Raw genomic sequence first — 57671 nt, forward strand, 5'->3', positions numbered from 1 at the left:
ATCCCTGAGCTGCTTCCGTACTCATAGATCGGGCTGCAGATAGAATCATAAAGTACTCTTCAGAGAGCACTGGAACACTAAACAACGCTTGGATTTCAGGTTTACTAAGTTCACCACCAGCTACCGCCTTGCTTATGCACTCGTTAATCCACGAATTCAAGTCACCATCTCGCTTTCTCTCCTGTTTTCAATCAATCACCTAACCTCTGCGCGCTTCAATAAATAATTGGCATAACGCCAAGCCAGAGTCGACTTTCCTCTACTGTCCCCTGTCCGACCTGCCCATGCCTTGAGATCCTGCCAGCGGTCAATATCTTGCATCTTCGACAATAACGCCGTCTGCAGCCGTAGTCGGCGGGCGGCTTGCAAGGTTTGCTCCAGCACCTGTCCACTCCCCCAATCGATGTCGCGAAAAAGCAAGGGATTAACACTCTTCAAACCGATTAAATAATACCCACCATCAAGGGCGGGCCCTAACACGAGATCATGCTGCCTCAGTTCCGCGCAGGCCTGTTCCAAAAGGTTCCGGTCAATACCAGGGATATCCGAACCGATTAGAATCACTTGCTGAAATTCCGTCAGACTCTCCTGCACAGCGCAAAGCATCCGTTCTCCTAGATCCCCGCCATGTTGCCGGTAGAAAGCAAAATCCGACCAGTCCAGTTCCACCAAACAGGTAAATTCCTCCGGCATCGCCTGAGGAAAAGAGGAGCGAAACTCCTCGTTGGAGCCCCCCGCAATATATATCCTAGCGGGCATTCCCCAATTCCGCAGCACTGCCTGCAAGTCATAAAGACAGGCCCGGTGAAACAAAGCCGCTTCCTGCGCACCAGCTTTTTCCTGTAAACGGCTCTTAGATCTGCCCGGCAGGGGAATTTTGCTCATGACTATGACTCCCGTTGACATTCTTTTTCTCTCCCACCCGCTTGGTAAAAGCGCTCAATATATGACAAGGGAAATCCTAATGTGAAAAGCACTTTTACCCCCTGCATTTTCCAGAAGGTACGCCAAAGGCCATGCCTCCTGAAGCGCCGGGTACTGGCAATAATCTGGTCCTTTAAAACACAGGCATTGACCCTGCGCCGCGCGCGTCGCGAAAACTCTAAATCCTCTAAGAAGGCCCAGTCTGGGAATCCTCCTACACTGTTAAAAAAGGCCCGCGTACAGTAAATCCCTTGATCACCGTAGCACATTGCCAAATAACGGGCGCGCCAGTCGGATGCTTTGGCCAGCATTCGGAAAAACCAGGAGTCTTCATCAAACCTCAGCCTGCAACACCCCCACTGAGTTCCCTTGCTTACGGACTGTCTGATCTGGGCTACGGCCGATCTTTGCAGCCGGGAATCAGCATGTAAAAAAAATAAAATATCCCCTGAGGCAACCTGTACTCCCACATTCAATTGAACACCTCTGCCCGGCTTACTTGACACAGCAACGGCCCCGCTTTGCTTGATCAGCTCAGCAGTACCGTCCCGACTCCCTCCATCACTAACAATTATTTCTAGTTCAGGAATCCCTTTCAGAGATTTAATTAACCTGCCGATCGTTGCAGATTCATTGAGCGTGGGTATGATCACGGAGATTTTGGTCAGCATTATTCCGGACATCTGCCCATACCTCCTCCAGCATCCCGGCAGTTTTGGCTGTCAGTGCAATACACCCTTGCCTGCTAATTTTCTCCCATAAAGACCTTTGCTTACAAATCACACGACAACAGGTAGAGCCGAATTTCGTTCGAAAACGAGACGTTAAATCCGCTGCCAGCTTGTCATTCAAAGAATGTCCATAACGGTTTTTTAGAATACCAGAGATCATGACCATACCCACTAAAGCACCACAGGTACAACCGCTGTCCATGCCTTCTTTAAACAACGAGGTAACCGCTATGGCCTCAGGGGCTAATTCCAAATTCCAAACTTTATTGGCTGCCCGTACTACCGCTTCACAGCAATTGTCTCCTTGCTTCATGAATTCTTCAGCACAATTGGATAGTTCACTCCCATAGCCCATCCTCTCTTCCTCCCTCGTTTTTTACCACCTTAATGATCTCTAAGGTAAAAAAATCCGCCCAGCAAACTAACAAACATCACCACCAGAAAAAAGGTCAAAGAAACAGCCAATGCTACTGGGGCTTCTACTCCCCAAGGAGTAAAGAGAACCACATAACTCCATTCTCGTAGTCCCAAGCCGTTAATACTTATGGGAACCATGGCCAGAGCAGAGATCAAAGGAATCAGACTTAAACACAAAGACCAACTGATGGTCACACCCATCCCCTGGAAAAGCATATAATTCATGACCACGATGATCCCCTGAAAAACTACAGACCAGACAAAAACCTTGCTCAGCATCCCTGGGCGTGATCTATAACGGCCTAAAACATTGAGGAACCCAGTCAGTCCCCCAGCCACCTTGGGATACCGAGTTAAGTAAAGAAGCAAAAACCGCCCCCAACCAGGGAATAAGAGGAGCACTGTCAAGCTCAGGACCACTGCCGCCAAGACCGGAATAACCGCCGCTACCCGACCCATGGCTTGCTGAAAACTAAAAAATCCGATGAAGCATAAAACGATAAGCCCCAAAGCCGCCCAAAGCCGCTCCGTAATGACCGATGCCGTAGCTACCGCTGTTCCAGTCTTACGACTCGTCAACGTGATTCGTACGATATCTCCTCCCATGCCTGAAGGAAGAAAATTATTGAAGAATAAACCAATAAAATAAGTACGCAGCAAAAAACCTAACTCGGGCGTTTCTATCCCCGGTTCCGTAAGAATCAACTGCCATTTATAAGCACTAACCACTATGGCCAAAACCGTGAGCAAAACTGCTTCTAACCAAGCCTCGGGGGAAAGTTGCTGCCAAACTGGCCAGACCCTCTCCCACGGGACTTTGACAAAGAGCCAAACCAACAAAAGCATTGTTCCGCCGAAACGAATTCCCTGCCGCAGCACGCCACGGCCAGACCTTATCTCTCCAGCCTTTGACATATTCGACACCCTCAAAGCTATTTAAGCATTTTTTATGGAATATTTTCCCGCCATTCATAAAGCGAGGCATCGTAATTGCGATCCTTAGTGTATTATTTATTTCTGTTCACAAAACCATGGGATTTCCGCAAAGACCCGATCCAACGCACACTTTCCTCCATGACCCAAGATAAAATCGGAAAAAGCCTGAGCAGGTCGGCGCGTATTTTGAGTGGAACGAATAACATACAGTCGACGTTTCATACTTAGATCTTTTAAGCGCCTCACCGCCAGTGTTTTCCAAGTTAAGGGACGGACAACAGCCCAAATTGAGACAATGGACAGACCCAAACCCGCTTCAACCGCTGCCACTACCGCACCCGTGCTGCCCAGTTCTAAATTCCCCCTTTTTTCCCCCAGCTCAACTCCGGCTTGAGCCAACCAACCCTCAACCGTCTTCCTCGTCCCTGAGCCAATCTCACGCCACACCATTTTTTCTCCGCAGAGATCTGCAGCACTAATCTCCTCTACTTGCGCTAGCGGATGATTCAAGGGTAGGATCAAGACCAGTTCATCCTCCGCGCAGGGATAACATTCCAACTGCCGCTCCTTCACCGGATTTCCAACCAATCCGAGATCCACTTTGTTTTCTAATACTAGACGAGTAATCTGTCCAGTGTCCCCCATCTCCACTACTATGTCTACTTCTGGATAATTTTGGATGAATTCCCCTAAGGCGAGCGGCAGTATATACTGCCCAGGAATCGAACTCGCTCCTATACGCAAGGATCCTTGAACGGTTTTGCTCATTTTAGACAACGCCGTTTCCGCTTCATCCATCAAACGAAGCGCTTCTAACGCATAACGATAAAGGAGACGACCTTCTTCCGTAAGCACGGTTTCCCGAGCGGAACGATCAATTAAGGTTTTCCCATAGTATTCCTCCAGGCTTTGGATGTGCTTGGTTACGGCTGGCTGGGTGAGGTTAAGCTCTCGCGCGGCTTTACTAATACTTCCGCTTCGAGCCACCATAACCAAGGTCTGCAAACGTATCAGATTCACATTATCAACACCCTTTCGATCAAAACATGTTATTCTCCATATATTATAATATTCCTTCATAACGAGTATTCTATTTTGGAATACTCGTTATGAAGCTGCATTCCTACAGGTTGTTCTAGAATCAAGAACAGTCTATCGGACGAAGACCTAGATCTGTAATTGCTCTATGTCGCCATAACCCAAGCGCGACATCGCTTATTCAGAATGAGTTTAATTGCTTGCCAAGTGCCCCTGTAAACCATCTTTTCGGATTAAAATAACTTGGCTGGCGCCAAGCGCTGGCCATGGATGGCCGAGTGTGTAGCCAAGACTCGAACAGGACGTTCGAGATTAGATGCCGCCAAGGAAGGCAAGGCGCCGTGATGGCGAAAAGGGACCCTTATCGAAGGCGACTGCCTAGTTGCACTTATGCCACCTGAAACTTATACTTTCTGATTGGTACTAGAAATAACCTTGCTTTCATTGACATGACTACACCCCTTTCACAAATTTGTGATTAGAAATTATTAAAGCCCTCCACACTTTTATGTGTGAAAGGCTCTTGTGTCTTAAGTTATCATGCTCTGTTAATTCCAACTCACGGACACACCGTTATTCCTCGTGCCCAAAGACAATCTCCGCAAGAGGGAGCATTCCCCAAACAATCCATGTCTGTGCGAGCAACTATGTCGCACCCATTGACAAACTCACAATCCGTACAGGAAGGATATCCACCGGTTATCACTTTGTAGCGATAATTCATAAACTCAGGCGAGGTCCAGATTCCTAACAGTGATTGCTCTCTGAGTGAACCAAAACTGTGGGCCTCAATCTGCTTGCGTCTTCCAAACACATATTCTGGATAAGAATGCAAAAACCGATAACAGGGAGAAACCTGTCCATCCCAGCGTACAACTGCACTTTGAGTTTCCACGAATCTGCAATGCCGATCTGTTCTTAATTGACTTTGGGGTAAAATAACATCCATCCCTTTGGCTAAGCCCAGCAAAAAACCCTCTTGAAACGTTTTCTCGGTCTCTGGACTTAACGCAGGGTGATAAAGAGTTTCCGCCATCATCTCTTGGCGCATCGGTAAAATATGGGAAACAAAGATCCGATTGACCCCTAGTTGCGTAGCCTGGCGCACAGTTTCCTTCAAAAAGGGAAGAGTACTCTTCATAGCCACAAATTCCCATACGATCTCTGGTTTCCCCATCACCCGCCGCTCTGCTATATGACGCGTGCTCTCTAAAAGCCCTTGTACATTTTGATGCCGGATTGCAGCGAAGGCCTGAACATCGGTCGAATCAACGGACAGGACGATTCGAGCCACACCACGAGAAATTAAAAATTCAATCAACCGATCATCTAAAGTAGTCCCGTTTGTCGTCACAGTCACTTCATATCTTGGTGCGAATAGTTCCACGGCTTGACGGAAATTATCCGCAATCGTTGGTTCCCCAATCCCCCCCAGAATCACTTCCTTAAGGTCAGGAAACCCCGCTAACTCATTTGCAATAGAACTTAGAACCTCAGTCGACATATCCCCCAAAGGTTCTTGCCAGTTCTGGCGGTAACACATTTCGCAAGACAAATTGCAACGGTTGGTCAACTCCAAATAAAGGCGTTCCATCGATGGGGAAGGATGATAGACTATCTCAACTACATCTTTCATTCTGAATCTCCTCAATATATTATTCCAACACCACTATGCCGTGTAAATCACCTCATACCCCTGTTCAATCACCTTCTTGAACTCCGGAGAAATAGCATTCCAATCCAGTATATCCACCCGGAAAGGAAGATCAGACTCTTGAAAGGCTTCTTGGATATTTTCCATCAAAGTCCAATCCAATTTGTCTTCTCCCTCAATCGATAAATCCAAGTCGGAGTATACTTTGGCAGTCCATTTATAACGTGATCCGAAAGCCCTGACTTCACAATGAGGAACAAATTCCCTAATAATATCCAATATAATTTTTAACTGTCCTTCCGAAACGCTAATCATTTCGTACCTCTAAAGCCTTCAAAAACCCTTTTGCGTCCTCTAGGAAAAATCTCGCCTTTTTAAAGATTACATCTGCTACATCACTGTCGTAGGTATGTGACGTTCTATTCCTCAAATCATGGTATACAACCCATGCCTCAAAGTCAGTAATTAAAAGGTTTTCTGCCGCATACCTAAAAAGTTGCTTTCTTGTAACCCCCTCCATCATCCCCGGCGTTAAATTCACTTCCAACCATCGTTTCATAAACTTCCAACAAAGCTCGTAGGAAAACTCAAAATTCTGTATGATAGCAGCCTTATAAACCTCAATTTCGTCCTGCTCAATGTTCCCCTCAGAAAGCTTTCTATTTGTGAAATTCCAAGCCCTTTCTAAAGAGGCTACTGCCTTTTCCAAACTGCTTAATTCCAAAGACATACGATTTTCCTCCTAATTTTTTGAATAAGTGGATTATATCTCCGTCAAATAGTAGCCGAAGCTTTCTATATCATATTATTGGTTTATTTGTATGAGGTCAACATCAAAAATTACATAAATTTCTAAATGAGCGATGTATCGAGAAAAGAGACGCGCCACCTTCGACACGTCTCCAATAGTATTTATTATATTCTCAACAACCGCAACCACGGCCCCCAGAGGGTCCTGTCATGGCCAGACCTTTAGCCACTAGATCTCTTTGAGCAGCCCTCAATACCTCGTCAAACTTAACCGTTACCTCGCTGACCACCTTATCAACCATGGCTTTGTGTTCATCCGTCAGGTTTCTGGTGGACAAAGCTCCTGCTTCGGCAACGTCCTTTCCGATAAAATCCGAAACATCGATTGCAGCACTCACCTTACCACTATATTTCTCAGTAGCCCGTTTGGCGCATGCTTTAGAACATCCATCCACGGAAATTGTCGGAAATTTTTCAGCAAATCCCCGTTCTTCCACTCCACCCGCTAGAAATAGTGGCAAACATATCGTCACTGTCGCACCCGGACGAACTTCATCCAGCATTTTTCGGGTTGCTAGTCTTGAGATTGTACCTCCCAAACAGTCTTCGCCGCTACAGGATACAACCCCAATTTTAACCATATTTATAGACATTATTAACCCTCCCTGCTCAATAGTTTAACCTTTTCGGAAATTTCACCGGCAATTTCATCCGCAATCAGCCAGCCTTCCTCCGTGAGTTCCGTGGCGGTTCCGGGTTGGGCCCCTTTGTGTTTCCGAAAGGAATCGATGACCCTCACCTTTTCTGCGACGATGCCACCGGCCAGCTCCGCATTTTTAGCCGCGCACATGGCAGGGCATCCATCAAGGGTAATACACTTTTGTCCTTCAATTAATTCCTTGGCCTCTTGATCCCCTGTCACGATATAAGCGAGACAGACCGTGCTGGCTTCATTCGGGCACAACTCCTGAACAACCTTCAAGGCACTTTCCCTCGCCACTAGGCCATAGACCTTGCCCATCCCACTGCAGGGAATTACTTTGATCCTCTTAGACATGGAATTCATCTACCTTTCTCTTTAAAATCGTGAAATATCCCTCAAACTCAAGCAGCAGTTCTTTATCGCTTTCCCAATCGGATAACTTTATTTCAGCGATCCAGCCTTTTTCATAAGGATTCTGATTAATAAGTTCTGGGGCAGCCGAAAGTTCTTCATTGACAGCGGTTATCTTACCCGACACAGGGGATACCACTTCAAAGACAGCTTTACCCGATTCAATCTCGCCTAGCTCACCAAACTGCTCCACTTCGTTTCCGACGACGGGTGGAGTAAAAAACATGATATCAGATAAGCTTTGCTGGACATAATCCGTGACTCCTATGCGAGCTTTATTACCTGCTATATACACCCAACTGTCGTTTTCATTGAATAAGAAGCCTTCTTTAGGCACTCGGAAAATAAATTTGTCCTTTTTGTACACTTCATAATCATACGTTTCAGGGTAGACCGTTTCGCTTGTTGATAAAGCTTCACTTCCTTGTGCCGTTTCCATTTCCTTCTCCCGGAGTAGTTTATCGGCAACCATTTCAGCCAGTTTCAATTCCTTTTCTCCAAGCCTTAAGGAATCTCCCAACTCAAGCCCCCTGTTTTTAGCTTCTTCAGTTACCGTAAGTTTCGTGGTAACTTTTAAGCCCTTTTCCGAGGCAAGCTTGCTGGCGCACCGCGTCTGGCAGCCATCAATCACAAGTAACGGCTTCCCTTGTGCGATTTTAGTATATCTGGCATCCGCCACTCGATATAAGACAGGGCAAATCATGTCACTCTCTGAATTTTCGACAAGGTTTAACGCTATTTCCCGGGCGATACAGCCTGCGCCTTTGTCCAGCCCATTGCAAGGTAAGACAGCAAAGCTTTTACTCATTGCCTGCCATCCCCTTTCGAGTTTCCTTGATCTTCTTGGTTGTCTCTCCCTTATCCGGGAAGGTTATGGCATCCACGCCACAGGTTTTTCCGCACGCACGGCAGAAGACGACGCAGTTGTCCGGATTTTTCACAATCAGCTTTTTCTCCTCAGTTTCCCTAACTTCATACACTTGGTGCGGGCAAAATTTGACACACTCCATGCAATAGTTGCATTTGTCATAGTCAAGAATTGGGCTCCAGTCGATGGTGTTTCTTGGAACTCCCATAAACGTGTCTTCACTCATGCTTATCCCTCCGCTTCGATTTGTTCTACCAATTCTTCCACCTTTTTGAACGCCGCTTCATTGGTCATATCCCGAATATCGAGCATATAGGCATCCTTTTCGATGTCCAGTCCTGCATCTTTGAAAGCCTGTTTAAACATCTTTCTTTGCATATTCGGAGCACATGCACCAATGATGACCTTTCGGTGAGCTTTCAAATAATCTGCCAGGAATCGGTCCCCATCTTCTTCACATAACTGAGGGTGAATAAATCCGTATTCTACCGGCAGCTCGACCCTGACCTGATTGATGAAATCCCAGATATCCATACTTTGAAAACCTGGGCATTTCCCTGTGCAGACGCACATAATAAATCCGGGTAATTCTTTTTCTGACATTTTCATTCCTCCAATTTTAAAATTAGTAGGATTCCTATGGGACCCTCAAAATCAATTTAGGATTCGTTGGTTTCAGGCTAAGGCCTATTATTTATGAATGGCCCTGCCAATTGCATCCCCACACGCTTCCATCACAGCTTCTGCTAAGGCCGGGTGGGGATGGATCATATCCGCCAAGACATCGGCTTTGACCCCAAGACTAACTGCCAAGGTGATTTCCGAGAGCAATTCTGAGGCATGAGGTCCTAAAATTCGGGCTCCTAAAATAACCCCCGTGCTCTCCTCAGTTATAACCTTAACAAAACCTTCCCGCTCTCCATGGCATAAGGCCCTGCCGTTGTTTCGAAAATCAAAGCGTCCCACTTTGACAGCAATACCTTGTTCTTCGGCTTGACTTTCACTCAAGCCCACTGAAGCCACTTCTGGATTAGTATAAACGCAGGCGGGCACAGCCCTATAATTCAGCCTGCTATTCATCCCCATGGCATTTTCGGCCGCCACTCGCCCTTCGGCAAAGGCCAAATGAGCCAGAAGACTGCCCCCGATCACATCACCAGCTGCATAAACCCCATTCACGTTGGTTTCCATACGGTCATTGACCAGAATAGAACCTTTCATCACCTCAACGCCAAGAGCACTAATGTCAGGAGATAGTCCAGCCAACTTTCTCCCCACGGCAACTAAAACCTTTTCCGTGAGCAGCACCATTTCTTTGCCATCTTCACTAATCACTATAGTTTCGAGTCCATTTACAGACTTGGAAATCTCTTGAACCTTTGAGCTGAGTGCAAATTTAATTCCTTGCCTCTTCATGATTTTAAAGAGTTCCGCGGTTATTTCCTTATCCTCATTGGGTACGACCGTCTCTTGAGCTTCGACCACGGTCACCTTAGAACCCATCGAGTGATACAACGTGGCAAATTCCATACCAATGGCCCCTGCCCCTATGATGGTGATACTTTCAGGAATCTCAGTGAGTTCCAGCGCCTCATCGCTCGTGATAACACCTTCCAGCATAATACCTGGTATATCAGGGATTAAGGGCTCAGAGCCTGTAGTAATAATTAAGCGATCACAATTAACCATCGTTTCTCCATCCTCGGTTTTAACGATCACCCTTTGAGAGGATTCAATCCACCCCCTTCCCCGCAGAACTAAAATCCCATTCTTGGCCAGCAGATGCTCTACACCCATTCTAAGACTTTTTACCACTCGATCTTTTCTAGCCTTGCCAACGCTGGCATCAATGGATGAAACTGTTGCAGTTATACCCACTTCTTTAGCCTTATTAAGCATAGCTAAGATTTCCGATGTTTTAAGTAAGGCTTTAGTTGGAATACATCCCCTATTGAGACAGGTTCCTCCTACATCTCTATCCTCAATAAGTGTCACTTTTGCACCGAGCTGGGCCGCACGTATGGCTGCTACATATCCGGCAGGACCCCCGCCAAGAATGCAAATATCTTTGGATAGTTCCCTGCTATTGATCACCGAAACACCTCCTTATTATTATGAAATTATCATATGCTAATATTATACTACCGTTTTATTTAATTTGCACTATTACTTACATGATTATTTTTTCGTAGTTGTCTCGATGAGATATAAATTTCTTTTCCTATTTAAATAGCACAGATGCTCTAAAACAGAAAACAAGAGAGGCATCTGTACTTTCTGTACAAATGCCTCTCTTGTTTCTTAATCCTGATCGAGTCCGTCCTTTGTCTCAATCTCCTGCATGAGCCGATGATTGAAGTTTAACTCATTACTGATAAGATCTTGGGCTTTCTGTAACACTGCCAGAATCTCCTGGTGTTTAATTTGATACATCACCTGCAGTCCCTGTTTTCTCGACTCGATGAGATTTTCCCGACGCAGTACCGCCAAATGCTGGGATACATTCGACTGCTCAAGCCCAAGCTCAGAAATGATATCACAGACACACTGCTCACCAAAACTCAAATACTCTAGAATTTGCACCCTCGCCGGATGAGCAATGGCTTTGAAAAGATTACTTTTCTTATATAACATCACAGTCTTCATAATAAGCTCCTATCGAAATCTCCTAAATTAAAAAATTGATACTTTCCTCTGCTACCTTTTTTACCGCCTTCAGAGCCCGCTCAATCTCTTCCTCACTCGTGAAATGGGAAGGACTAAAGCGAACAACCCCCTGTTTTACAGTTCCTAGCATTCTGTGGGCATGGGCAGCACAATGTAATCCGGCCCGGGCAATAATTCCCGCTTTCTCTTCTAACATATAGCTAGCTTCTACAGAATCGAGTTCTCCAATGTTAAAGGCCACAATGGGAGATCGACGCTCCACCATGTCATTTCCGTATAGCTGAACCCCGGGAATCTCTCGTAAACCGTTCCATAATTTTCGACAAAGTGACTGTTCCCTGACCCTTATTTTATCCACACCTTCACTGAGTATGTATCGTACTCCCGCTCCTAATCCGGCAATCCCTGCGCCATTCAACGTGCCGCTTTCCAACGCATCCGGCAAAAAGTCTGGCTGACGATCCTCTTCCGAAAGACTTCCCGTCCCACCGTAAATCAAAGGCTCCAACTGAATCTCTGGTTTAATAATGAGTCCTCCCGTCCCCTGAGGTCCCAAAAGACCTTTATGTCCGGGAAAGGCAAGTAAATCCACGGCTAGGCGTCTCAAATCAATAGGAAAAACCCCTGCGGTTTGAGCAGCATCTAATAAATAGTAAGCACCATGCTCATGGGCAATTTGCCCAATTTCCCGGACTGGTAACAGGGTGCCTGTCACATTCGAGGCATGTAAGGTCACCACTAACTTAGTGTTAGGTCGAAAAGCCTTGTCGTAGGCTTCCAAATCAAACTCTTTACCTGGTAGGCCCGGAACTTCGCTAACCTCCACCCCTCGCTGTTTCAAGGCCCAAAGCGGACGGGCCACCGCATTATGTTCGATGGAGGACGTGATGACATGATCACCCCGCTGCAGAAGTCCAAATAACGCTTGATTCAAGGCATGAGTGGCATTCTGGGTAAAGATAACCCTAGTCGGATCATCTGTGCCGAACAAACTACACAAGTCTTCCCTTGTCTGATGAATGAGCCTAGCCATCTGCATCGCTGCGCCATGCCCTCCTCGACCGGCATTTCCTCCCTTGTGAACAAGGGCCTCTTCAATGGCGTCCACAACTTGTTGAGGTTTCGGCCAAGTCGTCGCTGCATTATCCAAATAAATCATGAGACTACAGCTCCTTTCTAAACGACGCAGAGTTTCTCCCCTTACTCTTAATGCATCGTCACCATACTAATGAGAAAAATCCATCCTCACGTGCTTCATACATCCCTGTAAGCACAACTCCGTCATCAATTAGATCATCAACGAGCGCTTTTCGATCCAACGGAAAGCACAACGAGGTATTGCAACCGGACCGCAAACTTCGCGGCGTAGGAATACTGGCATAAGGGCACTCGTAACGGGTGAGGACCTTCTCTGCGCCTAAAGCTTCCGTTAACGATGGGAATGTGATTAGAGCCCTATACTCTTTCAGCTTCCCATATAACATTTGATAGCCCCCCCCCTCCTGTTGTTTCTTTTCGAATAGTTCAGCTTATTTTGAGCCAGCAGCTTGATCATGGATATACTGCTTCTCTTTTTCGTTCAATAACCTCTCTGTGATATAGGCAATCAGCATAATCCCTGGTATATCAATCACAAACCGGGTCATCATGAACTTCCACCCCATGGAAGAAGCCTCAAATAAGAGCATCGGTATTTTAGTGGTTGACCAGGCACCAATAAAAATTAAGACATTAGAAAACTTGCTTCCCTTCTGCAGGAGCACCCCTGCTATGGGAAACGCTGCGTATAACGGCCCGGCTGCTGCCGAACCTAAGAAAAATGCTATCAGAATCCCCAGAATTCCAGATTTCTCGCCCATCAACTTGATCATTGTTTCTCGTTGTACCCATACATCTAAGAGTCCCAATAAAATAAAGATGGGTGGTATAACCGAAAGCATTTCCACAGTATTGCTCCAAGTAATGTCTATTGACTTTTGACCCACGGATGGATACAAACTATAGACTACGATATTAACGACAAGCAGGGCTAAGAAATACTTATATCGTTTAAACAGCATTTTCATTTCAACACCACCCCGATGGCTATTGCTACTATAAACGAAAATACGAAGGCTAAGCTATTCCTGAGTATGGCAGCCTTTTTGCCGAAATACTTGATTTCCAGAGGGACTGTCACAATCCCGACCATCATTAAGGTTGAGATAAATACAGCGATTTGCATAAAACCAGCCCCACTTTTCAACAAAGCCGACGCTAGTGGAAACGCTACAAAACCTGGTATTAAGGTGATTGATCCAACCAGAGAAGCCATTAACATTCCCCACCACCCAGATTTCTCCCCAATTAATCCAGAAATCACTTCAGGACTCAATACTGCCAACATGATTCCAATAATCACTAAAATAGACAGGAACTGTGGTAGGATATTTTCAAAGGACTTCCAGGCCTTCTTTAAGGCTAGGAAAGTCTTCTTCTTATCCTTTATAAAGGAAAGGACAAGAAAGCCGAAAGCCACAATGTACATTAGAATCGTAAACATATTAGCACTCCTTCTCAGTATTAATATTACTATCTTATAATATACTTAATATGATACTCTCATCTGCTTCTTTGTCAATATCTCAAACCCGCCTTTACAAACATTCAAGCAACTATTATAATGTCTATAGAATTCCTTATGGAAAACTTGGCTTAGTTGCTTCTGCTGCGCTTTAGCCAAGGATGCTAGGACCGTATTTAGAAAGGAGGAATCCGTATGAACCGTCCAGGTCATGATCATCTATGCCCAACCGATTGCCGTTCTCCTCAACGTATAAGTGAATTAACTCATTCTGTAGCAGAGATCGAAGGGGTTACCCCTATTTTTAAAGCGCTCGCTGATGAAACACGGGTTAAGATTATTTATGCCTTGCTCCTTGAACCCGATCTTTGCGTCTGTGATATTGCTCAGATTACAGAGATAACGGTCTCCGGAGCTTCCCACCATTTGCGTCTCCTTAAAGCCATGGGTCTTGCCCGATCCCGCAAAGAGGGCAAGCTCGTTCGCTATAGTATCCACGACGAACACGTTAAGATTATCTTAGAAAAGGCACTCGACCATAGCAACCACCTCCCAAAATAATCAGTTTCGGGTAATAATTTTTTTAGTTAAACATTCAAACGTATGTTTTAATGTAAATATTATAAAATTAATCTATAATCATAAACAAGGAGGAGATTACCCATGTCAAAACCTAATGAATCATCCGTTGAATCCATAAAGCAGGAACAGGAACAGGAACACAAACACGATCATGATCACCAACACGAGGCAACCCATGTTCACAATCAACCGGGGGCAAGTCACACAGATGATCATGCCGGACACAACCACGGTGCCCTCGGGGGGCACGTGCATGCCACAGGAACCAAGTTAAAGTGGGCCTTTTTGGCTACCTTCTTCATCTTGGCTGTGGAAGTCGTTGGAGGCAGTTTAGCGAATAGCTTAGCCCTTCTCAGTGATGCCGGACACGTACTGACCGATGTTGCTGCCTTAGGCCTTGCTTGGTTTGCAGCCGTTCAAGCGCAGAAATCTCCCACCCTTGATAAAACGTTTGGCTATCATCGCACAGGAATATTAGCCGCTTTAGCTAATTCCCTGACCTTAATTATTATTGCCTTCGTGATTTTTTATGAAGCCTTCCACCGGTTTCAAAATCCCCAGCCCGTGGAAAGCACAATTATGTATTTGAGTGCAGGGGTTGGCGTGATTGTTAATCTGGCAATCGCTTTTGGCTTCCGAGGCGGAGAAGATAACCTCAATGTCCGTTCCGCCCTTCTCCATGTTTTGGGAGATGCAGCAGCCTCAGCAGGAGTTATCCTTGGCGCCATCATCATGCAATTTACCCACTGGTATGTGATTGACCCGATTATCTCCGTTTTAATCGCCCTGATGATCGCTTGGAACGCTTGGAAAATTGTCAAAGAAACCCTTCATATTTTGATGGAAGGGGCCCCAGACAATTTCGAGTATGACCACTTACTAGCGTTTGTTCGGACATTACCAGGTGCCAAGGATCTTCACGATCTTCACGTTTGGAGTGTGACTCCGGAACGTGTTGCCCTCAGTTGCCATCTTGTTGTTGATCCCGAAGGTTCACTTGAACGGAGCACAGAAATCATCAAACAGCTTAAGCACTATATCCTGAAAGAATTTGGGATCTCTCACACGACGATCGAACTAGAAGTAGACCAGTGCAAGTGCACAGAGCTTCTTTGCCCCGAGACTCTCTGGGAAAGTGGAAAAGGCGCGCATTAAGCCAGTGGAGGAGAAAATGAGTAACATTTTAAAATTGGACTCGATGTTGGTTCCACAACGGTCAAACTTGTTGTGTTGGATCCGGAGCAAACAATTGTCTATAAGAACTATCTTAGGCATTTCTCCAATATTCGAACGACGGTCGTCTCCATGCTCGAAGAGGCCAAAACCATCCTGCATGGGCATGTATTGACCCTCATGGTGACTGGGTCTGGAGGCTTTAATATTTCTAAGACCTTAGATGTCCCTTTTATTCAAGAAGTGATGGCTTGCTCACAGGCCATTAAAATCCTTATTCCCAAGACCGATGCCGCTATAGAACTTGGCGGTGAGGATGCTAAGGTCACTTATTTCGGAGACTCTCTGGAGCAACGTATGAATGGGACGTGCGCCGGAGGGACTGGGGCCTTTATTGACCAGATGGCTTCTTTATTACAAACGGATGTTCAAGGCTTAAACACACACCCTGCCAAATTAAAGAGCCCCCTGCGATAGAAAACAAGAAGAGTAATCTATCTAGACATGCTGGCAGCCTAACAGGAGGTTTTTTTGATTAAAACTCTGTTTCACTAAACCATAGAACAACATCTTTAATAATCATCGCTTGATTTTCAGTTTGACTGTCCACCTTTGATAACCGCTTAATCATCCTGTCTTTCCTAAAAGAGCATCCTTCAAGGCCTTTCCCGATATCTCTGATTAGTCCCTCTTCAAGTGCATCCGAAAAAACCTGCACAGCATCTACGTATCCATCTTTGAAGCAAAACCCGAATTCCACCTCTCCCCAACCAAAACGACGGCTAATAGAAACGTCAAATTTTGGTGTTTTGCCAAATCGCCATTCCCAAGAGGAATACTTCTGAACTAGGGACTCGATGTTGAGGTTATCGCAGTCCACCGCCATTTTTTCAACATTCCCCCCGTAAACTTCACAGAAACTCTCTTCCATACTTTTGACCACATCCGCTAAGGTGATCGCTTTACAAACTTCCGTTAGATTGACCACTCTAGACTGAACAGAATCGATCCCTTTGGAAATGATCTTTTCACGAGATACCTGCAAGTAACGACTAAGCTTGGTTAGGTCGCTATTGATCAGGATGGTGCCATGGTGCAAAGCACTATCTTTATTAAAAAAATAAGCGTTACCGGAAAACTTCTTTTCCTCAATCACTAAATCATTACGCCCAGAAAATTCAGCCTTTATCCCAAGCTTTGTTACCGCCTGCAAAATGACAGTGAGCTGCTTTGAGAGATCATAATGCTTTTTATTCATAATGAAGGTGAAGTTTAAATTACCCAAATCATGGAATACTGCCCCCCCTCCAGATAATCGGCGGGCTAGTTTCCCGCCGTCTCGTTCCAAATCCAGATGCCGACATTCTTTCCAGGCATTCTGATTTCTGCCGATGACCACCGTGTTATCATTCTGCCATAAATAAAGTATTACCTCATCCTCGGTTATTTGTTCTAATAAGTATTCTTCAATGGCCAAGTTCACCCACGGATCGTACGATAACGATTTGATGATGCGAGTTTGAATCTGAGAGATCATAATCCACATTCTTTCTTAAATTTTTATTAATCTCCAATCATTTCCTTGGATTCAATTAAGCGTTATTATAATTTTATAATATAATAAACATAATACTCCTTTTCTACATTGTCAACACCGATTCCAAAAATGAAAACGATCCAACGTCGTAATGACGTTGGACCACCGAATTAAACCTCGTCAATATGCCCCAATCCCTGAAAACGACGTGCCTGTCCCCCTGTTTAAGCCCATTGACAGGCTATACTAAAACGATTATCCTTAAATTAAATATGTTAATATACCAGAAAAAGGAGATCAAGATGGGGACTAATGCGTTTCATTCCCAACAGAAATGGAACCTCGGATTTATCGTATTTCTTTCGTTGTTACTTGTTCTTCTTGCTCAAATAAGTATTCATCTCACTCTGATTTTTGCTCTAGGAATTAGTTTGGGTTTTGTCTTGCAAAAGTCCCGTTTTTGTCTTGTGTCTGCTTTGCGTGATCCTATCTTAATCGGCATGACTCAGCTCACCCGAGCCTTTCTTTTGCTTCTGGGGATTAGTATCCTTGGCTTTGCGCTGGTTTCCTGGGGAGCATCCCAGAGAAATATCCCGTTGATCCTCAATGTTTTTCCCTTGGGCGTACATACCGTTGTCGGTGGACTATTGTTCGGGATCGGGATGGTGTTGGCCGGCGGCTGTTCTACGGGAATTCTAATGCGTATTGGGGAAGGATTTGCCATGCAAGGGGTGGCGTTTTTCGGCTTGGTTGTGGGCGCTGTTTTGGGAGAGAGGTCGTTAATATACTGGAGAAATCTCTTTGGTGAATGGCCGGGGATTTTCTTACCAGATCTTTTAGGTTGGGTTCCAACCCTTATTCTGGAAATAGCCATGTTGGTGGCCTTATGGCAGTTGGCTAAATGGTGGCAAAATAAACAACTGGGGGAGTAGGTGAACGACTGTGGCTCGTTTTGAAATTGAGATATGGGGAGAAATGTGTCCGATTCCCCTAATCAAAGCAAAAAAAAAATTATTGTCCATGGAATGCGGTGATATCTTAGTCTTAGAGACTGAGCACAGTTGTACCTCAAGGGGGATTGTTGTTTGGGCCAAAGCCAATCGGTATCTTATTGAAGAGGAAGAAGTGGCGAATGGCATATGGCATCTTGAACTGACGAAAACGCATGATTAGAGAGAGTGTGAAACCATGAAAAGGACTTGCCAGACAATCATCCATGGCCCTTGGGCTTATTGGGTAGGGGCCACTATTTTGGGTGTGCTCAACCTACTTGTGCTAATCGTGAGACATCAACCTTGGGGGGTCACTCAGAATATCGAACATTGGGCGGAATGGATTGGTACTAACCTGGGAGTGCTCGATGACCAAGGATTTACGTTTATGGGCTTAATGACTTCCTCTGGGACCTATTTGAACCTCGGGCTGCTGCTGGGTGCCTTTTGGGCAACGCTAGTCGCTTCTCAGGCTCGATTCCGGCCAATCAGAAATAAGAAGTTCTTTTTTTCCGCCTTAATCGGTGGAATGCTCATGGGCTACGGAGCACGGATTGCTTATGGTTGCAATGTCGGTGCCCTGTTGAACGGAATTGCTTCGAGTTCTCTTACCGGCTGGATTTTTGCGATTGCGGTCTTTTTAGGGACTTGGATAGGGTCAAAACTCCTCGTGAAATATTTACTCTAAAGGAGCTGTAACAAAACTTGTTTTCAAGTTGGGTACAGCTCCTTTACGATTATTTTTGTAGTTTCAACACAGACAGCTTTCTTCAGGATTCGTAAGGAATTTAATGAATAGCTTTGTTTTCGTGGAAAGGGAACGATTGTTAGGATAAACAATATTGAAAACTAGAGGCATTTCCATGCCGGTAATCGTAAGTACTTTAAGTGTTCCCGTGTAAGCTTCTTTGCGCACGGCAAGTCGTGGCACAACCGATCCGCCTAATCCAGCCTCTACGGCAGATTTAATAGCAAAAATTGTCGTCATCTCGGTAATCACGTTCAGCTCGTTCACAGAATAGCCATGGCGGGCTAGCGCTGTGGCGAGAATTTTTTTTGTGCCTGATCCGTCTTCGCGCAGAATTAGCGGATGCTTAAGAAAGTCTTGCAGGGAAATAACCCCTCCTTCAGCGGGATGGTTGGGAGGGACAATAAGAACTAATTCATCCGAGGTGACAGGAAAGGCTTTAAGGGAAGAGGACTCTGTATCTCCTTCTACAACGCCGATATCGACTTCATCAGCCATAACCATGCGAAGAACCTCTTCAGCATTGGCAATATTTAGGCAAAGCTCGACTTCAGGGTATTCTTCTTTAAATAAATAGATGGAGCAAGGAAGGGAGACATTTCCGATCGTGGTACTTGCCCCAATCACAACTTGATTGTTTTCACGTTGGAAGACAGTTTCGATTTGCTGTTCCATCTCGTCATGAAGGTCAAGGATCTTTTGCGCGTAGGTATAAAAGACTTCTCCGGCCTTGGTCAGTTTCACGCCCTGCGAAGTTCGGTCAAACAATGGTCCTTGGAAATAATCTTCTAAATTCTTAACATGTGTGCTAACGGCCGGTTGGCTCATATGCAACATTTTCCCTGCTTTTGAGAAACTTTGCTGGCTCGTTACCATGCAAAAGATCTTGAGTTGGTTACTGTCCAAAACAATTTCACCATCCTAGGTTCTTAGATTATTAACATCTAAGAGTATTGTATAGCCCAGCACTTTAGAATTCAATGAACCAAACAATGGCGTTATTTAGTTTGTTGATTTGAGACAAGGCGCGTTGACAGCGGACGATAGGGATTCTTAAGTAGAGCCTATAACTTGTGCTTATATGCACATAAGGATGTAAAATATGCTTTATAAAGGTAATAAGAGTCATATTGTCGAATTGAACTTGTGTAAACATTCTCAAAGCAATTTATCTCATAGGAGTTCAAACTTGAATAGGAGGGAAACGCCGTGAAACGGAGACAGTTTTTAAAAGGTGCGCTTTACGGGACTGGCGGAGCCATGGTTGCCTTTGGTGGCTTTGGAACGCTAACAAGACTCGATCCTAGAAATGCTGAGGCAGCAGCCAACGATTCTGAGAAAACTGTGTATTCGGCCTGTGAAATGTGCCGAAATCAATGCCCTATCGCAGTGCACGTTAAAAATGGAAAAGTGGTAAAAGTGGATGGTCACCCCGATGATCCGGCGATGGGTGGGTCACTCTGTGGCAGAGGACAAGCCGGTCCGTCACTTCTCTATGATCCTCAGCGTATTAAAAAGCCGATGATTCGGACAGGAGCCCGCGGAGAAGGAAAGTTTAAAGAAGTGAGCTGGAATGAAGCATATCAGTATATCTCAGATCAACTGAAAAAAGTGATTGATAAGAGCGGAGCGGAATCCGTTGCGCTGGCCAGTCGCAAAGGACCGCATGACTTATTCTTCAGAACGATTGGTCAAGGAATCGGTACCCCCAATATGTTTTCTCATGAAGCCACTTGCCCTATGACCCGTTCTGTGGCACTAGACACGACGTTTGGCACCGAGGGGATTTCTGCAGATTATGGAAATACGAAGTACTTGATCTCCTTAAGTCGCAACTGGTTTGAAGGGATTCACGTTCCTCAAGCTAAAGCAGTAATGAAGGCCCTGAATAACGGAGCCAAAATGGTGATCCTTGATCCACGCTTCAGTGTCAGCGCTTCAAAGGGGGAATGGATGCCCATTAAAGCCACGACAGAGCTGGCCTTTGTCATGGCGATGGCCAACATCATGATCAATGAGAACCTTTATGATAAAGACTTTGTTGCGCAATACGTTGAAGGATTTGATCAATGGGCTGAAGCGGTTAAAGATAAAACGCCGGAATGGGCTGCCCAAGAGACCGGTCTGGCGAGAGAAGATATTGTTCGCGTGACACGCGAATTTGCTGCTGCCAAGCCGCATGCCATCCTTGACTTTGGCTGGCGGACCGCTTTAACAACGAATGATTTCCAGTTGCGCCGAGCGATTATGATGGTCAACATGATGATTGGAAATTTCGAAGTGGCTGGTGGCTACTATCAAAATAAGGTAGCAAGTGTTCTGAAGAGCTTCCCCGAGCAAGCCGGGTATGCCTTGCCCCTGGGTGGGTTGAAACGTCCTGCTTTCCCTAAACCTGCAAAACCTCGGATTGATAACACGGGAGTCAAGGGAACACCCGGCCAAATTATCCCAGCGTACGATGGCGGTGTGGGTCAGATTCCAATCAGTATTTTGACTGGTAAGCCCTATCCTATTCAAGCTTGGTTAGTCCATCGTTTTAATCCAATTATTACGCTTGGGAATAGTGAGCAAACCATCGAAGCCATTAAAAAACTCGACTTTATCCTGACGTGTGATGTCTACATGACAGACACTGCGTACTACTCGGATGTCGTGTTACCAGAGAATACCTATTTGGAGCGTTTTGAGCAAGTCTACGATATGTCCGGCTTGACGCCCAAATATGTCTTGCGTCAACCCGCTGTTTCCTCGGTTTACGCGGATACTAAGCCCCATTGGCAAATTTACAAAGAACTGGGCGAAAAAATGGGACTCAGCAAGTTTTTCCCCTATCAAACTATTGAAGAGGTCTTGAACCAACAGCTAACTCCGGCAGGGCTCACCTTAGACCAAATGAAAGAAAAAGGGTTCTGGATTCCGTCGGGTATGAAACCGTTCTATGTGAGATCAACTGACCCTAAAGCCGCCCTCCCGTTAATCGCCACTAAGAGTAAAAAAATCGAGTTCTTCTCCGAAGAAGTCGAAGAGGCTACTAAAGAGGGAATTCCCGTTTATGTTAAGCATCCTCAACCAGAGGAAGGAACGTTCCGTTTTGTTCAAGGTAAAGTTGCGGTGCACACCAATGCAGGAACGGCGAATGTCCCCGTACTCAATGAATTAATGTCCACGAATTCACTGTGGATCAACACAGTGAGTGCGAATAAGTTGGGCATCAAGGATGGAGACGACATTATCATCTCGTCTGGAAAATTTGAGCACAAAGGAAAAGCAAAGGTGACAGAAGGAATTCGTCCAGACACCGTATTTGCATATCACGGCTTTGGTCGTATTTCTCCAGAACTGAAAAGGGCCTATGGTAAAGGGATTAATGTTAATAAGTTGGTAACAGGTCAACTTGGTACCGTTGCAAACTCGGTGACCTCCATGGATTTCGTGACCCTTAAGAAAGCTTAGTGCGTCCTTCGCGAAGTTCTACATTATGCCCAAACTAAAACATGTAGTCAAAAGGATTGAAGGTTTGTGGGGGAGGAGAATGAACCTTGAACGAGAACACAGTCGCAGAACTTTATTTATCCTTTGCCAGTTTGTTTTATCGGCCTTGCCAAGATATTTCTGAGCACTTGGAAGAGTTAATCGATGTTTGGCGAGAAGAGCTTATTATCCCAGATGCAAAAATCGCTGAATTATCAAGGTTCTGCATCGGCCATCCTGCAGGAACTGCTCGCCTCGATGCCTTGTGGGAGCACTATATCCCGCTCTTCGAAACAGGGGCAGTGGAAGCACCTCCTTATGCTTCGGTCTATTTTAGCGAGGACGGTCTCGTGATGGGGCCCGAGGCGTTTGCCGTCCGACATGTTTATGAAACAGCAGGGTATGGAATGGGAGAAAAGGCAGAAAACCTTCCCGACCACTTGGCCGTTGAGTTAGAATTCGCGGCACTCCTGGCGCGCGACGGCGAAGAAGAGCGCTTGGAGGAATTTCGGCAAAAACATTTGCTTCCTTTTTTAAGCAAAATATTACCACTAATCCGGGAGACTCGGCGCCCCGTATATGCACACGCCGCTGAAATCTTAGAGAACTGGCAACTGAATCTAAAGAAAGAGGGTGACTCCGTTGGCTAAACATTATGCAATGATTGTACAAGTCGCTAAATGCATCGGCTGCCAGGCTTGTACCGTTGCTTGTAAATTCCAAAACAATGTTCCCGAAGGACAGTATAGGACTAAGACGCCTTCCCTTGGCATCAAAGGGATGTATCCAAAGGTCAAAATGACGTTCGAAAAAGAAGCTTGTCAAATGTGTCAGGATGCTCCGTGTGTCGCTGTGTGCCCCACCAAGGCATCTCATTATAATGCCGATAACCTTGTCCTAGTCGATAGTGATAAGTGTGTGGGGTGTAAGTATTGCATGACTGCTTGCCCCTATGACGCGCGTTTTATTAGTAAAGAGACTGGGGCAGCGGATAAATGTACGTTCTGCTATGAAACGAGAGTTTCAAAAGGACAGAAACCTGCGTGTGTCTCGACGTGTGTGGGTGGAGCATTATCCTTTGGCGATATTAATGATCCTGCGAGCGATGCCGCAAAATTGTTGGTTAAATTTAAGAGTAGTGTACAGGTTCGCAAGCCAGAGTTGGGTACGAAGCCCAGCGTGTACTATATCTATGAGGGGGTGAAGTAAATGGATGTAACTTGGGGTGCAAGTGTTGGAAGTGAGATAGCCTGGGGAGGGGTTATTGCAATTTATCTTTTCCTGGCAGGGATTGCAGGAGGCGCCTTTCTAACATCAGCGTTAACTGATTTACTCAGTAAAAAACGGCCAGAAAAAGTGATCCGTTCAGGTGCCTATATTGCTCCAGTTGCCATCGTCATTGGTTTGGTCATGTTGATCGTTGACTTGGGGCGCCCGTTAACGTTTTGGGAGCTCTTGATTAATGTTAACTTCCATTCCGTCATGTCGTTGGGTGTATTTATAGTTTCCATCTTCACCGCCTTTTCCTTTGCCTACGCTTTCTTGGTATGGACGGCAGCAGCTGCCCAAAAACAGGTTTTGGTTACCAGTGCGGGGATGGAAATGGCTGCAACGAGTTCCTTTCAAGGGCTGCAAGTTCTGCGTAAACCAGTTGCTTTGGTTGGTTCTCTAGTAGCGCTGGGCACTGCAACCTATACCGGATTTTTGCTCTCGGCAGTCACTACGAATAGTTTATGGCATGTGTCCTTTCTCGGAATTCAAAGCATTCCGTTTTTACCGATTTTGTTCTTGGTATCAGCTCTTTCTGCAGGCTTAGCCGCAACCTTGATCGGAGCAAATGGCAACGATCTTACCCTTTATAAGAAAACAGATATCGTACTCCTTGCTTTGGAAATGATTCTTTTAGCCATTCTCTACGTTTCCGTGGGCTCCATGTATTTCAGTGGGAGTATGGCCTTGCTGTTTTGGCTTGGGGTCGTGGTCATTGGACTGTTATTGCCCCTTATCCTCTCCATCTATGGGGTGAGTGCCCATAAAAATCTTGTTCTTCCCGTGAGTAGTATGGTTGTTATTGGCGGTTTGTGCCTACGGTGGTTTGTGATTTATTCAGGTCAATTGTTTAAATAAAGACTTCGGCGCATCCTCCATTGATATTCACTTTAAAGAATGAGGTGTGGAAACACGATAAACCCGAGGAACTGGTGTCACAGTTCCTCGGGTTTATTAGGCAATGTCAATCTTACATCCGCAGACCATTATTAATGCTAATTTTCATTTTTCGCTTTCCTAATTCTTGCTCTACTAAAAGAAGGTGTTGTATGGGAGGCAGGGGTTCGCCATCCTCTATAATTCTTTCGATGAAATATAGGCAGTCGGTTTTCTCCTCTTGTGAATTGCTCAACGTTTTGTACTTAAAACAGCTTATAAGGTCGTTGTTATCCTCAATACCCAAACCGCAGTTACGACATGTTTCCATGTTCACAAATTCCCAATTTCTTCCTTGGATTCATCGGGTTCCACGACATGATCCCGTATCATGACAAAGCTCAAAAGCAGTGTGATGATAAGGGCAATACCATTAATCAAGAAAAGGTTATTGAGCCCCACGGCTGAAATCACCCTTCCGCCAATTGCAGTACCGATACCGCCTCCACCCATGAAAAAGAATGCTACCAGTGACATCGCTGCACCTCTGGCCTTCTGGGCAAACTCTGTAGCTCTTGTGAGAAGCGTAGAATGAGTAAAGATGAAACCAAGTCCCAACAAGGCAATACCTAGGATCAACATCCCCAATACATCCCCATAAAGATAGATAATGATATCCGCCACGGCTGCTGACACAAGTCCCAAGCTCAATACTTTGCGCGCACCCATTTTAGCCGCTAACTTACCACTCATTCTCCCGCCAATAACTGACATGATTCCGAAGGCTGTCATAATTAACCCAATATATAAATAGTTGAATCCATACGTTTTAGCAATGTAAGCTCCTGCGTAAGAAAAGCTTCCGATGATGAAAATACCTTCCAGTAAAACGATGATATACGTAAACAAACTCCTGCTCGTTCCCAGCAGCTTAGCATATGGCGCAAATAGTTTGCTGTCAGGGTGCTTTTCTGAAGGGAGCGACTTGTAATTCTTTATGATCAGTAACGTTGGAATTATGGCCAGTATCGCATATACGCCAAAAACTCCTCTCCAATTAAGGAAGTAAGCAATTGTGCCTCCTATGGCCATACTGAGTCCTTGCCCCAGAAACGATATGCCCATAAACGTTCCTATGGCACCCTGTCTTTCCTGAATCGGGAACATATCTCCGATCAAAGCTAAGGAAATTGGCATAACCGATGCGGCAAACACTCCCGTGAGCGCTCTGAAAATTGCCAAGCTGGTTAGGCTCGAACCTAACGCACAAAGCCCTGTCGCGATCGTAAACATGATCATCGCAAAGGTGATGACCTGCTTTTTGCCATATCGATCTGCCAAAGGCCCAAAAATGATCTGAAAGATCCCAAAGGGAATCATATAGGCGGTAATTAAAAGTCCTGCCCTCGAAATATCAATCGTCAAATTCTGAGAAATAGCCGGCAGTATGGGAGAGACCACCCAGTTGTCTGCCATAACGATAAAACCCGCTAAACCGAGCAACGTGATAATCCTTTTTCCATTCTTATTTGTATTCATACAACAATCACCCTTCGATCCTTAAAATAGTCTCGCTTGTTCTACTTTGCTTTGAGGTAGTTAGTGATATTGCAAATCTTGTCATTGTTCATGGCATCCTCCACATCCACCCCTTTACACTAAATAATGTTTTTATAATATACTAATCTCATTATACTTCAATTTCAGAATTCTTCAAGAGCTATTTTTTACCCATTTACTCATTGTACTTAGAAATTATTAAAGCCTTCCAGAAGTGCTTGTACATTTTGATGCCGGATTGCGGCGAAAGCCTGCACATCGGTCGCTTTTACCCGGAAACGATTCATGCCCGAAGGAATCCCTAAAAATAAAAACTACGGCTAACCAAGTAGCTAGCCGTAGACCGTACTATCCAGCCTATTCAATGAATTACGACGAGAAGGTCACCCGCGGAAACATTTTGACCGACACTGACTCTGATATCCGATACCTTCCCGGCCCTCCCGGCGGAAATTCTATTCTCCATTTTCATAGCTTCTAACGTCACAACAGTTTGATCTGCTTTAACAATATCTCCGATCTTTATGTGGGCTTGAGTAATTACCCCAGGCATAGGTGCCAAAACCTTCCCACTTCCACTGCGCGTTACTTGATGTTTCGCAGGACTTTGTGAGACCGGAGCTTTCTTTGCTTCCTTCTGGATTATCTCTTCAACTTCCACTTCAAATTCTTGATCATTTACCTTTATCAGGAATTTTTTCATTGTAACCCACCTCCACATAAACCAACCATACGCCAGGATGAACGCATCTTACCCGTAGGTTGAATGTTAATAATTCGATAGCGTTCATTTTCTGAGTTTTCATAAGTTTCAATTGCTGCGCTAAGCACCGCGGCTAAAAGGGTATCTCTTGCTTCATCGTCTTGATCAAGGTGGGTCGGGTATTCTTGGCTGCTCTGAACATCTGAATCAAGTTTCTGCTGAATAAAGTCTGTTGTAAATTCCCCTCTTTGAAAGTCCTGGTCTGCTAAGATTCGTTGGTGAAAAGGGATCGTCGTCTTTACCCCGCGAATACTAAATTCAGCGAGGGCACGCTGCATTCGGGTTAGAACGTCTACTCGTGTTTGACCATAAACGACGAGTTTGCTGATCAGGGAATCATAATAAGGGGAAACAGTATATCCAGAGTAGGCCGCACTATCGACTCGGACTCCAAACCCTCCTGGCGGACGGTAATACTCAATCTTGCCGGGTGACGGCATGAACGTAACAGGATCTTCGGCATTAATGCGGCATTCCATGGCCCAACCTGTAAGCCGAATATCTGATTGGTCATACCCTAACGGTTCTCCTGCTGCAATCCTAATCTGCTCCTTAATCAGATCGAGACCACACACTAATTCGGTCACAGTGTGTTCAACCTGAATACGAGTGTTCATCTCCATAAAGTAGAAATTATAGTCTTGATCTAAGAGGAACTCCAGGGTACCAACTCCTCGATATCGTACAGCTTCAGCCGCGTCATGGGATACCTCGCTCATTCGAGCCCTCAACTCGGGTGTCAGAGCGGGAGATGGTGACTCTTCAATCAGTTTTTGGTGCCGCCGTTGGATAGAACAGTCCCGTTCCCCTAGGGTAACGACTTGTCCGTAGTTGTCCGCTAGAATTTGCATTTCCACATGTCTGCATCCCACGAGGTATTTTTCTAAATAAACATCCTGGTTACCGAAACAGGAGTTTGCCTCGGAGCGGGCGCTCTCCAAACTTTGAAGAAGTTGATCCTCTTGAAGGGCGAGGCGCATGCCACGGCCTCCCCCTCCGGCAACGGCCTTGATAAGGACTGGGTAACCCAGTTTCCGGGCCATTTGGAGTGTTTCCTCATCACTCGTGACAACCCCAGTGCCTCCTGGAACTACGGGAAAACCATAAGAAACCATCGTTTCTCGAGCTTTAGCTTTATCTCCCATTAAGGCCATGGTCTGCGCATCTGGACCGATAAAAACGAGTCCAGCTTCCTGAATCTTAGCCGCAAAAACTGGGTTCTCTGCCAAAAAGCCGTAGCCTGGGTGAATCGCTTGGGCCCCCATCTCCAAGGCTGTTTGGATAATCCAATCTATAGCCAGGTATCCCGTGCCGGAAACACACTTCACAGCTTCGTCCGCGAGCTGGACATGGAGAGAGTGTGAATCGACTTCAGTATAAATAGCTACTGTCTTGATTTGCATCTCTTGGCAGGTTCTCATAATCCTGACAGCGATTTCCCCTCTATTAGCAATTAAGATTTTCCTGAACATCTTTCCACCCCCTAAAAAGGAATATTGCCATGCTTCTTACGTGGATGAGATTCTCGCTTGGAGCTCAGCATATTAAGACTTTGAATAATGGTTTTTCGGGTATCACGCGGGTCGATAACATTGTCGATCAAACCCTTAGCACTGGCAATATAGGGGTTTGCGAACTTTTCTCTGTATTCGGCGGTCCTTTGTTTCGTTGTGGCCTGAGGGTCTGCAGACTTCATAATTTCGTCCCGGAAGATAATATTGGCGGCACCGTCCGGTCCCATAACCGCGATTTCTGCCGTTGGCCAGGCAACGGCTACATCTGCTCCTAATGAGCGACTACACATGGCGACGTAAGCCCCACCGTAAGCCTTACGTAGAATAATCGTAATTTTAGGGACAGTGGCCTCTGAATAAGCGTAAAGGATTTTTGCTCCATGACGGATAATTCCACGGTATTCTTGATCAACCCCTGGTAGAAAGCCAGGAACATCTACGAACGTTACCAGGGGTATATTAAAGCAATCACAGAAACGTACAAATCGAGATAGTTTATCAGAAGCATCAATGTCAAGGCAACCGGCTAGAAATGCGGGCTGATTAGCAATAATTCCTACGGACATTCCCTCGAAACGAGCAAAACAGGTTACGATATTTTGCGCATAATGTTGATGGACTTCAAAGAAGTCACCGCCATCCACGAGAAGGTTGAGGACATCCCGGACATCGTATTGTTTATTGGGCTCAATCGGTACCACGTTCAGCAGGTCGTCCCCTTCTGTTTCAGGGGGTTGGTCCTCTAATATTGGTGATTCCTCGATGTTGTTTTGAGGTAAGAAGGTTAATAAATGCCGAACCATTTCCAAGGTTTCTGTTTCCGTATGACCAAGAAAATGGGCTACGCCGCTCGTATGGTTGTGGGCCATAGCCCCCCCTAATTCTTCGGTGGTTACCTCCTCTCCTGTCACCGACCGAATTACATGGGGACCAGTAATAAACATTTGACTGGTCTTTTCCACCATAAACGTAAAATCGGTAATAGCCGGGGAATAGACAGCGCCACCGGCACAGGGTCCCAAAATAACTGAGATTTGTGGGATAACCCCAGAGGCTAAGGTATTGCGATAAAAAATGTCCCCATAAGCGGATAAGGCGCTAACACCCTCTTGGATACGCGCGCCTCCCGAGTCATTAAGCCCGATAACAGGAGCTCCGTTTTTTAGAGCGAGGTCCATGATTTTGCAAATTTTTCGTGAATGAAGTTCCCCTAATGCCCCACCGAAAACGGTAAAGTCTTGGGAAAACAGATAAACCAAGCGGCCATGAATTGTGCCATAGCCCGTAACGACGCCTTCCCCTACATTGACCACGTCAGGTTTCGTAAAATCGGTCATTTCTCCTTTAATAAAGGTATCTGTCTCAATAAAACTATCGTCGTCAAGGAGTACATCAATGCGCTCCCGCGCAGTCATTTTGCCGTTTTCGTGTTGCCTAATGATACGCTCAACGCCGCCCCCTAGTTTTGTTGCCTCTTGTAGGGCTGTTAGTTCCCTAAGTTTATCGTAGATATCCAAAGTTCCCACCTCCTTTAGCTTAGCTGCGACGCTGAACGAGTTCTATGAGTGTATTGAAGATACTTTGGGGATGTATAAAAGCGACATGGCTTCCCCCCAAGCCAATTCTAGGGGTCTCATCAATTAAACGTAACCCTAAACTCTTTAATTCAAGTAATTTTTCTTCAATATTCTCGACTTGAAGCGCTAGATGATGAATACCGCCCCCTCGGGTAGCGAGAAATTTCCCGATGGGACTGTTAGCTTCCGTAGGCTCTAATAGTTCCAGATTGGTTTCGCCTAAAGGTAAGGTAGCCGTCCGAACCTTTTGCTCAAGTACCGTTTCTACCTGGCTACAACTTAGCCCTAAAGTTTTGTATACCCTTATGGCCTCGTCTAAGTTTGCGACGGCGATCCCCAGATGATCTAGTTTTAATTGAATGTCCATATTACTTTAAGCCTCCTTTCTAAACCCTCTTTAGCAAAATGTAGCCCTTTAGAAATTAAAGTTGTTTGATGAAATTTATGATATCCCCCGTGGAGGTTCCGGTTCCAAATAGTTCTGCTACTCCCGCTTCTTTTAAGAAAGTTTTGTCATCTTCGGGAATAACCCCTCCGGCGATCACCCGGATATCCTGCGCTCCCTCCCGGGCTAGAAGCTCGATGATTCTCGGGAGCAGATAATTGTGGGCACCGGATAAGATGCTAATTCCAATGATTTGAACATCCTCTTGAATCGCTGCCTCGACAATTTGGTCCGGGGTTTGTCGTAAACCTGTATAAATAACTTCCATACCAGCATCCCGCAGGGCTTGAGCAATGACTTTAGCCCCGCGATCGTGACCATCCAAACCGACCTTGCCGATTAATACCCGAATGCGTTGTCCTTTTTCCATGATGACTCCTCCTGATTAAAAGGTGTTCTCTTGCCTGTATTCTCCAAAAACTTTTCTTAAGACGTCGCAGATCTCACCCAACGTGGTGTAACTCCGTACACAATCTAGAAGATAGGGCATTAAGTTTTCCGTTCCTTCTGCTGCCTTTTCCAATCGAATGAGATCCGTCTCCACCTCTGCTTGATTTCTTTCCCGGTAGACTGTGACTAAGCGTTGCTTTTGTTCTTGCTCGACTTTCGGATTTACTTTGAGTAAGCCTTGCGGTGGATCTTCCTTTTTCTGAAATTTGTTAATCCCAACAATAATTCTCTGTTGATGTTCGATTTCCATCTGATAGCGATAAGCACTGGCTTGGATTTCTCTTTGTTGAAAACCAAGTTCAATGGCTTTTACGGCACCTCCTAATTCATCGATCTTCTCTAGGTAAGCCCAGATGGCCTGTTCTAGGTCCTCAGTGAGCTTTTCCACGCAATATGAACCACCCAAGGGATCCACCGTATCCGTAACCCCAGTTTCGTAGGCAATGGCCTGTTGGGTTCTTAAAGCGAGAAGGGCCGATTCCTGACTTGGCAAAGCTAGAGCCTCATCCCAAGCGTTGGTATGCAGGGATTGGGTGCCACCCAGCACGGCACTCAAAGCCTGAAAGGCTACGCGCATAATATTTACCTCGGGTTGTTGGGCCGTCAACGTGCAACCGGCTGTCTGAGTATGAAAACGCATCATCAATGATTTAGGGTTCTCCGCTTTAAACCTATTTTTCATAATCTTTGCCCATACTCTGCGGGCAGCTCTGAACTTGGCGATTTCCTCCAAGAAATTGGAATGGGCATTGAAGAAAAAGGAGAGACGAGGAGCAAAATGATCAATTTCTAACCCGACGTTTAGAGCAGCCTGGACATAGGCAATTCCGTCCGCTAGGGTAAAGGCCACCTCTTGAACTGCATTCGAACCAGCTTCGCGAATATGATAGCCACTAATACTAATCGTGTTCCAGTTCGGAAGATGCTCGGCACAATATTTAAACGTATCGGTTATTAGACGCATTGAGGGTACCGGAGGAAAAATATAGGTTCCCCTAGCCATATATTCCTTTAAAATGTCATTTTGAATGGTTCCGGATAACTTGGAGGGAGCTATTCCCTGCTTTTCGGCAACCACAATATACATAGCCAACAGTATGGCAGCGGGAGCATTAATCGTCATGGATGTGCTAACTTGATCTAACGGTATATCCTTGAAGAGTGCTTCCATATCAGCCAAGGAATCGATTGCAACACCGACCTTGCCCACTTCTCCATGGGCAAGAGGGTCGTCGGAGTTATAACCAATTTGAGTCACCAAATCGAAGGCAACACTGAGGCCAGTCTGTCCTTGTTTAAGCAGATAGATAAATCGAGTGTTTGTTTCTTGCGCGGTTCCAAAGCCGGCATATTGACGCATCGTCCAGAACCTGCCCCGGTACATATCGGGTTGAACCCCACGAGTAAACGGAAATTCCCCCGGAAAGCTCAAATCTGTTAAATAGTCGAGATTTAGGTTATCTGGCGAATAAAGCCGCTCAAACTCGACCTCGGAATCTATACTTTCCTCCCGTTTTTCTGGCGATTTAGAAGGATTTTCGTTAAAATGCTTACTCTCCCAAAGACCCTTTTCCTGAGCAATTTTTTCTAACTCCTTACCCTTATCCATCGCTTTGTTCACTCCCTTGTGCTAACACTTGCTTGACAAGTGGGCCAACCTCCCAGGGCAAGTTCGCCACACTCACACCAGCAGCCGTTAGCGCTTCAACTTTGCTCTCAAAGGTTCCCTTACCTCGTTCAATAATTGCTCCGGCATGCCCCATTCTTTTGCCAGGGGGGGCGCTTTTGCCAGCTAAAAAGGCGACTACGGGTTTTCTCATGCCCTTAATGTAATGGGCCGCTTCTTCTTCAGCATTTCCTCCGATTTCACCGACTAGAACTACGGCTTGAGTTTTAGGATCTGCCTCGAATTTTTCTAAGACTTGAATGAAGGACATACCAACGACGCGATCCCCGCCAAGGCCTACCACGGTAGATTGGCCGATTCCTGCTCCGGTCAATTGGTAGACAATTTCGTAACTTAGAGTCCCGCTACGGGCCACGACCCCAACCTCACCGGGAGTAAAAATGTTATTAGGCATAATTCCAATCTTGGATTGACCCGGCGAAATCAGTCCATACGTGTTAGGGCCGATAATTTCTACCTGTTTCTTCTCTGCGAACGCCATGAGTTCCAAGGTGTCGTGTAAGGGTACGTGTTCGGTTATAATAACTAAGGTTTTAATCCCAGCGTCTATGGATTCCAGGGCAACATCTTTGACAAGCTTGGCCGGAACAAAAATAACGGAGGCATCCGCTTGTTGCACAAGCAGCGCTTCTTCAACGGTATCAAAAACCGGGACTCCATGAACCTCCTGGCCGCCCTTGCCGGGGGATACTCCTCCTACTATCTTGCTTCCATAGGCTAACATCTGCCCGGTATGAAATTGACCCTGGGTTCCGGTAATCCCTTGCACGATTATTCTGGTCGTTTCATTGATAATTATGGACATCAGCCCCTCCTCCATTCATTAGAGAGATTACGTTTGTTACTGCTTCCTCTATATTCTTGAATGATTCGATGCCTTGTTCCTGTAAAATTGCAGTGCCTAAATCTTCGTTAGTGCCTATTAAACGTATAACCACCGGTATTTTAAGATCAAAGGTATTCTTCACTTGAACAAAGGCGCGTGCTACCTCATCACAACGGGTTATCCCCCCAAAAATATTAATCAAGAGAGCCTTAGGTTTCGTGGAAAGCAAGATTTCCAAGGCAGCCGCCGTAGCTTGCAAACTAGATCCGCCTCCAGCATCCATAAAGTTACGAGCGCTCGCCCCAAAATTCTTGAGCAAGTCAAGCGTGGCCATCGTAATACCCGCACCGTTTGCCATAACTCCAATATCCCCATCCAGTTCAACATAGGATATTCCTAAATCCCCCGCTTTCTTTTCCACGGCTGTCTTTTCTTCGACCCAGGGAACCTCCGGTAGGTAACGAAAGGCAGCTTCATCATCTAAGGTCATTTTGGCATCAGCAGCTAGGACTTGCGTTGCAGTCACAACTAAGGGGTTAATTTCTACTAATTCAGCATCGTACTTGCGGAAAACTTGGTAGAGTTTAAGCATAATATCCGCAATTTGTTGAGCTTCCCGGCCCTTCAAGCCCATTTGACGTGTAATTTGGCGGGTAGCATAAGGTTGGAGACCAATCGTGATATCGATAAAACGCTTAATCACCTGTTCCTCTGGCACTTGCTCAATATCCATCCCCCCAGCAATCGAGGCCAGAAGAACAGGTTGTCTTTTTGCCCCATCAATCGTTATAGCTAGGTAGATTTCTCGTTCAATACTCACCTTTTCTTCAATTAACACCATCTCTACTTTACATCCTTTAATCTCCGTAGCCAGCAAATCCCTCACTTTAGAAATAGCGTCTTGGGGTTCTGTGGCAAACTTTATGCCCCCTGCTTTGCCGCGCCCTCCGGAGAGGACTTGGGATTTAATCGCCACCGGGCCAGTCTTTTCAAGAAAATCAGCCACACCTTCTACCCCTGTAAAAACGGCCCCCATTAGAACAGGAATTCCATTACTTTGAAGAATTTCTTTGGCCATGTACTCGTAAAGTTTCAAACGAACAGCCTCCTTTCTCTAACTATTCAGAATTATACATATATATCTTCATTAGCAAGATTCATGCCAATTTCGAGTTCGACAAAAAGAGGCGGAATAGCTACATTCCGTCTCTTTTGGAGTGATCTTCATTTATCTAGATGGAACATAATGTTCCAACGACGTTGCAAAGTGTTTCATGTGTTTCATGTTTCAAATCGTTTCACCCATCTCCCTTGGAGATCAGATAGAATTGATTCCTTTCAATTTTCTCCAGAGCGTTGTCCGACTAATTCCTAGTTTTTTTGCGGCCTCGGTTTTATTACCTTGCACGGTATTTAAAACACGGTTAAGTTCTTCTAGTTCACTCGAGCAAAGTTCAGAAGGAGTAAACCTTTCGAATAAAGATAAAAGTAAATCCTCATGCTCTTTTTCTTTATAGAGCGCCGCGAACCTTTCGATTATATTTCTTAGCTCCCGGACATTACCAGGCCAGTTATAATCTCTAAATACAGTGTGTTGGGAAATCCCTTCGATTTCTTTTGCTGCAAGATCATGACACATTTCCAAGAGAAACTTTTTAACGAGTAAAGGAATATCTGTTTTGCGAACTCGAAGAGGGGGAAGACGAAGTTCTAAGACGTTCAGCCTATAATACAAATCCTTTCGAAAATAACCTTTTTCGGCCATTTCCCATAGATCTTTGTTGGTGGCGGAGATCACTTGGATGTTTACTGAACGAATATGGTCCCCTCCAATACGCAGAACCTCATGTTCTTCTAAGACCCGCAACAGACGAGATTGAAGAGACATGGACAGTTCACCAATTTCGTCTAAAAATACTGTTCCTTCATGGGCCAGTTCAAACAATCCCGGTTTTCCACCCTTTTTAGCTCCCGTGAAAGCACCTTCTTCGTACCCAAAAAGCTCGCTCTCCAACAAGTTGTCAGGAATAGCTGCGCAGTTGATGGTGACAAAAGGATGGCGAAAGCGGATACCGGCATTATGAATAGCTTGGGCAAAAAGTTCCTTCCCCGTTCCGGACTCACCCGTGATTAGAACCGAAGAGGGGTTTTTAGCATAGAGAAAAGCTTCACGTTTAGCCTTTTGAATCTGGTCACTGGTACCGATAATATCTTTTATAAATGTTTTGGCCACAAAACCTTTTTTATAGAGGCTTTTGCGAATCTTTTCCTCAACTTCTTGTATAATCCCAATATTTTGGAACGTTGCCACAGCTCCCACTACTTCAGCGTTGACCAAAATTGGGATACGGTTGATGACAATTTGACTATTTCCGATAGACTCAATCTGGTTGAGCTCTGGTCTGCGATTTTGCATAACTTTAATAAGCTTGGCAGTGGGAAAAATAGTATCAATAGATTGACCTAGGACTTTGTGTTGAGAGGTATCAATAATTTTTTCGGCACTTGCGTTAATTACCGTGATTAGTCCGTTTCTGTCAACGGCTATTATACCCTCATACGAAAAGGCTAAAATCGCTCGTAGTTCCTCCGCTTTACTTGCCTCAACTTTCTTAGAAAAGGCTATTTGGACCGCAGTATCCAAGGCCCGAGTCACGCCGTCTGATGAGTAGATAAAGATTCCCTTGATCCCTTTGTTGCTGATTACTTCCTGAAGAAAGCTTCCCCCAATGACAACTTTCACACCCTCGTTTTGCAGTTGGTTTAAAGTCTGTTCAATATCCTGAATATGTTGATATGTAAATTGTTTAATCGTAATATTCAGCAATCCAGATAGGTTTTCTAGATTGGGAATTTTGCTTTCATACGTAATAAGACCGACGGTATCTGAATATTGTTTGGCTTCCTTTAGGGCAGCTAGAATGTCGAAGCCAGTTACTCTAATCTCAACTAATGGGTTCGATAGGTTGCCGGAGAGAAGTTTAGCCGTTCCACCCGCAGAAAGGAAAACATCAGCCTCCCCGTTTATCTCCATATTCCTTGCCTTTTCCAGGACATCTTTTAACATACAGTCAATCACTAAAATACGGACAGGATGGGGAGCTTTATATTGAAGTTGATTGATAAACGAAGTTAAAGCGTGGTAGCTAAAGACTACAATAGTAGGTTCATTATTAGATCCTTCCTGCATTACTGAGCTCCCCCTTTTTCACTTTATATCATAGAAATATTTTATGATTAAGGTAAACTACAATTTCCAGTATTCATAAATATGTGATTTAAGCTTCTTTATTAAAAGAATATTTCGATAATACGGAAAAATATCCTGCAACGAATCTTTGGCTTTGACTAAATATATTTTATTAGTATGTGCTGTAATTAAAGAGCAAAGAGACGTGCCACCTTAGACACGTCTCCCAAAGGATTCAATTATTTGCTACATGTTTTTCTCCTGACGCATAGCCAGGCCCTTGGCGATCACCGACCGCACTACAGACGAACATCAGCCACCTGCCGGATTTTTGGTCAAACATTCCCGCCCAGTATTAGCACCCGTATGTTTCTGAATATCTTCAAGAGAGGAACAACACTTTTCCACTGCGACATGCCGAAGAATTTCTTCCTCCGTGACATTGAGGCAATAACAGATCGGGACCGGCGGCTCCACCTGTTTAAACCAAATCTTATTCTTCAGTTGGTTCTGCCAATAGATCGCTCCGTCCGAGTGGTAGTAAGCGGTCTGGCACTCTGAAGTGCGGCATAAGAAATACCCTTTTTCATCGTCCGGGAGCTCCACCGTCGGCAATACCTGATGTACCACTGTGACTTTACGCACACGTTGCCCAGGTATCCCGCACACTGGGCAGCTAGGAACGGACAACTGTGCGGGTTTTAACGTAACCTGCATTATATCCTTCACCTCTAATATTCATTATACTACGGTATCTCATCGGTTCAAGTATACACTCTATCCTAACAATCTCAAATTCCATGCGCCGTTGGGCACAAGCCATCCTCAAAATTAGTTCAATCGACCTAACTAACAGCTCATTATCACGACTCCAATTATACAAATATCCAATTAAACATATACCCTACGAAAATAATCGCCACCGTCATGATCCCAACAAAGATGCCAAGTAGTTTTGGTTTTAAAACTTTGCGCAAGATAATCATTTCTGGCAAGCTCAAGGCCGTCACCGCCATCATGAAGGCCAGTACCGTCCCCATTGCCATCCCTTTTTCCATCAGAACATTAACGATCGGAATGATCCCTGCCGCATTAGAATAAAGAGGCACGCCTATCATCACTGCTAAAGGCACAGCAAATAAGTTATCCTTACCCGCATATTTGACCAAGAAATCAGCCGGCGCGTAACCATGCATTAAACCACCGATGGCGATCCCGATAATGACATAGAGCCAGACCTTCTTTAAAATATCTGTTACATATCCCCAGGCATACTCGACCCGTTCCTTCCAGGTTAAGGCCTCTAATTCTGTTTCGCCCATTTTGATATTGTAAACATATTCCTCCACCAAATGCTCCAGTTTAAGCTTCCCAATCACTAATCCCCCAACAATTGCCACGGTAACCCCAGTGATGATATAGATTGTTGCGATCTGCCAACCAAACATTCCCCAAAGCATGATCAAAGCCACTTCGTTCACCATCGGTGAGGAGATGAGAAAGGAGAAGGTGACCCCCAAGGGCACGCCAGATTCTACAAAGCCAATAAAGACCGGCACTGCGGAACAGGAACAAAATGGAGTCACAATCCCCAACAAGGCTGCCAGAATATTGCCGATAAATTCTCGTTTATGACTTAAAATCTTCTTGGTTCGTTCTGGCGGGAAAAAGCTGCGGACCAGCGAAACCAAAAAGATAATCGTAGCTAACATTAAAAAGATCTTGATTGTATCATAGATAAAAAAGTCCACAGCGGCGCCTATATGGCTGTTCGGTAGAAGCCCAAATAGGGTGTAGGCTACATAATCAGCAAACATTTGGAGCATAATAATCAGTCCTTTCATATCAATATCATACTAAAATATTATAATATGTCAATATGTATTTATTATGAATTTGTAATATTCATGAAGCCGACTAAACGCAACTCCCCCCGGTTGTGTAGACCCGGCGTATGTATTATGATAAAGATAGTAAAGCTAGCTACTTTGGATTTTAAGGATAAGAGGTAACGTGATGCAAAATATGCTTGTCATTGCCCTCGGAGGCGCACTAGGTGCCCTATCTCGCTACGGCCTCGGGGTATGGATTTCGAATAAATGGAACCAGGGCTTTCCTTTACACACCTTCCTGATCAACATTAGCGGAGCATTTCTCTTGGGGTTCTTAAATATCTTATTTATTGAGCGATTAACTATCAGCCCCCTTTGGCGCCTAGGAATCGGCGTCGGTTTCTTAGGGGCTTATACCACATTTTCTACCTTTGGTTTTGAGGTGATCTCCTTACTTGAAGGCGGGAGTTTCTTTACGGCAGGCTTATATACCCTACTTAGCATTGCCGTAGGGTTTACTGGCGTGGCCCTGGGCGTGGGTTTGGCTCGCATACTCTAAGCTATTTTAAAGGGGGTAAAAGTGTATGGTTGGAAAGGCAAAATTACTTAAAATCTACGTTGGCGAAAAAGAACGATTTAAGAATAAACCACTCTACCAATATTTGGTCCAATGGCTGAAAGAACAGGGAATTATCGGAGTCACGGTTTTTAGGGGAATTGAAGGCTACGGCGAGGATAAAGTCTTGCGCAGTGCCCGGCTCTTAGAGTTGTCCTCAGACCTACCCATCATATTGGAGATTGTCGATACGGAAGAGAAAATCGACTCGATCGTACCGGAAGTAACTAAGATGGTGCCCAAAGGATTGGTGTTCACCGTTGACATCGAAGTCCATAAATGAAATTCACGCCTTGACACAGACTCCGATTTGTTTTATAGTAGCTGTAATCTAATTATGGTAACTAAATATTGAATTTCTCTTATCAAGAGTGGCGGAGGGACTGGCCCAATGATGCCCGGCAACCGATAGCGTAAGCTATAAGGTGCTAATTCCAACAGAACCGTAGGTTCTGAGAGATGAGGGTAGCGTGTTAAATAACATAAAACGACCGCTTCTCTTGAAGTGGTCGTTTTTTTATTTACCCCGGAAGCAAGGGGACGGTTCTTTTGCTTCCCTCTCTTCACCTTTTAAACACTTCATCTTGCTCAACCATTTAGTTATTAAATGTAGGAAGCAGGAGAACCGTCCCTATGCTTCCCGATGCGGTAAGGGTAAAAAATTAACTTTAGGAGGAATTACTAATGACTGAAGAACGTCAACTCGGTTTTGAAACAGTTTCTTTACACGGAGGGCAAACCCCTGATCCCACGACCAATGCTTGTGCCGTGCCAATCTATCAAACCTCATCCTTTGTCTTCAACGACACCAACCATGCAGCTAACCTATTTGCCCTAAAAGAGCCTGGCAATATTTACTCCCGGATCATGAACCCCACTCAAGACGTTTTTGAACAGCGCATCGCGCTCTTAGAAGGGGGCGTAGGCGCACTGGCCACCGCCTCAGGCCAAGCAGCTATTACGTATGCTATTTTAAATATCGCTCAAGCTGGGGACGAAATTGTCGCCTCGGGTTCCCTTTACGGTGGAACTTACACCTTGTTCGCCTATACCTTTGCAAAGCTAGGGATCAAAGTCCACTTTGTAGATGTCGACAAACCCGAGGAATTCCGCTCCAAAATCACGGATAAAACAAAAGCCTTATATACGGAAACCATCGGCAATCCGCAAATCAATGTTGCCGATCTAGAGAAGATTGCCAGTATTGCACATGAAAACGGCCTTCCTCTGATCGTTGACAACACATTTGCCTCCCCCTACTTATGCCGGCCTATTGAGCACGGAGCCGACGTCGTCGTTCATTCTGCCACCAAATTTATTGGCGGGCACGGTACTTCAATTGGCGGCATCATAGTCGACTCAGGGAACTTCGACTGGAACAACGGCAAATTTCTAGGACTCAGCCAACCGGATCCCAGCTACCATGGGATTGTCTATACAGAAGCCTGCGGCAAAGCTGCTTATATCACCAAAGCAAGAGTGTCACTTTTACGTGACACCGGGGCAGCACTCTCACCGTTTAACTCGTTCTTGTTTTTGCAAGGATTAGAAACTCTCCCCCTGCGCATGGAACGCCATGTCGAAAACGCCAAAAAAGTAGCTGAATTTCTCGACCAGCATAACTTAGTCACTTGGGTTAACTATCCAAGCCTAGCCAAAAGCCCTTATCACGCACTCGCCCAGAAATACTTACCCAAAGGAGCGGGAGCAATCTTTACCTTCGGTGTCAAAGGTGGTCTTGTCGAAGGGGAAAAATTCATTAACAGCCTTAAGCTCTTTTCTCATTTGGCAAACGTCGGGGATGCCAAATCCCTAGTCATTCATCCGTCAAGCACAACGCATCAACAGCTCGATGAAGAATCTCAACGTGCTGCAGGGATATCCCCCGATATGATCCGCCTCTCCATCGGCTTGGAAACCATCGACGACCTCCTCTACGATTTAGATCAAGCCCTTCGTGCCTAGGAAGCAGGGGGACGGTTCTTGTGCTTCCCTTTGAGAAGCACAAGACTGAGGGTGCAAAGGTAAAGTTCCTTCGCCTCTTCCCTAGCGCCCTTGGTAACAATTTATCCACGTTTAAGACTCCCACTTCTATAAGTGGGTGTTCCATGTTCTGCTTCGGTATGGGTAGAGTCCCCCACCGAAGTCTCGATGCTCAGCTTTAGCTGAACGAGTTCACTTTTGCTTAAACCAGTATCGTTAAAGTTTACGGCTTTAAGGAAGCAAGAGAACCGTCCCTTTGCTTCCAACAAAAGGAGAGTTATATACATGCCAATTAAAATACCAGAACATTTACCGGCTATGGAAATACTCAGTCAAGAAAACATCTTTGTCATGGGGGAAGAGCGTGCCTTTCACCAAGACATACGTCCGTTGAAAATCGTGATTCTCAATCTAATGCCGCGCAAAGAAACCACCGAAACGCAGCTTTTACGGCTACTCGGGAACTCCCCCTTGCAAGTTGATATTGTACTCTTGCGTATTGAAAGTCACCTTTCCAAAAATACCTCTCGGGAGCACTTGGATGCCTTTTACAAAAGCTTTGATGACATTAAAAAGCAAAAATTTGATGGCATGATCATTACTGGAGCACCCGTAGAACACTTGGAATTTGAGGAAGTCACCTACTGGGAAGAATTCAAAACCATTATGGACTGGACAAAAACTAACGTAACCTCTACCCTCCACATCTGCTGGGGAGCCCAAGCCGGGCTGTATCACCATTACGGTGTCCCAAAATATTCTCTTGGTGAAAAAATGTTTGGTATCTTTAAACACGATGTCAATAAGCGCGGCTTAAACGGCATGCAACTCCTGCGTGGTTTTGACGACGAATTCTACGTTCCCCACTCCCGCCACACGGAAATCAAACGCAGCGACCTAGAACAACACCCTGAGTTAGAAATACTATCCGAATCTGACGAAGCAGGAATTTACATCGTGGTGTCGAAAGACGGCCGTCAAGTATTTGTAACGGGCCATTCAGAGTACGATACCCTCACCCTAAAAGAAGAATACGATCGCGACCTCGCCAAAGGACTTTCCATTGCTCTGCCTAAAGACTATTTCCCCAACAACGACCCCACTCAAACCCCCGTCCATAAGTGGCGCTCCCATACAAACTTGCTCTTCCAAAACTGGTTGAATTACTACGTCTACCAAGAAACTCCCTATGACCTAGGCGCCCGCTAGGGAAGCAGGGGGACGGTTCTCCTGCTTCCCCTTGGTTTTATCGGTAGGATGTTATAAACGCACTAAACAACGTTCTGATATCGTATTGATACTGATTGATGGGGGTAATTTCTTTGTTGATGCCAAAAAGTTTGTAGACCGCAATTCTTGCCGCGCGCACAGAGTATTCTTCAGTAAAGACAACATCATCTGGAATTTCGCAGAACTGGCCGACGAAGGCTAGATTGGTCGATCCTTCCGGAATGATTTGCGGTCTGTCGCCAAGCGATCTGGGCATAAATTGGGACGTAATAAAAGGCATCATACAGGGAATGCAGTTGGCTGATTTCAGAATCGCCTCCCGATCATTCTCAAAATTCAGATGACCTAACAACTCCGTCAAGATCTCTTCCCCTGTGCAATCACTCATTCTCTTCTTGACATAATCACCTACCTTGTCAGGATACAATCCATACCCCCAGAAGACATTGACATTTTCAGGCTGGTTAAGGAAGTGAGGTTGATGCGCCAGCACGATGGACATAAACCAACTTGAATCTTTAAAGGTAACAAGTGCTCCCGAGCCCGCTTTATTACGTGAAAACTTTTCCATCAAATCGAAGAATCTTGAATCCTGACAAGTGACCGTGAAGGATTCCCACTTGGAGCCGTCGATATCGTCATCAAAAGAAGATGGATTTCCCAGGCCCGACTTTTTCTTCGCAATCTTATCCCACAATTTCCAGGAGTTACCCTTACCCTTCAGAACAGGCGCTTTAGTCATGGAACCCAGACTATAACCATCCGTCATGGAACCATTGGTGATGATGACACGATCCCCTTCCTGGATCTCTATCACACCTTGAGCATCTTCTCGAGTATAATGAATGGCTGTAACGGTGATATCCTCCGAATTTTTAAAGTACAAATCGTTCACCGTGCACTTCATCTTAAAATCAACATCGTATTGATCCAAATATTTCTTTAAGGGAAGAATGATGGAATCATACTGATTGTATGGGGTTCTTGTAACTCCTTCCAGAGTCTGAATTCTAGGGAATTCATGCATGAAGCGGATCATATATCGTTTGAATTCAACCGCACTGTGCCAAGGTTGGAAAGCAAAAGTGGTTGCCCACATATACCAGAAGTTCGTCTCAAAGAAATGTGCTCCGAACCAATCATTGATTCTCGCTTTACCCATCTTTTCCTCTGGGGTGATGATGAGTTTGGCCATAGCCAGGCGATCACTGAGATCAAATCCCATCGACATAACGTCTTCAATCTCGGCATTCTTATTGACCAGTCTTGCCTTAGCATGGGTCGGATGTGCCGTATCGAATTCCCTAATTTCAGTTCTCACAGATTTGTCTGGATCGTTTAAGGAGGGTATAGTACTCAATAATTCCCAAGTATTTTCATAAGCTTCATCATTAAGCATTCTTCCGCCGCGAATCACATATCCCTGTTCTGGATTGCCAGCCCCATCGTTGCTCCCCCCGATAGTCATTTCTTCGATAATATGAATAGCCTTTCCAGGGAAATCACAATCTCTAATCAGATAAACCGCACCAGCGAGGGAAGCTAATCCACCACCGATAAAATAGACTTGCTTGTTTTCATAGTCTTTCTTCATCATAATCTCCTCCAGCTTTTTCTGTCTGCGCTCCTCAGTGAGAACTGACACTTTATTTATACTGTTTTAAGGTTCAAAAGACTATGAACAATATTGCCGAGATGTTTAAAATCGTTACATCGCCTAAGAATCGTATAAAAAAAAGCAGTAACAACGTCCCGGTTGTTACTGCTTTTTTTCATATCTTTGCAGTGCACTGACGAAATTTCCCTCCACCAGCTCACTTAGCTTTTTAATAATGACTTCAGGTTTTTCCTTCATCTCTGTTTTCATCCATTGAATCACCAAACCTATAAATGCCAGTGTATAGAAATCAGCCATGAACTTTTTATCCTCGTCTTTGACGTTCATATCTTGAGATACCTCATTGACCACTCCAATAAGCAATTCAAACGCAATCGAATGAAGAAAGGAGTCTAGGTGATCTCTCCCTAAAGAATTCAGCGTATTGAGACAAAAGGCCTTGTTCTTCTCGATATAAAGGAAGATCTTTAAAAAACCATCCTCCCAGGTCGTATAAGTCTTGTAGTCAGCTATACTCTCAACCGCTTCTGTTTTATAGATCCAACCCAATAAATCAAAGATATCTTGAAAATGATAATAAAACGTTTGCCGATTAAGTTCGCAATCATCCACAATTTCTTGAACTGTAACTTTGTTCAAAGGGACCTTTTCCATTAAGCGCTTTAAAGAGGTTGCCAGCGCTTTTTTGGTCAGAGATGACCTGGTCATTCTGTTCCCACCTTTTATGAACTATTATAACACAACAGAGAAGCGGAAGCGCAGGGACAACCTTCGAAAAAGCATAGCATCTAGGTCGGTTGCAAATACTGATAAAACCAAACGAAATTATAGTTTAAGAAAGGAAGCATTAAATTTGGCATACGATGACTCGGCTCAAGCTAAATCTTCAAAAATGTCGGCCTTTTCCTTGACCATGTTAGCCTTAGGGAGCATTATCGGAGCAGGAATGTTCCTTGGAGTCGGCTTAACCATCCAACTTGCTGGTCCTTCAATTATTATTGCCTATGCCCTTATGGGGATCTTAATGTATTTTAATTTATCCTTTTTGGCCGAACTTTCGTTGCTTGACCCAGAAAAAGGTTCATTTCAAACTTACGCTGCCAAAGCGTTTGGACCGGGAGCCGGGTTTGTTATCGGATGGCTTTACTGGATCTCAGGAATTCTCGTCATGTCCAGTGAGGCTACTGCCGCTGGTATTTTCAGTGCCGTGTGGTTACCAGGGATTCCTCTTTGGGCTTTCATGCTCATCTACTCTGTTGCACTGACGATGGTCAATCTTTCCGATCCGCGTGGTTTTGGAAAATTGGAATCTGATCTGGCGATCGTCAAAATTATTGCCCTCGCAGGCTTTATCCTTATAGCAATCGTTCTTGTGTTTTTGCCCCTGTTCGGAACCGCTCCTGGCTGGCGTAACATCACTAATACTCCATTTCTTCCCCATGGTTTGTCCGGCTTCGCGGGCTCTCTCTTACTTGTATTTTACGCCTATTCAGGAACTTCTGTAGTCGGACTCGCCATCACGGAATCCGACAACCCCGGACGAACGGTGCCTAAGGTTGTATTGGCCACCTCAGGATTGGTGACATCCTTCTATGTCATTTCTGTCCTTCTCCTCCTCCTGCTTCACCCTTGGACCACTTACAATGCCAGCACAAGTCCCTATGTCAGTTCCCTGTTACCTTACCGAATTTCTGCCGTCCAAACTCTTATGAACTTCGTTATTTTAACGGCAACGTTATCAGCGATGAGTGCCAGCATGTATGGAACGTCCCGTATGTTAAATGCTCTCGCCCAGCAAGGCGAAGCACCACGTTTCTTCCGTCAGGTTAGTCAGAAAGCAGTCCCACGCCGCGCACTCCTATTCACGAACGCCTTCCTTATAGGCATCGCTTTTCTCTCTTACATAATCCCCAACAAGCTCTACCTTCTCGTCACAGGAGCAAGCGGTCTCCTCTCCCTCGTCAACGTCTTGACGATAAGTCTCGCTCACTGGCGCTTGCGTCCGAAGTTAGTTGTAAACCATCCTGACCACACGTCCCATGTCCCAGGGTACCCAGTAAGTAATCTCCTTGTTACCCTGTTTTTTGCTGGAGTTTTCGTCTCCGCTTTTGCGATTCCCGACCAAAGGGCTTCCTTTATCTTAGGACTTAGCCTGATAATTATTACGGCAGGAATTTACTTTGTCGTCCGTCACACGCTCAAATCCAACTCCCAATTTCCTTACCACACTCCAGGTCAAAATCATGTCCCAACCTCTTCATTGAATACCCTCCATACCCTAAAGCATCTTGCCTATAAATTACGGAAGCACATTTCCAAGCGATTAAGGCCCTAAAGAAACGCAGAAAAGACGAAGGGAAGCACAGGGACGGTTCCTGTGCTTCCCTTCGTCTTTTCTGCACTTTTCTTACGTAACAATTCACCTCGTTTAACCAGTATCGTCAAAATCACGCTGCAAGGAAGCAGGAGTCCCCTTGCTTCCCTTATGGGAATATCAGGGTCGTCATCGAGTTACTGGTAGAGGAATCACTATGAATAAATCCACTATAGTGACTTCAATATTTTAATGATAATATATTGAAGTCTAGTCAAATTGATATTCTATTTTTACGGCTCAATCATATTTGTAAGTGTTAAAGGAATAGGGGGCAAGCAGTATGAAACCGTCAGTTTATATTGGCATCGACCTAGGGGGAACTTCCATCAAGATGGGCCTTGTAGATCAACTGGGCAATATTCTCCATACTCTACAAAACCCAACACCAGTCAAAGCAGGATACCATCAGGTATTAGCTGTCTTCTCTCAAATGGCTGAACAACTTTTGCGCAAAGGTCCCTATGGTTGGGAAAATATTATAGGCGTAGGGGTTGGTGTTCCTGCCTTTCTCGATCAGCAAAAAGGTATTGTGATTGAGGCCGTTAACCTTGGCTGGGACCATGTGCCTTTGAAAGAAGATCTAGAGAGAATGTGGCGGGTGCCGATTATGGTTGAGAATGACGCCAATGCAGCTGCCCTCGGCGAAATGTGGAATGGAGCTGGAAAAGGAGCTTCACATTTAATCTGCCTGACACTGGGCACCGGAATCGGTGGTGGCGTAATTATCAATGGTGATATTTATCACGGCGCTAATGGAAGTGCGGGAGAAGTAGGGCATATGACCGTAATGCATCAAGGTGGACGCAGTTGTAATTGTGGCAGAAAGGGTTGTTTGGAAACTGAAGCGTCGGCAACCGCCATTGTGTTGGATGCCCTGGAACAAGTGAAGGGGATGTCAACCGGACCATTGAAAGAAGAATATGACAGAACGGGAACGATTACAGCCAAATCAGTGGTACAATTGGCCCGACAAGGTGATTCGATATGCAAAGAGATAATCACAAAAGTTGGCTGCATCTTGGGAAGTACCTTAGCTCAAATGTGCTATCTGTTAAATCCTGAGATTATTGTGATTGGCGGAGGAGTTGCACTTGCAGGCAAGATTCTTTTTGATCCCCTGATCCAGGCCTTTAATAATGCGATTCTGCCAAGAGTAGCAGAAAATACCTCCATTGTTCCGGCTAAGCTGGGGAACCAGGCCGGGGTGACGGGTGCAGCTTGGTTGATTCATCGAAAATACACATTGGATATACTACCGTAAGGTCAAAGGCAGCCGATGCCACTGTTCATGAGCATCAATGGACCCTCTGCCATTAAAAGAAAATCCTTGACTATTCAGAATACAGAACCCTATAATGTACTTAAGAAATTAAATTTATTAAGTTACTGGCCGTGAAAAATCTATACTAAAAAAGGGAGGATCACCCATGAAAAAACTTCTTCCAGTTGTGATCGCCGGAGCTATGCTTTTCTTAGCAGGATGCGGTGCTAGCACAAGTCCAACCCCTAGTTCCAGTTCCGGTTCATCAAGCTCCGCAGCAAAACAGCCTACCATTGGTGTTGCTATTTACAAATTTGATGACACCTTTATGACAGGTGTTCGCAACGCCATCTCCACTGCAGCTCAGGGCAAAGCAACCGTCGATATTGTGGATAGTCAAAACTCGCAGCCTACCCAAAATGATAAGGTTGACCTCTTCATCAATAAAAAGGTCACCGCTCTGGCGATCAATCCCGTGGACCTCACTGCTGCTGGGGTAATCATCGACAAAGCCAAGACTGCTAAGACACCCGTTGTCTTTTTTAACCGCGAGCCATTGGCCAGTGATATGCAGAAATGGGACAAAGTCTATTATGTAGGTGCTAAAGCAGAAGAATCCGGCATCATGCAAGGGCAAATCCTAGTCGATTATTGGAAAACCCATCCTGAAATGGACAAGAACAAGGATGGCACTATGGATGTTGTTATTTTACAGGGCGAACCTGGACACCAAGATGCCATTGCCCGCACGAAGTATTCCGTCAAGGCAATTCAAGATGCCGGTATTAAAGTAAACATTCTTGCTCAAGATACCGCTATGTGGGATCGTTCCAAGGCTCAAGACAAAATGGCTGCTTTCTTAGGAGCGCAAGGGGATAAGATTGAAGCTGTTCTTGCTAATAACGATGACATGGCTTTAGGTGCTATTGAAGCCTTAAAAGCTAAAGGTTACTTTGCCAATAACAAATACATGCCTGTCGTCGGGGTAGACGCCACCGCCCCTGGTCTCCAAGCCTTGAAAGACGGTACTCTTTTAGGTACTGTTCTCAATGATGCTAAAAATCAAGGTACAGCGACGTTGAATCTAGCTGTCACCTTAGCTAAAGGATTAGCTCCGAGCAAAGATAATACTGGTTATGACATTACAGACGGCAAATATGTTTGGGTTCCCTACAAGAAAATTACCAAAGCCAATATGGCTGAAGCCCAATAACCGCTCCTTTCGAATACCTATTGACTTAAGTGCTTACAGTGAATGAAGCAAGGGGGCAATGTTTTCGTTTCCCCCTTGCTTTTTGAATTCTTTAGTTTAAAACATGCATAAAGAAAACGACACTCTTTTTAGAAAAGCACTGATCACAGGAGGCGTCAAAATGCCTGAAAATGAATTCATACTGGAAATGAACAAGGTTTCTAAGGATTTTCCTGGCGTAAAGGCGCTAGACAATGTCACCTTGCAGGTACGTCCTGGTACAGTGCACTCCCTCATGGGGGAAAACGGTGCAGGAAAATCGACACTTATGAAATGTCTTTTCGGAATCTATAAACCTGACGCTGGTGAGATCCTCTTAAACGGTCAAAAAATTGAAATCAACAATTCAAGAGCTGCGCTCGATCAGGGCATCTCCATGATTCACCAAGAACTCCATCCTGTACCGCGCCGTAACGTTATGGAAAACCTCTGGCTTGGTCGTTTTCCTCTCAAAAGTGTCGGACCCATCAAATTGATTGATGACAAACGCATGTATCAAGATTCAATCGCTTTATTTAAAGACCTTGGCATGGATCTAGATCCTCATGTCCTTGTCGGATCCTTATCTGTGTCCAAAATACAATCGATTGAGATAGCTAAAGCAGTATCTTATCAAGCAAAAGTGATCGTGATGGATGAACCCACCTCCTCCTTAACGGGGACTGAAGTGGAGCAACTCTTTAAAATTATACGTTCTTTAAGAAGCCGAGGAGTTTCGATTATTTACATTTCTCATAAAATTGAAGAAATCCTAGAAATCTCTGATGAAGTAACCATCATGCGCGATGGTAAACGCATCGGCTCATGGCTGGCTTCTGAACTTACGACCAACTTAATCATTTCTAAGATGGTGGGGCGTGATCTCACTCAGCGATTTCCTGAACGTCATAACTCCCCAGGAGAAACCGTCCTAAGAGTGGAGGGGTTAACCTCTCCATTTCCCAAAGCGTTTAAGGATATCTCCTTCGATCTGCGTCAAGGGGAGATTTTAGGAATCGGGGGACTTGTGGGGGCCCAACGAACGGAACTTATTGAAGCCCTCTTCGGCTTGAGAACTGTATCCTCAGGTAAGATCATCATTAAGGGCAAACAAGTGAAAATTAAATCCCCCATGGATGCTAAGAAGTACAAAATTGCCTTACTCACAGAAGAGCGTCGGGCGACAGGAATTTTCCCAGTTCTCCCGATTGTGGAAAACACAGTCATGGCCAATATGAACCGGTACATTAGTCCTTATTTTCTCCTAAAACAGCAACCGATGAGGCAGGATGTGGAGCAAAGCATTGAACAAATGCATATTAAAACCCCTTCCTCTAGAACTCAGATCAAAAACCTCTCTGGTGGAAATCAGCAAAAAGTGTTGATTGCGAGGTGGCTCCTTACTGAACCAGAAATCCTCATGCTGGATGAACCGACTCGAGGAATCGACGTAGGAGCAAAATTCGAAATTTATTCCATCATCGCCGACTTGGTTCAACAAGGGAAAAGCATTATCATGATCTCCTCTGAAATGCCCGAACTTATCGGTATGTCTGACCGGATCATGGTCATGTGTGAAGGCCGTCTGTCCGGTATTCTGGAAGGAAACCACCGAACCGAAGAAGACATTATGCACCTCGCAACAAAGTTTATGGTTTGACTGGAGGTCTCTTGAATGAAAGCAAGTAATGATACTAGTGCCAATAGAGCAGGTAGTTTCTTTTTTCAATACGCAATCTATTTTGTCCTAATTATTCTAATTTTAGGAATCACGGCTATCGATTCGAGTTTTTGGTCTATTAATAGTTTGCGGGATATTTTATTACAATCTTCGACTCGGGCCATCATTGCGTTAGGGGCGGCTTTTGTTTTGATCACGGGCGGTGTCGATCTTTCTGCAGGCCGCATGGTAGGATTTGCTGCTGTATTGTCGGCGTCCATGCTTCAAATTCAGGAATACTCTCATCGGTTTTATCCAGGTCTACCGGATTTGCCCTTATGGGTACCCGTCTTGATTGCAATTTTTGCTGGACTTCTTGTGGGCCTGATCAATGGGGTTATTGTCTCTAGATTCAGCGTCCCTCCCTTTATCGCAACTTTAGGTTCAATGGTCGCCGTTTTAGGTCTTAACTCACTTTACTTCGATATGAAACCTAACCAATCTCAGCCAATTGGTGGACTTCGACCGGATTTCACAACAACCCTAGGTAGCGGTTATATCGGAAACGGCGTTTATTCCCTCCCCTACATCGTCATTATTGCGCTCATAGTCGCTGCGCTCGTTTGGGTTATCTTCAACAAGACCCGCCTAGGAAAAAGCATGTACGCGATTGGAGGTAATGTCCAAGCCGCTGTTGTTTCTGGAATTAACGTCAAGCGCGTCCTACTTTACGTGTATGCTGCTGCCGGAGCGCTTTACGGTCTAGCAGGAGTCATGGAAGCTGCCAGGACAGGTGGAGCCACGAGTAACTACGGCAATATGTACGAATTGGATGCCATTGCAGCCTGTGTCGTCGGTGGAGTATCAACTGCCGGAGGAATTGGTACCGTACCAGGTGTCCTCGTCGGGGTTCTGATCTTCGGAGTTATCAACTATGGACTCACGTATATAGGAGTAAACCCCTACTGGCAATTAATTATCAAAGGATTAATTATTGTTGCAGCCGTGGCTTTTGACATCAGAAAGTATCTCACAAAGAAATAAACCCTGCTAACGCTCATTTACCTCTGAGAATAACGGGGCTGTAACAAAACTCTTTCTAGTTTGTTACAGCCCCGTTTCGTTCGCCAATTTCCAGCGCACCACCTTGATAAAATTTCAAGATTAATTATATCCCCTTTATTGCTAACCCCATACCTCAGATAATCTCCACGGCATCCCCCAGTCCAGCTGGGGTAAACAGTTTATTTAACACTAAAGTAAATCCACCGATGGCAATTGCATTCTCTCCCAATTCTGATATAGCAATCGTGACTGCATCCGCCGGCTTTGTTAACGTGCGCTTTTCGAGAGTTTTAAGTAGCGGTTTCAGAATAAAATGTTCAGCCCTCGAAACTCCACCGCTCAAAATAATCAAGGCAGGATTTAAGGTGTTGATGAGATTGGCAAGCCCAATTCCAAGATAACGCCCCGTGTCCGCTAAAACTTCAATAGCCACTGGATCACCGAGCTTAGCAGCTCGACACAGCATTTCTCCATCAATCTTTTCTATATCTCCAGCTACCCATTCCTCAATCATGGACTCTTTTCCATAACGAATGGCCTGCTGAGCTCTGCGAGCAAGTGCCGCCCCTCCGACCATCGTCTCAAGGCAACCATAATTCCCACAACTGCACCTCGGTCCATTACTGTCGATCGTTGTATGGCCAATTTCACCAGCTGTAAAAGACGTACCCCGATAGAGCTTATTATCAATAATAATACCTGCTCCGACCCCTGTGCCGACATGGACGCAGATAAAGTTCGAAATTCCAGCCCCTTTGCCAAACCAGCTTTCACCTAAAGCTTGAGCCCGAACATCATTTTCCACTTCGACGGGCAACTTGAACCTTTTTTCCAGTGCAGCTTTGATGGGAATATGACGCAAATTAAGATGAGGGGCGAACAAAGAGAGTCCTTGCTCGGGATCGACGAGACCGTGCATACCAACGCCGATTCCTAAAAACGACTCCTGGATCGGAAGGGTACTTTGCATAACCTTCTCCACGGCGCTTTCCAAGGTCAACAAAAATTGCTCGCTCGTCTGGTTATCCGAATACTTCATTTCCACCTGCTGCACAACTTTACCATCGAGGTGCGCTGTCACAGCCTTTACCCTTTTTGCCCCGGCATACACACCGATAACGCAGAATGCCGACGAGTTGATGCGCAGTAGAATTGGTTTTCTCCCGCCCGTCGATTCACCTAAAGTGCTTTCCACTACAAGGTGGGACTCAATCAATTCGCCCACTAGATTGGTCACCGTGGGAGGAGTTAACTTTGTCAACTTGGCAATTTTCGCTCGAGAGATCGGACCATACTGTCTTACAACATTGAGAATCGCCGATTTATTCAACGATTTCATTCCCTGGAAGCTTCCCACAGGAATCGATTCACTCACCGTTTCACTCCCCCTCTCCCCAATCAGGGATTTACTATTTAGCATATGAGGATATCGGGTCTAAAATAAATATGCCCATTCTTTTCAATCTGGATATACTCCCATTCCCCAGTATGAGTGAGAAATTCTGGACCATGTTCTGTGACCAAGAGGGTGTCCTCGGATTTTAATCCTTTGAGGGATGGGTTCCAGGCAAAAGCCTGATGACACTGCACGTCACCCGCACTGTCCAAGTTCGCTAAAAACTCCCGTGAAGCATACCCAGTCGGTCCACCTTGATGAAGATAACGCCAATCCTCTGCATGACCCCATTTCTGATAAGCCTCTATCCCCTGCCGAAAAACCTCCTTAATAGGTACGCCCGGGCGAGTAGCCAGATTGAAGGCCAAATCGATCTCTGCCAATTTTAGCTTATTTTCTTGAAGTTCTTTCGGAAGCGCCCCAAAATGCACAAAACGAGTCGCATTAGCCACTAAACCCCATTTTTCTCCACAGAGAACTAACATCGCGTAGCGTTCCAGCTTCTTCACTGTGGGAATGGGGTGGCGATACTGATAAATCCGGCGATCCGTAGCCACTAAAAGCACTTGTGCCTGAATACCCAAACTTGCCACCTTCACAGTGAGAAGCGCTTGAATCTCAAATTCGGTCATGCCGGGTTCAATCCTACGACATGTCGACTCCAAAGCTTGAGCAACCCTCCTGGATAGCCAACGGTAACGGTCAATTTCAATTACATTCAACACGTAAGTTAGTTCAGCTAATTCTTTACTCAAATCGATCCCTAACGTATGCGGAATAGTCTGAGGACAGACATCCATCCCTATCGTTTTCCCTTGACATAAAGAGCTAATCGCTCCATCGTGGCCCTCATACCACTCTGGTGTTATCCACTCACACTCCAGGTCCGTCAACTCTTCCTCTTGTATCCGGGCAAACTCCATCTTGGTCGTAACACAATAAACTCGGTCTTTCAGGATGAGCAAATCCGCGACCCCAAGCTCTGTATTAGTCACGATATAGTTCGACTTTCCATTGGTCAACCAAGAAAAACTTCGGCGCTTTCGAAGAAGTACCCCGTCCAAATCCCTCTCTAACATAAGCTTTCTAATCATTGCTATCTTATCTTCAATCGTCGTCATTTTGCAAACCCCTTTAGTTCACGGGCTCCATCCCCACTATCGCAATGATAAAATGTCGGAGTCAGCCCAGTCTTGCCCCTATATCCTACAGTCACCTGAGTTTCGAAATCGTTAACAGCCTCTGTATGAACCAAACTCACGGTACATCCGCCAAAACCAGCTCCAGTCATTCTCGTCCCCAGGCATCCCTCGACCTGACGTGCCTCTTCGAAGAGTGTGTCTAATTCCGGACCTGTCACTTCAAAGAGATCCCGCAGAGACTCGTGGGATTGGATCATATACTGACCAAAATCCTGGATATTCCCTGCTTCTAAAGCAATAGTTGAAGCTAGAGTACGGTCGTTTTCATGGATCACATGGTCTAAACGTTTATAGACCTCTGGTGACGTTACATACTTCTGTACTTCTTGCCATTGATCGAGCGAAACATTACCCAAGCTAACAACCCCAGAAAGGTGTTTCTGAATAATATGAACCCCTTCCTCGCACTCTTGCCTTCTTTGATTATACTTTGAGTCTGTCAAACTTCGCTGTTTATTGGAGTTGGTGATGACAAGTTGATAGTCTCCCAAGGCCAGCGGAACATAGCGATAATCCAAGGTGTCACATTTCAAGAGCACAGCGTTACCCGCCTGCCCCATCCCTGAAGCAAATTGATCCATAATCCCACAATTAACCCCGACAAATTGATTTTCGGCACGCTGAGCCAGCTTTGTCAGTTCAATTAAAGAATAATCGAGAGATTCCACGTGATTAAGAGCAGTTGCAGTTACCATTTCTAGAGAAGCGGAAGAAGACAACCCAGCCCCTTTGGGGATATTCCCATCATACAGAATATCGCAACCAGATAAGCGCGAACCCAAGCAATTAAATTCACTGAAGACACCTTTCGGATAATTTGCCCAGCCGTCAGCCTTCTGGTAAACAACCTTATCCGCGTCGATCTCTACCTTCCCAGCAAAACTTGTCGAAGCAAGACGAAACGTTCGATCCTTACGAGGATGAACAACCGCCCAGGTTCCATACGTTAACGCCGCAGGCAACACATACCCTCCTGTGAAATCTGTGTGTTCACCAATTAAATTGACTCGGCCTGGGGCAAAGAACACTCTCAGTTCCTCTCCGCGATCCCCATAGCCAAAGACTTTGGCAAATGTCTGTCTAAGTGTGTTTAGTCCAGGCATTCTTTGATCCGCCCTTCTTTAGTGAGATAATCTTGAAACGCCTTGCGCAAATAGTCAGAGGTCTCTTCCACCGCTTGCGGGTTGGCCGGCGCCCAAGCACCCATTTCAGAAGAAGCATAGTATTTTAGTTTTCCTTCATCTCTCAGGGGAGTGTAAAATTCAATATGAAAGTGATAATAATCCTGCGCAGTCTGCCCATGAACTGGGCGTTGATGAATGACCATCATATAGGGAAACAACCTATGGAACAAAGTATCCATGGCACCCGTCATACATTTTAGCATGAGAGCCAAACTTCGTCTTTCCTCCTGAGTGAAATCACTTAAAGCTGTCTTATGGTTTTTACTAACGATAAATAACCCGTATGGGTAATCCGTAAAGAACGGTATATACGCTAAAAAATGCTCATTTTCATGAATTACACGCTTCTGAAACTCTAATTCTGCTTGATTCATGTCACAAATTAAACATGATCCGTGCGAGGTGTAATAAGTATGGCAATTCTCGAGTTCCGTGCGGATTTTTAATGGAATCCAAGAATAAGCATAAATCTGACCATGCGGATGAGGCATTGTCACGCCACACTCTTCCCCTCGATTCTCGAAAATCATAATATATTCATGGTTCGGCTCCTGACTCAGGGCCACAAACCGCTCCGTCCACAAATCAACTAATTTTTCCAGATGCTCTACAGAAAGCTCTGGAAGTGTCGTGGTATGATTGGGGGAATAGAGGATTACCTCACATTTTCCATAGGCTTTCGCAGTTTTATATAAGGAAGACCCTACGGGATCCGCCTCGGGTGGATCAGACATCAGTGCCGGAAAATCGTTATCATATTTAAGAACATCATAATGTTCGGGAACCTTACCCGAACCCGGACAAAAAGGACATCCCTCCTTCGGCATATTCGGTCGATTTTGCCTGTGAGTAGCCACCATCGTCCAATCCCCTAACAACGGGTTATAACGCAATTCAGTCATGGCCCTTCCCTCCTCTATCTTCTAATTCTATTATAATCTATTAAATTAAATTAATTAAGTAACTTTAAATATTTCTTGTCGAAATTTAAGGAAGCACAGGGACGGTTCTTCTGCTTCCGTCCCTGCGCTCCCCTGTGCCTTCTCCGTGAAACATTTCGTTTCACGGAAGCACGGGGACGGTTCTTCTGCTTCCGTTCCCCGTGCTCCCCTGTGCCTTCTCCGTGAAACATTTTGTTTCACGAAGGAAGCACGAGAACCGTCCCCTTGCTTCCCTAGCTCAGTCCTAGTCCTTTTCTCTTAAGCATAATATGAGCTTCGATACCATTAGCAACTTCCACAGGATCATCTCCAAGAGCGATTTTTCCTCCTGTCAATCCTTCCACGTCTTGGGTCAAGAGCTTCACCAGTTGAGGTGCACCCGTGACAAAGGGAGTCGGAGACAGATGTGTGTATGCTCCATACGCTACCGCAAAAACCCCATCAATCGTGGCTTTTTGCTCCATCCATTCGGGAGCAGTTACGGCAATCGGTAATTGAGGGATATCCACATCCAGATGATCCGCTAGCGCCGTTACAAGCATGGAGATCCTGCCCGTATCCGTACACGTGCCAAAACTTAAGACAGGTGGAATTTTCAAGGCACCGCATACTTCAGCCAAACCTTTGCCAGCCATATTAATGGCCTCTAGATTACAAAGGCCCGCCACTTCCAAAGCATGGTTGCCACAGCCACCAGCCACGACCAAGATGTCCTTTTTGATCAGTTCCTTCGTCAGGTTCACCGTGTTCCAGTCCTGCGGCCCATTTCTTAAGGTGGAACAGTTCGCTAAAGCAACTACCCCTTTAATCTTGCCGGCTGCTATAACATCAACGAGTGGATCCAGCTTATTGCCTAGTACCCCCAGAACGGCTTCTGTCGAAAAACCCGCGATCGCCTTCTGGGTGATTCTAGGAACTTGCGAAGTAATCTTTCCATGCCGCTTTTTGAAGTTTTCAATGCCCAAATTGATCAGTTGATCCACCATTCCTTCAACTTCACCGGGATGATAGGCCATTTTATGCTGGAGTCCCGGAACTCCGATAATCGTGCTGACACTCACCAGGGTAATTTGATACTTTTCCGCATACATGTCAATAGCGGGAGGAGAACAATTCTCTTCCATGGCCATGACGTCCACTGTACCTGTCGCTAGTAGGGGCTCAATCGCCAGCCAATTTCCCATTAGGCCAACAAAAACATCGTCCACTTCAAATCTCTGGAGTAACTCTTGCCCCGTTTCAATGGAACCGACGATTCTAAGTCCTTTTGCTCCAGCCGCTTTGGCCCTAGCCTGAATCTCAGGCATTCTAGCCTTTTCAATGGCTGCAGCGCCAGCCCAAGGTTGGTGCCCGTTGAACACGATATTAATATAATCAGGATCCATAATCCCTAGATCGACATTGACTTCGTGAGGCTGAGGCGTGCCAAACAAAATATCTTGGACCATTTCCAGCCCAATCTGAGCGTTATAGATCGTGGCCAACCCCAAACGCAAGGCCTTAAGTGCTAAAGAAACATAATCTCCATCAACATTGGTCAAACAACTCGCCACGGAATTCTGTTCTTCATGAACCACGCCAGCCGGATAGATATGTAAGTCCTTCCAGACCTTTTTCCGTTTCTTCGGAGCAAAGGCTTCGACCATGAGATTCGGCTCTTCCGTTCCAATATTCATTTGATCATTGAGAAGATCCGCCAATTGAATGGCCATCTGGTTAACATCCTGATTTTCCTTGATTCCAAGCATTTCAC

The 57671-nt window shown here is 45.3% G+C and carries 59 protein-coding genes, 2 pseudogenes and 1 riboswitch (2 of these 62 cut by a window edge); of the genes and pseudogenes, 19 read left to right on the top strand and 42 right to left on the bottom strand.

Features of this window, described 5'->3' with window-relative positions; all coding sequences use genetic code 11:
• The 20 genes from DSOL_RS04570 to DSOL_RS04665 form a co-directional block, all read right to left on the bottom strand.
• On the bottom strand, window positions 1–160 hold the 5' portion of the coding sequence (locus DSOL_RS04570; protein WP_075363693.1) for a radical SAM protein. Its footprint begins 842 nt before the window's first position; 160 of the gene's 1002 nt are visible here — the first part of the coding sequence; its start codon is at window positions 158–160; its stop codon lies beyond the left edge, outside the window.
• Window positions 161–195: 35 nt separating this feature from the next.
• A complete protein-coding gene (locus DSOL_RS04575) occupies window positions 196–906 on the bottom strand; it encodes a TIGR04282 family arsenosugar biosynthesis glycosyltransferase (RefSeq protein WP_075363694.1) in 711 nt (236 codons plus the stop codon).
• Window positions 888–1607: a TIGR04283 family arsenosugar biosynthesis glycosyltransferase gene (locus DSOL_RS04580; protein WP_083642306.1), complete on the bottom strand. Its 720-nt coding sequence runs from the start codon at window positions 1605–1607 to the stop codon at window positions 888–890. Before DSOL_RS04580 ends, DSOL_RS04575 begins: the two co-directional genes overlap by 19 nt.
• Entirely contained in the window at window positions 1555–2010 is a 456-nt protein-coding gene (locus tag DSOL_RS04585) for a C-GCAxxG-C-C family protein (protein ID WP_075363695.1), read from the bottom strand. Before DSOL_RS04585 ends, DSOL_RS04580 begins: the two co-directional genes overlap by 53 nt.
• 29 nt (window positions 2011–2039) lie before the next feature.
• Window positions 2040–2987 carry a lysylphosphatidylglycerol synthase transmembrane domain-containing protein gene (locus DSOL_RS04590; protein ID WP_075363696.1) on the bottom strand — a complete coding sequence of 316 codons (948 nt, stop codon included), beginning with the start codon at window positions 2985–2987 and terminating at the stop codon, window positions 2040–2042.
• Between the two features lie 96 nt (window positions 2988–3083).
• Entirely contained in the window at window positions 3084–4028 is a 945-nt protein-coding gene (locus tag DSOL_RS04595) for a selenium metabolism-associated LysR family transcriptional regulator (protein WP_075363697.1), read from the bottom strand.
• Between the two features lie 577 nt (window positions 4029–4605).
• Window positions 4606–5682 carry a tungsten cofactor oxidoreductase radical SAM maturase gene (locus tag DSOL_RS04600; protein WP_075363698.1) on the bottom strand — a complete coding sequence of 359 codons (1077 nt, stop codon included), beginning with the start codon at window positions 5680–5682 and terminating at the stop codon, window positions 4606–4608.
• A gap of 33 nt (window positions 5683–5715) precedes the next feature.
• A complete protein-coding gene (locus DSOL_RS04605; RefSeq protein WP_075363699.1) occupies window positions 5716–6015 on the bottom strand; it encodes a nucleotidyltransferase family protein in 300 nt (99 codons plus the stop codon).
• Window positions 6008–6430, bottom strand: coding sequence for an HI0074 family nucleotidyltransferase substrate-binding subunit (locus DSOL_RS04610; RefSeq protein WP_075363700.1), 423 nt, complete (start codon window positions 6428–6430; stop codon window positions 6008–6010). Before DSOL_RS04610 ends, DSOL_RS04605 begins: the two co-directional genes overlap by 8 nt.
• Window positions 6431–6623: 193 nt before the next feature.
• On the bottom strand, window positions 6624–7103 hold the full coding sequence (locus DSOL_RS04615; protein ID WP_075363701.1) for a putative zinc-binding protein: 480 nt from the start codon (window positions 7101–7103) through the stop codon (window positions 6624–6626).
• 2 nt (window positions 7104–7105) lie between these two features.
• Entirely contained in the window at window positions 7106–7507 is a 402-nt protein-coding gene (locus DSOL_RS04620; RefSeq protein ID WP_075363781.1) for a putative zinc-binding protein, read from the bottom strand.
• Window positions 7500–8372 carry a putative zinc-binding protein gene (locus DSOL_RS04625; RefSeq protein ID WP_075363702.1) on the bottom strand — a complete coding sequence of 291 codons (873 nt, stop codon included), beginning with the start codon at window positions 8370–8372 and terminating at the stop codon, window positions 7500–7502. Before DSOL_RS04625 ends, DSOL_RS04620 begins: the two co-directional genes overlap by 8 nt.
• On the bottom strand, window positions 8365–8658 hold the full coding sequence (locus DSOL_RS04630) for a 4Fe-4S dicluster domain-containing protein (protein ID WP_075363703.1): 294 nt from the start codon (window positions 8656–8658) through the stop codon (window positions 8365–8367). The genes DSOL_RS04625 and DSOL_RS04630 overlap by 8 nt, the downstream gene beginning before the upstream one ends.
• A gap of 2 nt (window positions 8659–8660) precedes the next feature.
• A complete protein-coding gene (locus DSOL_RS04635) occupies window positions 8661–9035 on the bottom strand; it encodes a hypothetical protein (protein ID WP_075363704.1) in 375 nt (124 codons plus the stop codon).
• Window positions 9036–9122: 87 nt separating this feature from the next.
• Complete coding sequence (lpdA, locus tag DSOL_RS04640; RefSeq protein WP_235838692.1) at window positions 9123–10526, bottom strand: dihydrolipoyl dehydrogenase; 1404 nt, start codon at window positions 10524–10526, stop codon at window positions 9123–9125.
• Window positions 10527–10733: 207 nt separating this feature from the next.
• A complete protein-coding gene (locus DSOL_RS04645; RefSeq protein WP_075363705.1) occupies window positions 10734–11078 on the bottom strand; it encodes an ArsR/SmtB family transcription factor in 345 nt (114 codons plus the stop codon).
• A gap of 22 nt (window positions 11079–11100) precedes the next feature.
• A complete protein-coding gene (locus DSOL_RS04650; RefSeq protein WP_075363706.1) occupies window positions 11101–12258 on the bottom strand; it encodes an aminotransferase class V-fold PLP-dependent enzyme in 1158 nt (385 codons plus the stop codon).
• Window positions 12259–12316: 58 nt separating this feature from the next.
• Complete coding sequence (locus DSOL_RS04655) at window positions 12317–12583, bottom strand: putative Se/S carrier protein (RefSeq protein ID WP_075363707.1); 267 nt, start codon at window positions 12581–12583, stop codon at window positions 12317–12319.
• Between the two features lie 45 nt (window positions 12584–12628).
• Window positions 12629–13165 (bottom strand): permease, encoded by a 537-nt coding sequence (locus DSOL_RS04660; protein WP_075363708.1) that lies wholly within the window; start codon window positions 13163–13165, stop codon window positions 12629–12631.
• Window positions 13162–13641 (bottom strand): permease, encoded by a 480-nt coding sequence (locus DSOL_RS04665; RefSeq protein WP_075363709.1) that lies wholly within the window; start codon window positions 13639–13641, stop codon window positions 13162–13164. Before DSOL_RS04665 ends, DSOL_RS04660 begins: the two co-directional genes overlap by 4 nt.
• A 216-nt stretch (window positions 13642–13857) precedes the next feature.
• Here DSOL_RS04665 and DSOL_RS04670 point away from each other — a divergent pair, with 216 nt between their 5' ends.
• The 3 genes and pseudogenes from DSOL_RS04670 to DSOL_RS04680 all read left to right on the top strand — a co-directional run.
• Entirely contained in the window at window positions 13858–14223 is a 366-nt protein-coding gene (locus DSOL_RS04670; protein ID WP_075363710.1) for an ArsR/SmtB family transcription factor, read from the top strand.
• A 102-nt stretch (window positions 14224–14325) separates the two neighbouring features.
• Entirely contained in the window at window positions 14326–15399 is a 1074-nt protein-coding gene (locus tag DSOL_RS04675) for a cation diffusion facilitator family transporter (protein WP_083642308.1), read from the top strand.
• A 33-nt stretch (window positions 15400–15432) separates the two neighbouring features.
• Window positions 15433–15858, top strand: a pseudogene (locus tag DSOL_RS04680) (BadF/BadG/BcrA/BcrD ATPase family protein); the annotation flags it as partial.
• A 94-nt stretch (window positions 15859–15952) separates the two neighbouring features.
• On the opposite strand, the gene lplA reads toward DSOL_RS04680, so the two are convergent.
• Complete coding sequence (lplA, locus tag DSOL_RS04685) at window positions 15953–16954, bottom strand: lipoate--protein ligase (protein WP_075363784.1); 1002 nt, start codon at window positions 16952–16954, stop codon at window positions 15953–15955.
• 302 nt (window positions 16955–17256) lie between these two features.
• On the opposite strand from lplA, the gene DSOL_RS04690 reads away from it, so the two are divergent.
• Genes DSOL_RS04690 through DSOL_RS04700 form a run of 3 tightly spaced genes read left to right on the top strand, consistent with a single transcriptional unit; the run spans window position 17257 to window position 18634 of the window.
• A complete protein-coding gene (locus DSOL_RS04690) occupies window positions 17257–17886 on the top strand; it encodes a YeeE/YedE thiosulfate transporter family protein (RefSeq protein ID WP_075363711.1) in 630 nt (209 codons plus the stop codon).
• Window positions 17887–17896: 10 nt separating this feature from the next.
• Window positions 17897–18127, top strand: coding sequence for a sulfurtransferase TusA family protein (locus DSOL_RS04695; RefSeq protein ID WP_075363712.1), 231 nt, complete (start codon window positions 17897–17899; stop codon window positions 18125–18127).
• Between the two features lie 15 nt (window positions 18128–18142).
• Entirely contained in the window at window positions 18143–18634 is a 492-nt protein-coding gene (locus DSOL_RS04700; RefSeq protein WP_075363713.1) for a YeeE/YedE thiosulfate transporter family protein, read from the top strand.
• 63 nt (window positions 18635–18697) lie between these two features.
• Here the strand turns inward: DSOL_RS04700 and DSOL_RS04705 are convergent, their stop codons facing one another.
• Window positions 18698–19600: a selenium metabolism-associated LysR family transcriptional regulator gene (locus DSOL_RS04705; RefSeq protein ID WP_075363714.1), complete on the bottom strand. Its 903-nt coding sequence runs from the start codon at window positions 19598–19600 to the stop codon at window positions 18698–18700.
• Between the two features lie 303 nt (window positions 19601–19903).
• On the opposite strand from DSOL_RS04705, the gene phsA reads away from it, so the two are divergent.
• The 4 genes from phsA (at window position 19904) to nrfD (ending at window position 24292) form a co-directional block, all read left to right on the top strand.
• Window positions 19904–22147: a thiosulfate reductase PhsA gene (gene phsA, locus DSOL_RS04710; protein ID WP_075363715.1), complete on the top strand. Its 2244-nt coding sequence runs from the start codon at window positions 19904–19906 to the stop codon at window positions 22145–22147.
• A gap of 86 nt (window positions 22148–22233) precedes the next feature.
• Window positions 22234–22815, top strand: coding sequence for a TorD/DmsD family molecular chaperone (locus DSOL_RS04715; protein WP_075363716.1), 582 nt, complete (start codon window positions 22234–22236; stop codon window positions 22813–22815).
• Complete coding sequence (locus DSOL_RS04720; protein ID WP_083642310.1) at window positions 22808–23374, top strand: 4Fe-4S dicluster domain-containing protein; 567 nt, start codon at window positions 22808–22810, stop codon at window positions 23372–23374. The genes DSOL_RS04715 and DSOL_RS04720 overlap by 8 nt, the downstream gene beginning before the upstream one ends.
• Complete coding sequence (gene nrfD / locus DSOL_RS04725; protein ID WP_075363717.1) at window positions 23375–24292, top strand: NrfD/PsrC family molybdoenzyme membrane anchor subunit; 918 nt, start codon at window positions 23375–23377, stop codon at window positions 24290–24292.
• Between the two features lie 112 nt (window positions 24293–24404).
• On the opposite strand, the gene DSOL_RS04730 is transcribed toward nrfD, so the two are convergent.
• From DSOL_RS04730 to DSOL_RS04790, 13 genes and pseudogenes are all read right to left on the bottom strand, one after another.
• Window positions 24405–24641 carry a hypothetical protein gene (locus DSOL_RS04730; RefSeq protein WP_075363786.1) on the bottom strand — a complete coding sequence of 79 codons (237 nt, stop codon included), beginning with the start codon at window positions 24639–24641 and terminating at the stop codon, window positions 24405–24407.
• A 2-nt stretch (window positions 24642–24643) separates the two neighbouring features.
• Window positions 24644–25849: an MFS transporter gene (locus DSOL_RS04735; protein ID WP_075363718.1), complete on the bottom strand. Its 1206-nt coding sequence runs from the start codon at window positions 25847–25849 to the stop codon at window positions 24644–24646.
• Between the two features lie 382 nt (window positions 25850–26231).
• On the bottom strand, window positions 26232–26573 hold the full coding sequence (locus DSOL_RS04740; protein WP_075363719.1) for an acyl-CoA carboxylase biotin carboxyl carrier protein subunit: 342 nt from the start codon (window positions 26571–26573) through the stop codon (window positions 26232–26234).
• Window positions 26570–28105, bottom strand: a complete 1536-nt coding sequence (gene accC / locus DSOL_RS04745; RefSeq protein ID WP_075363720.1) for an acetyl-CoA carboxylase biotin carboxylase subunit — start codon at window positions 28103–28105, stop codon at window positions 26570–26572. The genes DSOL_RS04740 and accC overlap by 4 nt, the downstream gene beginning before the upstream one ends.
• Before the next feature lie 11 nt (window positions 28106–28116).
• Complete coding sequence (locus DSOL_RS04750) at window positions 28117–29664, bottom strand: acyl-CoA carboxylase subunit beta (protein ID WP_083642311.1); 1548 nt, start codon at window positions 29662–29664, stop codon at window positions 28117–28119.
• Window positions 29665–29683: 19 nt separating this feature from the next.
• Window positions 29684–30091 carry a methylmalonyl-CoA epimerase gene (mce, locus tag DSOL_RS04755; protein WP_075363722.1) on the bottom strand — a complete coding sequence of 136 codons (408 nt, stop codon included), beginning with the start codon at window positions 30089–30091 and terminating at the stop codon, window positions 29684–29686.
• 55 nt (window positions 30092–30146) lie between these two features.
• Window positions 30147–30539 carry a cobalamin B12-binding domain-containing protein gene (locus DSOL_RS04760; protein WP_075363723.1) on the bottom strand — a complete coding sequence of 131 codons (393 nt, stop codon included), beginning with the start codon at window positions 30537–30539 and terminating at the stop codon, window positions 30147–30149.
• A 15-nt stretch (window positions 30540–30554) separates the two neighbouring features.
• Window positions 30555–32228 (bottom strand): acyl-CoA mutase large subunit family protein, encoded by a 1674-nt coding sequence (locus DSOL_RS04765; protein WP_075363724.1) that lies wholly within the window; start codon window positions 32226–32228, stop codon window positions 30555–30557.
• On the bottom strand, window positions 32221–33111 hold the full coding sequence (gene sucD / locus DSOL_RS04770; protein ID WP_075363725.1) for a succinate--CoA ligase subunit alpha: 891 nt from the start codon (window positions 33109–33111) through the stop codon (window positions 32221–32223). Before sucD ends, DSOL_RS04765 begins: the two co-directional genes overlap by 8 nt.
• The gene (gene sucC / locus DSOL_RS04775) at window positions 33092–34228 is read right to left on the bottom strand and encodes an ADP-forming succinate--CoA ligase subunit beta (RefSeq protein WP_075363726.1); all 1137 of its coding nucleotides are present in this window, start codon (window positions 34226–34228) and stop codon (window positions 33092–33094) included. The genes sucD and sucC overlap by 20 nt, the downstream gene beginning before the upstream one ends.
• 222 nt (window positions 34229–34450) lie before the next feature.
• The gene (locus DSOL_RS04780; RefSeq protein ID WP_075363727.1) at window positions 34451–36322 is read right to left on the bottom strand and encodes a sigma 54-interacting transcriptional regulator; all 1872 of its coding nucleotides are present in this window, start codon (window positions 36320–36322) and stop codon (window positions 34451–34453) included.
• Between the two features lie 315 nt (window positions 36323–36637).
• Window positions 36638–37039: pseudogene (locus DSOL_RS27835) on the bottom strand ((2Fe-2S)-binding protein); the annotation flags it as partial.
• 158 nt (window positions 37040–37197) lie between these two features.
• Entirely contained in the window at window positions 37198–38148 is a 951-nt protein-coding gene (locus DSOL_RS04790; RefSeq protein ID WP_075363729.1) for a permease, read from the bottom strand.
• Between the two features lie 190 nt (window positions 38149–38338).
• Here DSOL_RS04790 and crcB point away from each other — a divergent pair, with 190 nt between their 5' ends.
• From crcB to metA, 4 genes are all read left to right on the top strand, one after another.
• On the top strand, window positions 38339–38713 hold the full coding sequence (crcB, locus tag DSOL_RS04795; protein WP_075363730.1) for a fluoride efflux transporter CrcB: 375 nt from the start codon (window positions 38339–38341) through the stop codon (window positions 38711–38713).
• A 25-nt stretch (window positions 38714–38738) separates the two neighbouring features.
• The gene (locus DSOL_RS04800) at window positions 38739–39053 is read left to right on the top strand and encodes a DUF190 domain-containing protein (RefSeq protein WP_075363731.1); all 315 of its coding nucleotides are present in this window, start codon (window positions 38739–38741) and stop codon (window positions 39051–39053) included.
• Between the two features lie 76 nt (window positions 39054–39129).
• Window positions 39130–39236: riboswitch (SAM riboswitch) on the top strand.
• A 218-nt stretch (window positions 39237–39454) separates the two neighbouring features.
• Window positions 39455–40735, top strand: a complete 1281-nt coding sequence (locus tag DSOL_RS04805; protein ID WP_075363732.1) for a homocysteine synthase — start codon at window positions 39455–39457, stop codon at window positions 40733–40735.
• Window positions 40736–41038: 303 nt separating this feature from the next.
• Window positions 41039–41962 carry a homoserine O-acetyltransferase MetA gene (metA, locus tag DSOL_RS04815; RefSeq protein WP_075363734.1) on the top strand — a complete coding sequence of 308 codons (924 nt, stop codon included), beginning with the start codon at window positions 41039–41041 and terminating at the stop codon, window positions 41960–41962.
• Between the two features lie 37 nt (window positions 41963–41999).
• Here the strand turns inward: metA and DSOL_RS04820 are convergent, their stop codons facing one another.
• Together DSOL_RS04820 and dhaS are read right to left on the bottom strand one after the other, a co-directional pair.
• Window positions 42000–43628, bottom strand: coding sequence for an oleate hydratase (locus DSOL_RS04820; protein WP_282433524.1), 1629 nt, complete (start codon window positions 43626–43628; stop codon window positions 42000–42002).
• A gap of 114 nt (window positions 43629–43742) precedes the next feature.
• Entirely contained in the window at window positions 43743–44309 is a 567-nt protein-coding gene (gene dhaS / locus DSOL_RS04825; protein ID WP_075363735.1) for a dihydroxyacetone kinase transcriptional activator DhaS, read from the bottom strand.
• 145 nt (window positions 44310–44454) lie between these two features.
• Between dhaS and DSOL_RS04830 the strand changes: the two genes are divergently transcribed.
• From DSOL_RS04830 to mglC, 5 genes are all read left to right on the top strand, one after another.
• A complete protein-coding gene (locus DSOL_RS04830; protein ID WP_170871441.1) occupies window positions 44455–45936 on the top strand; it encodes an amino acid permease in 1482 nt (493 codons plus the stop codon).
• A gap of 322 nt (window positions 45937–46258) precedes the next feature.
• Entirely contained in the window at window positions 46259–47239 is a 981-nt protein-coding gene (locus DSOL_RS04835; protein WP_075363737.1) for an ROK family glucokinase, read from the top strand.
• A 166-nt stretch (window positions 47240–47405) separates the two neighbouring features.
• Entirely contained in the window at window positions 47406–48452 is a 1047-nt protein-coding gene (locus tag DSOL_RS04840) for a galactose ABC transporter substrate-binding protein (RefSeq protein ID WP_075363738.1), read from the top strand.
• A gap of 160 nt (window positions 48453–48612) precedes the next feature.
• Window positions 48613–50130, top strand: a complete 1518-nt coding sequence (locus DSOL_RS04845) for a sugar ABC transporter ATP-binding protein (RefSeq protein WP_075363739.1) — start codon at window positions 48613–48615, stop codon at window positions 50128–50130.
• Between the two features lie 15 nt (window positions 50131–50145).
• A complete protein-coding gene (gene mglC / locus DSOL_RS04850) occupies window positions 50146–51174 on the top strand; it encodes a galactose/methyl galactoside ABC transporter permease MglC (protein ID WP_075363740.1) in 1029 nt (342 codons plus the stop codon).
• 154 nt (window positions 51175–51328) lie between these two features.
• Here the strand turns inward: mglC and DSOL_RS04855 are convergent, their stop codons facing one another.
• From DSOL_RS04855 to cooS, 5 genes are all read right to left on the bottom strand, one after another.
• On the bottom strand, window positions 51329–52570 hold the full coding sequence (locus DSOL_RS04855; protein ID WP_083642312.1) for an ROK family transcriptional regulator: 1242 nt from the start codon (window positions 52568–52570) through the stop codon (window positions 51329–51331).
• 38 nt (window positions 52571–52608) lie between these two features.
• Window positions 52609–53712, bottom strand: a complete 1104-nt coding sequence (locus DSOL_RS04860) for a M24 family metallopeptidase (RefSeq protein ID WP_075363741.1) — start codon at window positions 53710–53712, stop codon at window positions 52609–52611.
• On the bottom strand, window positions 53709–54896 hold the full coding sequence (locus DSOL_RS04865; RefSeq protein ID WP_075363742.1) for a galactokinase: 1188 nt from the start codon (window positions 54894–54896) through the stop codon (window positions 53709–53711). The genes DSOL_RS04860 and DSOL_RS04865 overlap by 4 nt, the downstream gene beginning before the upstream one ends.
• On the bottom strand, window positions 54884–55879 hold the full coding sequence (gene galT / locus DSOL_RS04870; protein ID WP_075363743.1) for a galactose-1-phosphate uridylyltransferase: 996 nt from the start codon (window positions 55877–55879) through the stop codon (window positions 54884–54886). The genes DSOL_RS04865 and galT overlap by 13 nt, the downstream gene beginning before the upstream one ends.
• 272 nt (window positions 55880–56151) lie before the next feature.
• Window positions 56152–57671 carry the 3' portion of an anaerobic carbon-monoxide dehydrogenase catalytic subunit gene (gene cooS, locus DSOL_RS04875; RefSeq protein WP_075363744.1) on the bottom strand. It continues 394 nt past the right edge of the window, so 1520 of the gene's 1914 nt are visible here — the last part of the coding sequence; its start codon lies off the right edge, out of view — the gene reads right to left on this strand; it ends in the stop codon at window positions 56152–56154.

It is taken from the genome of Desulfosporosinus metallidurans (genome assembly GCF_001936615.1).
Classification (GTDB): Bacteria; Bacillota; Desulfitobacteriia; order Desulfitobacteriales; family Desulfitobacteriaceae; genus Desulfosporosinus; species Desulfosporosinus metallidurans.

Bases quoted from the DNA above. Each gene is read 5' to 3' on its own strand.
- DSOL_RS04575 (WP_075363694.1), bottom strand. From the start codon at position 906: ATGTCAACGGGAGTCATAGTCATGAGCAAAATTCCCCTGCCGGGCAGA.
- DSOL_RS04580 (WP_083642306.1), bottom strand. From the start codon at position 1,607: ATGTCCGGAATAATGCTGACCAAAATCTCCGTGATCATACCCACGCTC.
- DSOL_RS04585 (WP_075363695.1), bottom strand. From the start codon at position 2,010: ATGGGCTATGGGAGTGAACTATCCAATTGTGCTGAAGAATTCATGAAG.
- DSOL_RS04590 (WP_075363696.1), bottom strand. From the start codon at position 2,987: ATGTCAAAGGCTGGAGAGATAAGGTCTGGCCGTGGCGTGCTGCGGCAG.
- DSOL_RS04600 (WP_075363698.1), bottom strand. From the start codon at position 5,682: ATGAAAGATGTAGTTGAGATAGTCTATCATCCTTCCCCATCGATGGAA.
- DSOL_RS04605 (WP_075363699.1), bottom strand. From the start codon at position 6,015: ATGATTAGCGTTTCGGAAGGACAGTTAAAAATTATATTGGATATTATT.
- DSOL_RS04610 (WP_075363700.1), bottom strand. From the start codon at position 6,430: ATGTCTTTGGAATTAAGCAGTTTGGAAAAGGCAGTAGCCTCTTTAGAA.
- DSOL_RS04615 (WP_075363701.1), bottom strand. From the start codon at position 7,103: ATGTCTATAAATATGGTTAAAATTGGGGTTGTATCCTGTAGCGGCGAA.
- DSOL_RS04620 (WP_075363781.1), bottom strand. From the start codon at position 7,507: ATGTCTAAGAGGATCAAAGTAATTCCCTGCAGTGGGATGGGCAAGGTC.
- DSOL_RS04625 (WP_075363702.1), bottom strand. From the start codon at position 8,372: ATGAGTAAAAGCTTTGCTGTCTTACCTTGCAATGGGCTGGACAAAGGC.
- DSOL_RS04630 (WP_075363703.1), bottom strand. From the start codon at position 8,658: ATGAGTGAAGACACGTTTATGGGAGTTCCAAGAAACACCATCGACTGG.
- DSOL_RS04635 (WP_075363704.1), bottom strand. From the start codon at position 9,035: ATGTCAGAAAAAGAATTACCCGGATTTATTATGTGCGTCTGCACAGGG.
- DSOL_RS04645 (WP_075363705.1), bottom strand. From the start codon at position 11,078: ATGAAGACTGTGATGTTATATAAGAAAAGTAATCTTTTCAAAGCCATT.
- DSOL_RS04650 (WP_075363706.1), bottom strand. From the start codon at position 12,258: ATGATTTATTTGGATAATGCAGCGACGACTTGGCCGAAACCTCAACAA.
- DSOL_RS04655 (WP_075363707.1), bottom strand. From the start codon at position 12,583: ATGTTATATGGGAAGCTGAAAGAGTATAGGGCTCTAATCACATTCCCA.
- DSOL_RS04660 (WP_075363708.1), bottom strand. From the start codon at position 13,165: ATGAAAATGCTGTTTAAACGATATAAGTATTTCTTAGCCCTGCTTGTC.
- DSOL_RS04665 (WP_075363709.1), bottom strand. From the start codon at position 13,641: ATGTTTACGATTCTAATGTACATTGTGGCTTTCGGCTTTCTTGTCCTT.
- DSOL_RS04670 (WP_075363710.1), top strand. From the start codon at position 13,858: ATGAACCGTCCAGGTCATGATCATCTATGCCCAACCGATTGCCGTTCT.
- DSOL_RS04675 (WP_083642308.1), top strand. From the start codon at position 14,326: ATGTCAAAACCTAATGAATCATCCGTTGAATCCATAAAGCAGGAACAG.
- lplA (WP_075363784.1), bottom strand. From the start codon at position 16,954: ATGATCTCTCAGATTCAAACTCGCATCATCAAATCGTTATCGTACGAT.
- DSOL_RS04690 (WP_075363711.1), top strand. From the start codon at position 17,257: ATGGGGACTAATGCGTTTCATTCCCAACAGAAATGGAACCTCGGATTT.
- DSOL_RS04700 (WP_075363713.1), top strand. From the start codon at position 18,143: ATGAAAAGGACTTGCCAGACAATCATCCATGGCCCTTGGGCTTATTGG.
- nrfD (WP_075363717.1), top strand. From the start codon at position 23,375: ATGGATGTAACTTGGGGTGCAAGTGTTGGAAGTGAGATAGCCTGGGGA.
- DSOL_RS04730 (WP_075363786.1), bottom strand. From the start codon at position 24,641: ATGGAAACATGTCGTAACTGCGGTTTGGGTATTGAGGATAACAACGAC.
- DSOL_RS04735 (WP_075363718.1), bottom strand. From the start codon at position 25,849: ATGAATACAAATAAGAATGGAAAAAGGATTATCACGTTGCTCGGTTTA.
- DSOL_RS04740 (WP_075363719.1), bottom strand. From the start codon at position 26,573: ATGAAAAAATTCCTGATAAAGGTAAATGATCAAGAATTTGAAGTGGAA.
- accC (WP_075363720.1), bottom strand. From the start codon at position 28,105: ATGTTCAGGAAAATCTTAATTGCTAATAGAGGGGAAATCGCTGTCAGG.
- mce (WP_075363722.1), bottom strand. From the start codon at position 30,091: ATGGACATTCAATTAAAACTAGATCATCTGGGGATCGCCGTCGCAAAC.
- DSOL_RS04760 (WP_075363723.1), bottom strand. From the start codon at position 30,539: ATGGAAAAAGGACAACGCATTCGGGTATTAATCGGCAAGGTCGGTTTG.
- DSOL_RS04765 (WP_075363724.1), bottom strand. From the start codon at position 32,228: ATGGATAAGGGTAAGGAGTTAGAAAAAATTGCTCAGGAAAAGGGTCTT.
- sucD (WP_075363725.1), bottom strand. From the start codon at position 33,111: ATGTCCATAATTATCAATGAAACGACCAGAATAATCGTGCAAGGGATT.
- DSOL_RS04780 (WP_075363727.1), bottom strand. From the start codon at position 36,322: ATGCAGGAAGGATCTAATAATGAACCTACTATTGTAGTCTTTAGCTAC.
- DSOL_RS04790 (WP_075363729.1), bottom strand. From the start codon at position 38,148: ATGCTCCAAATGTTTGCTGATTATGTAGCCTACACCCTATTTGGGCTT.
- crcB (WP_075363730.1), top strand. From the start codon at position 38,339: ATGCAAAATATGCTTGTCATTGCCCTCGGAGGCGCACTAGGTGCCCTA.
- DSOL_RS04800 (WP_075363731.1), top strand. From the start codon at position 38,739: ATGGTTGGAAAGGCAAAATTACTTAAAATCTACGTTGGCGAAAAAGAA.
- DSOL_RS04805 (WP_075363732.1), top strand. From the start codon at position 39,455: ATGACTGAAGAACGTCAACTCGGTTTTGAAACAGTTTCTTTACACGGA.
- metA (WP_075363734.1), top strand. From the start codon at position 41,039: ATGCCAATTAAAATACCAGAACATTTACCGGCTATGGAAATACTCAGT.
- dhaS (WP_075363735.1), bottom strand. From the start codon at position 44,309: ATGACCAGGTCATCTCTGACCAAAAAAGCGCTGGCAACCTCTTTAAAG.
- DSOL_RS04835 (WP_075363737.1), top strand. From the start codon at position 46,259: ATGAAACCGTCAGTTTATATTGGCATCGACCTAGGGGGAACTTCCATC.
- DSOL_RS04840 (WP_075363738.1), top strand. From the start codon at position 47,406: ATGAAAAAACTTCTTCCAGTTGTGATCGCCGGAGCTATGCTTTTCTTA.
- DSOL_RS04845 (WP_075363739.1), top strand. From the start codon at position 48,613: ATGCCTGAAAATGAATTCATACTGGAAATGAACAAGGTTTCTAAGGAT.
- mglC (WP_075363740.1), top strand. From the start codon at position 50,146: ATGAAAGCAAGTAATGATACTAGTGCCAATAGAGCAGGTAGTTTCTTT.
- DSOL_RS04860 (WP_075363741.1), bottom strand. From the start codon at position 53,712: ATGACGACGATTGAAGATAAGATAGCAATGATTAGAAAGCTTATGTTA.
- DSOL_RS04865 (WP_075363742.1), bottom strand. From the start codon at position 54,896: ATGCCTGGACTAAACACACTTAGACAGACATTTGCCAAAGTCTTTGGC.
- galT (WP_075363743.1), bottom strand. From the start codon at position 55,879: ATGACTGAATTGCGTTATAACCCGTTGTTAGGGGATTGGACGATGGTG.